This is a genomic window from Pseudomonas sp. BS3782 TE3695 (genome assembly GCF_050435305.1).
GTDB lineage: Bacteria > Pseudomonadota > Gammaproteobacteria > Pseudomonadales > Pseudomonadaceae > Aquipseudomonas.
On sequence record NZ_JBNDKB010000001.1, the window covers coordinates 1495443 to 1549434 of the forward strand.

At 58.1% G+C, this 53992-nt stretch carries 65 protein-coding genes (2 of these 65 only partly in view); 41 read left to right on the plus strand and 24 right to left on the minus strand.

From position 1 onward, the window contains the following. The 31 genes from tuf to bfr form a co-directional block, all read left to right on the plus strand. Positions 1–813, plus strand: the 3' portion of a protein-coding gene (tuf, locus tag ABH909_RS06695; RefSeq protein ID WP_007896660.1) for an elongation factor Tu. 381 nt of this gene lie to the left of the window's left edge; only the last 813 of its 1194 coding nucleotides appear in the window; its start codon lies beyond the left edge, outside the window; it ends in the stop codon at positions 811–813. Positions 814–970: 157 nt separating this feature from the next. Continuing rightward, the gene (rpsJ, locus tag ABH909_RS06700) at positions 971–1282 is read left to right on the plus strand and encodes a 30S ribosomal protein S10 (protein WP_003186070.1); all 312 of its coding nucleotides are present in this window, start codon (positions 971–973) and stop codon (positions 1280–1282) included. Between the two features lie 80 nt (positions 1283–1362). Next, complete coding sequence (rplC, locus tag ABH909_RS06705; RefSeq protein WP_003186059.1) at positions 1363–1998, plus strand: 50S ribosomal protein L3; 636 nt, start codon at positions 1363–1365, stop codon at positions 1996–1998. 12 nt (positions 1999–2010) lie between these two features. After that, a complete protein-coding gene (rplD, locus tag ABH909_RS06710; protein ID WP_007896707.1) occupies positions 2011–2613 on the plus strand; it encodes a 50S ribosomal protein L4 in 603 nt (200 codons plus the stop codon). Further along, positions 2610–2909: a 50S ribosomal protein L23 gene (gene rplW / locus ABH909_RS06715; RefSeq protein WP_002555488.1), complete on the plus strand. Its 300-nt coding sequence runs from the start codon at positions 2610–2612 to the stop codon at positions 2907–2909. Before rplD ends, rplW begins: the two co-directional genes overlap by 4 nt. Before the next feature lie 14 nt (positions 2910–2923). Beyond that, entirely contained in the window at positions 2924–3748 is an 825-nt protein-coding gene (gene rplB / locus ABH909_RS06720) for a 50S ribosomal protein L2 (RefSeq protein ID WP_003176423.1), read from the plus strand. A gap of 16 nt (positions 3749–3764) precedes the next feature. After that, entirely contained in the window at positions 3765–4040 is a 276-nt protein-coding gene (rpsS, locus tag ABH909_RS06725) for a 30S ribosomal protein S19 (protein ID WP_002555486.1), read from the plus strand. A 13-nt stretch (positions 4041–4053) separates the two neighbouring features. Further along, entirely contained in the window at positions 4054–4386 is a 333-nt protein-coding gene (gene rplV / locus ABH909_RS06730) for a 50S ribosomal protein L22 (protein WP_003103908.1), read from the plus strand. 13 nt (positions 4387–4399) lie between these two features. Continuing rightward, complete coding sequence (rpsC, locus tag ABH909_RS06735; RefSeq protein ID WP_003176422.1) at positions 4400–5086, plus strand: 30S ribosomal protein S3; 687 nt, start codon at positions 4400–4402, stop codon at positions 5084–5086. 12 nt (positions 5087–5098) lie between these two features. Further along, on the plus strand, positions 5099–5512 hold the full coding sequence (rplP, locus tag ABH909_RS06740) for a 50S ribosomal protein L16 (protein WP_007896757.1): 414 nt from the start codon (positions 5099–5101) through the stop codon (positions 5510–5512). Next, positions 5512–5703: a 50S ribosomal protein L29 gene (gene rpmC, locus ABH909_RS06745; RefSeq protein ID WP_008030901.1), complete on the plus strand. Its 192-nt coding sequence runs from the start codon at positions 5512–5514 to the stop codon at positions 5701–5703. The genes rplP and rpmC overlap by 1 nt, the downstream gene beginning before the upstream one ends. 2 nt (positions 5704–5705) lie before the next feature. Continuing rightward, positions 5706–5972 carry a 30S ribosomal protein S17 gene (gene rpsQ / locus ABH909_RS06750; protein ID WP_003176419.1) on the plus strand — a complete coding sequence of 89 codons (267 nt, stop codon included), beginning with the start codon at positions 5706–5708 and terminating at the stop codon, positions 5970–5972. 23 nt (positions 5973–5995) lie between these two features. Beyond that, positions 5996–6364 carry a 50S ribosomal protein L14 gene (rplN, locus tag ABH909_RS06755; RefSeq protein WP_002555479.1) on the plus strand — a complete coding sequence of 123 codons (369 nt, stop codon included), beginning with the start codon at positions 5996–5998 and terminating at the stop codon, positions 6362–6364. A gap of 11 nt (positions 6365–6375) precedes the next feature. Continuing rightward, positions 6376–6690 carry a 50S ribosomal protein L24 gene (gene rplX / locus ABH909_RS06760; protein ID WP_003176416.1) on the plus strand — a complete coding sequence of 105 codons (315 nt, stop codon included), beginning with the start codon at positions 6376–6378 and terminating at the stop codon, positions 6688–6690. 20 nt (positions 6691–6710) lie between these two features. Continuing rightward, positions 6711–7250, plus strand: a complete 540-nt coding sequence (rplE, locus tag ABH909_RS06765; RefSeq protein ID WP_003176415.1) for a 50S ribosomal protein L5 — start codon at positions 6711–6713, stop codon at positions 7248–7250. A 13-nt stretch (positions 7251–7263) separates the two neighbouring features. Beyond that, positions 7264–7569: a 30S ribosomal protein S14 gene (rpsN, locus tag ABH909_RS06770; protein ID WP_003176414.1), complete on the plus strand. Its 306-nt coding sequence runs from the start codon at positions 7264–7266 to the stop codon at positions 7567–7569. Positions 7570–7779: 210 nt separating this feature from the next. Continuing rightward, on the plus strand, positions 7780–8172 hold the full coding sequence (gene rpsH, locus ABH909_RS06775; RefSeq protein WP_003186040.1) for a 30S ribosomal protein S8: 393 nt from the start codon (positions 7780–7782) through the stop codon (positions 8170–8172). Between the two features lie 12 nt (positions 8173–8184). Next, on the plus strand, positions 8185–8718 hold the full coding sequence (rplF, locus tag ABH909_RS06780; RefSeq protein ID WP_003176412.1) for a 50S ribosomal protein L6: 534 nt from the start codon (positions 8185–8187) through the stop codon (positions 8716–8718). 10 nt (positions 8719–8728) lie between these two features. Continuing rightward, entirely contained in the window at positions 8729–9079 is a 351-nt protein-coding gene (gene rplR / locus ABH909_RS06785) for a 50S ribosomal protein L18 (RefSeq protein ID WP_003186037.1), read from the plus strand. 3 nt (positions 9080–9082) lie between these two features. Further along, complete coding sequence (gene rpsE, locus ABH909_RS06790; RefSeq protein WP_003186035.1) at positions 9083–9583, plus strand: 30S ribosomal protein S5; 501 nt, start codon at positions 9083–9085, stop codon at positions 9581–9583. Positions 9584–9585: 2 nt separating this feature from the next. Continuing rightward, positions 9586–9762: a 50S ribosomal protein L30 gene (gene rpmD / locus ABH909_RS06795; RefSeq protein WP_003186033.1), complete on the plus strand. Its 177-nt coding sequence runs from the start codon at positions 9586–9588 to the stop codon at positions 9760–9762. Between the two features lie 3 nt (positions 9763–9765). Continuing rightward, positions 9766–10203, plus strand: coding sequence for a 50S ribosomal protein L15 (rplO, locus tag ABH909_RS06800; protein WP_007896782.1), 438 nt, complete (start codon positions 9766–9768; stop codon positions 10201–10203). Then, positions 10204–11532, plus strand: coding sequence for a preprotein translocase subunit SecY (gene secY, locus ABH909_RS06805; protein WP_007896784.1), 1329 nt, complete (start codon positions 10204–10206; stop codon positions 11530–11532). A gap of 27 nt (positions 11533–11559) precedes the next feature. Next, positions 11560–11676 (plus strand): 50S ribosomal protein L36, encoded by a 117-nt coding sequence (gene rpmJ, locus ABH909_RS06810; protein WP_002555468.1) that lies wholly within the window; start codon positions 11560–11562, stop codon positions 11674–11676. A 130-nt stretch (positions 11677–11806) separates the two neighbouring features. Continuing rightward, positions 11807–12163: a 30S ribosomal protein S13 gene (gene rpsM, locus ABH909_RS06815; protein WP_003186020.1), complete on the plus strand. Its 357-nt coding sequence runs from the start codon at positions 11807–11809 to the stop codon at positions 12161–12163. A 30-nt stretch (positions 12164–12193) separates the two neighbouring features. Further along, on the plus strand, positions 12194–12583 hold the full coding sequence (rpsK, locus tag ABH909_RS06820; protein WP_002555466.1) for a 30S ribosomal protein S11: 390 nt from the start codon (positions 12194–12196) through the stop codon (positions 12581–12583). 18 nt (positions 12584–12601) lie between these two features. Then, on the plus strand, positions 12602–13222 hold the full coding sequence (gene rpsD / locus ABH909_RS06825; RefSeq protein ID WP_003176404.1) for a 30S ribosomal protein S4: 621 nt from the start codon (positions 12602–12604) through the stop codon (positions 13220–13222). 22 nt (positions 13223–13244) lie between these two features. Then, positions 13245–14246 (plus strand): DNA-directed RNA polymerase subunit alpha, encoded by a 1002-nt coding sequence (locus ABH909_RS06830; RefSeq protein ID WP_003186012.1) that lies wholly within the window; start codon positions 13245–13247, stop codon positions 14244–14246. A 42-nt stretch (positions 14247–14288) separates the two neighbouring features. Beyond that, a complete protein-coding gene (rplQ, locus tag ABH909_RS06835; RefSeq protein WP_095630588.1) occupies positions 14289–14675 on the plus strand; it encodes a 50S ribosomal protein L17 in 387 nt (128 codons plus the stop codon). 239 nt (positions 14676–14914) lie between these two features. After that, positions 14915–16363, plus strand: coding sequence for a catalase (locus ABH909_RS06840; RefSeq protein WP_429431455.1), 1449 nt, complete (start codon positions 14915–14917; stop codon positions 16361–16363). A 155-nt stretch (positions 16364–16518) separates the two neighbouring features. After that, positions 16519–16983, plus strand: a complete 465-nt coding sequence (bfr, locus tag ABH909_RS06845; RefSeq protein WP_007896795.1) for a bacterioferritin — start codon at positions 16519–16521, stop codon at positions 16981–16983. A gap of 68 nt (positions 16984–17051) precedes the next feature. Here the strand turns inward: bfr and uvrA are convergent, their stop codons facing one another. Continuing rightward, complete coding sequence (uvrA, locus tag ABH909_RS06850) at positions 17052–19886, minus strand: excinuclease ABC subunit UvrA (protein ID WP_008008903.1); 2835 nt, start codon at positions 19884–19886, stop codon at positions 17052–17054. A gap of 191 nt (positions 19887–20077) precedes the next feature. On the opposite strand from uvrA, the gene ABH909_RS06855 reads away from it, so the two are divergent. Together ABH909_RS06855 and ABH909_RS06860 are read left to right on the plus strand one after the other, a co-directional pair. After that, on the plus strand, positions 20078–21475 hold the full coding sequence (locus ABH909_RS06855; protein WP_429431458.1) for an MFS transporter: 1398 nt from the start codon (positions 20078–20080) through the stop codon (positions 21473–21475). A 9-nt stretch (positions 21476–21484) separates the two neighbouring features. Next, positions 21485–22006 carry a single-stranded DNA-binding protein gene (locus ABH909_RS06860; protein ID WP_429431461.1) on the plus strand — a complete coding sequence of 174 codons (522 nt, stop codon included), beginning with the start codon at positions 21485–21487 and terminating at the stop codon, positions 22004–22006. 60 nt (positions 22007–22066) lie between these two features. Here ABH909_RS06860 and ABH909_RS06865 read toward each other — a convergent pair whose 3' ends face one another. From ABH909_RS06865 to ABH909_RS06910, 10 genes are all read right to left on the minus strand, one after another. Further along, positions 22067–24271: an OsmC domain/YcaO domain-containing protein gene (locus tag ABH909_RS06865; protein WP_429431463.1), complete on the minus strand. Its 2205-nt coding sequence runs from the start codon at positions 24269–24271 to the stop codon at positions 22067–22069. Between the two features lie 106 nt (positions 24272–24377). After that, positions 24378–25535, minus strand: coding sequence for a glutathionylspermidine synthase family protein (locus tag ABH909_RS06870; RefSeq protein ID WP_429431466.1), 1158 nt, complete (start codon positions 25533–25535; stop codon positions 24378–24380). Between the two features lie 12 nt (positions 25536–25547). Beyond that, complete coding sequence (locus ABH909_RS06875; RefSeq protein ID WP_429431469.1) at positions 25548–26273, minus strand: DUF1190 domain-containing protein; 726 nt, start codon at positions 26271–26273, stop codon at positions 25548–25550. A gap of 19 nt (positions 26274–26292) precedes the next feature. Further along, entirely contained in the window at positions 26293–26721 is a 429-nt protein-coding gene (locus ABH909_RS06880; protein WP_429431471.1) for a DUF350 domain-containing protein, read from the minus strand. Positions 26722–26735: 14 nt separating this feature from the next. After that, the gene (locus ABH909_RS06885; protein ID WP_429431474.1) at positions 26736–27410 is read right to left on the minus strand and encodes a DUF2491 family protein; all 675 of its coding nucleotides are present in this window, start codon (positions 27408–27410) and stop codon (positions 26736–26738) included. Continuing rightward, positions 27397–28431, minus strand: coding sequence for an ion channel (locus ABH909_RS06890; protein WP_429431477.1), 1035 nt, complete (start codon positions 28429–28431; stop codon positions 27397–27399). Before ABH909_RS06890 ends, ABH909_RS06885 begins: the two co-directional genes overlap by 14 nt. Positions 28432–28502: 71 nt before the next feature. After that, a complete protein-coding gene (locus ABH909_RS06895) occupies positions 28503–29066 on the minus strand; it encodes a rhomboid family intramembrane serine protease (RefSeq protein ID WP_429431480.1) in 564 nt (187 codons plus the stop codon). 213 nt (positions 29067–29279) lie between these two features. Further along, positions 29280–29978 (minus strand): PspA/IM30 family protein, encoded by a 699-nt coding sequence (locus ABH909_RS06900; protein WP_429431483.1) that lies wholly within the window; start codon positions 29976–29978, stop codon positions 29280–29282. A gap of 24 nt (positions 29979–30002) precedes the next feature. After that, complete coding sequence (locus tag ABH909_RS06905) at positions 30003–30584, minus strand: YjfI family protein (RefSeq protein ID WP_429431486.1); 582 nt, start codon at positions 30582–30584, stop codon at positions 30003–30005. A 335-nt stretch (positions 30585–30919) separates the two neighbouring features. Then, entirely contained in the window at positions 30920–31468 is a 549-nt protein-coding gene (locus ABH909_RS06910; RefSeq protein ID WP_429431488.1) for a cysteine hydrolase family protein, read from the minus strand. 99 nt (positions 31469–31567) lie between these two features. On the opposite strand from ABH909_RS06910, the gene ABH909_RS06915 reads away from it, so the two are divergent. The 3 genes from ABH909_RS06915 to ABH909_RS06925 all read left to right on the plus strand — a co-directional run bounded on the left by ABH909_RS06915 (position 31568) and on the right by ABH909_RS06925 (position 34727). Beyond that, positions 31568–32563, plus strand: a complete 996-nt coding sequence (locus ABH909_RS06915; RefSeq protein WP_429431491.1) for a GlxA family transcriptional regulator — start codon at positions 31568–31570, stop codon at positions 32561–32563. A 306-nt stretch (positions 32564–32869) separates the two neighbouring features. Then, positions 32870–33979: a DUF3182 family protein gene (locus ABH909_RS06920; protein WP_429431494.1), complete on the plus strand. Its 1110-nt coding sequence runs from the start codon at positions 32870–32872 to the stop codon at positions 33977–33979. Then, the gene (locus ABH909_RS06925; protein WP_429431497.1) at positions 33969–34727 is read left to right on the plus strand and encodes an alpha/beta hydrolase family protein; all 759 of its coding nucleotides are present in this window, start codon (positions 33969–33971) and stop codon (positions 34725–34727) included. Before ABH909_RS06920 ends, ABH909_RS06925 begins: the two co-directional genes overlap by 11 nt. Positions 34728–34856: 129 nt before the next feature. Here the strand turns inward: ABH909_RS06925 and ABH909_RS06930 are convergent, their stop codons facing one another. The 5 genes from ABH909_RS06930 to ABH909_RS06950 all read right to left on the minus strand — a co-directional run bounded on the left by ABH909_RS06930 (position 34857) and on the right by ABH909_RS06950 (position 43546). Next, positions 34857–35843 carry a lysylphosphatidylglycerol synthase domain-containing protein gene (locus ABH909_RS06930; RefSeq protein ID WP_429431500.1) on the minus strand — a complete coding sequence of 329 codons (987 nt, stop codon included), beginning with the start codon at positions 35841–35843 and terminating at the stop codon, positions 34857–34859. A gap of 2 nt (positions 35844–35845) precedes the next feature. Further along, positions 35846–37126 carry a cardiolipin synthase ClsB gene (clsB, locus tag ABH909_RS06935; protein ID WP_429431502.1) on the minus strand — a complete coding sequence of 427 codons (1281 nt, stop codon included), beginning with the start codon at positions 37124–37126 and terminating at the stop codon, positions 35846–35848. Next, positions 37123–37920, minus strand: coding sequence for an endonuclease/exonuclease/phosphatase family protein (locus ABH909_RS06940; protein WP_429431505.1), 798 nt, complete (start codon positions 37918–37920; stop codon positions 37123–37125). The genes clsB and ABH909_RS06940 overlap by 4 nt, the downstream gene beginning before the upstream one ends. After that, the gene (locus ABH909_RS06945; protein WP_429431508.1) at positions 37917–38843 is read right to left on the minus strand and encodes a DUF72 domain-containing protein; all 927 of its coding nucleotides are present in this window, start codon (positions 38841–38843) and stop codon (positions 37917–37919) included. Before ABH909_RS06945 ends, ABH909_RS06940 begins: the two co-directional genes overlap by 4 nt. Before the next feature lie 377 nt (positions 38844–39220). After that, positions 39221–43546: an Lhr family helicase gene (locus ABH909_RS06950; RefSeq protein WP_429431511.1), complete on the minus strand. Its 4326-nt coding sequence runs from the start codon at positions 43544–43546 to the stop codon at positions 39221–39223. 327 nt (positions 43547–43873) lie between these two features. On the opposite strand from ABH909_RS06950, the gene ABH909_RS06955 reads away from it, so the two are divergent. Further along, the gene (locus ABH909_RS06955; protein WP_429431514.1) at positions 43874–44758 is read left to right on the plus strand and encodes a sugar nucleotide-binding protein; all 885 of its coding nucleotides are present in this window, start codon (positions 43874–43876) and stop codon (positions 44756–44758) included. Next, complete coding sequence (locus tag ABH909_RS06960; protein ID WP_429431517.1) at positions 44751–45680, plus strand: NAD-dependent epimerase/dehydratase family protein; 930 nt, start codon at positions 44751–44753, stop codon at positions 45678–45680. Before ABH909_RS06955 ends, ABH909_RS06960 begins: the two co-directional genes overlap by 8 nt. A 178-nt stretch (positions 45681–45858) precedes the next feature. On the opposite strand, the gene ABH909_RS06965 is transcribed toward ABH909_RS06960, so the two are convergent. The 5 genes from ABH909_RS06965 to ABH909_RS06985 form a co-directional block, all read right to left on the minus strand. Further along, positions 45859–46557: an OmpW/AlkL family protein gene (locus ABH909_RS06965; protein WP_429431519.1), complete on the minus strand. Its 699-nt coding sequence runs from the start codon at positions 46555–46557 to the stop codon at positions 45859–45861. A 246-nt stretch (positions 46558–46803) separates the two neighbouring features. Further along, on the minus strand, positions 46804–47322 hold the full coding sequence (locus ABH909_RS06970; RefSeq protein WP_429439766.1) for a DUF3299 domain-containing protein: 519 nt from the start codon (positions 47320–47322) through the stop codon (positions 46804–46806). Between the two features lie 11 nt (positions 47323–47333). Beyond that, the gene (locus ABH909_RS06975; RefSeq protein ID WP_429431522.1) at positions 47334–48599 is read right to left on the minus strand and encodes an ABC transporter permease; all 1266 of its coding nucleotides are present in this window, start codon (positions 48597–48599) and stop codon (positions 47334–47336) included. Position 48600: 1 nt separating this feature from the next. Then, positions 48601–49311 carry an ABC transporter ATP-binding protein gene (locus ABH909_RS06980; protein ID WP_429431524.1) on the minus strand — a complete coding sequence of 237 codons (711 nt, stop codon included), beginning with the start codon at positions 49309–49311 and terminating at the stop codon, positions 48601–48603. Between the two features lie 183 nt (positions 49312–49494). Next, the gene (locus ABH909_RS06985) at positions 49495–50091 is read right to left on the minus strand and encodes a DUF2796 domain-containing protein (protein WP_429431527.1); all 597 of its coding nucleotides are present in this window, start codon (positions 50089–50091) and stop codon (positions 49495–49497) included. 135 nt (positions 50092–50226) lie between these two features. Here ABH909_RS06985 and ABH909_RS06990 point away from each other — a divergent pair, with 135 nt between their 5' ends. Then, positions 50227–50568, plus strand: a complete 342-nt coding sequence (locus ABH909_RS06990; protein WP_429431530.1) for a hypothetical protein — start codon at positions 50227–50229, stop codon at positions 50566–50568. Between the two features lie 205 nt (positions 50569–50773). Here the strand turns inward: ABH909_RS06990 and trxA are convergent, their stop codons facing one another. From trxA to ABH909_RS07005, 3 genes are all read right to left on the minus strand, one after another. After that, positions 50774–51646: a thioredoxin gene (gene trxA, locus ABH909_RS06995; RefSeq protein ID WP_052967072.1), complete on the minus strand. Its 873-nt coding sequence runs from the start codon at positions 51644–51646 to the stop codon at positions 50774–50776. A 197-nt stretch (positions 51647–51843) separates the two neighbouring features. After that, positions 51844–52500, minus strand: coding sequence for a class I SAM-dependent methyltransferase (locus ABH909_RS07000; RefSeq protein WP_429431533.1), 657 nt, complete (start codon positions 52498–52500; stop codon positions 51844–51846). Beyond that, complete coding sequence (locus tag ABH909_RS07005; RefSeq protein WP_429431536.1) at positions 52497–52961, minus strand: YbaY family lipoprotein; 465 nt, start codon at positions 52959–52961, stop codon at positions 52497–52499. Before ABH909_RS07005 ends, ABH909_RS07000 begins: the two co-directional genes overlap by 4 nt. 117 nt (positions 52962–53078) lie before the next feature. Between ABH909_RS07005 and nrdR the strand changes: the two genes are divergently transcribed. Next, positions 53079–53543 carry a transcriptional regulator NrdR gene (gene nrdR, locus ABH909_RS07010; RefSeq protein WP_007906838.1) on the plus strand — a complete coding sequence of 155 codons (465 nt, stop codon included), beginning with the start codon at positions 53079–53081 and terminating at the stop codon, positions 53541–53543. Beyond that, positions 53540–53992 carry the start of a bifunctional diaminohydroxyphosphoribosylaminopyrimidine deaminase/5-amino-6-(5-phosphoribosylamino)uracil reductase RibD gene (ribD, locus tag ABH909_RS07015; protein ID WP_429431539.1) on the plus strand. Its footprint extends 681 nt past the window's final position, so only the first 453 of its 1134 coding nucleotides appear in the window; its start codon is at positions 53540–53542; its stop codon lies off the right edge, out of view. The genes nrdR and ribD overlap by 4 nt, the downstream gene beginning before the upstream one ends.

A 53992-nucleotide genomic window follows, 5' to 3' on the forward strand; every position in this document is an offset into this window, starting at 1 on the left:
GTTCCATACATCGTTGTCTTCCTGAACAAGGCTGACATGGTTGACGACGCTGAGCTGCTGGAACTGGTTGAGATGGAAGTGCGCGATCTGCTGAGCACTTACGACTTCCCAGGTGACGACACTCCGATCATCATCGGTTCGGCTCTGATGGCTCTTAACGGCCAAGACGACAACGAAATGGGCACTACTGCCGTTCGTAAACTGGTTGAGACTCTGGACAGCTACATCCCGGATCCAGTCCGTGTTATCGACAAGCCGTTCCTGATGCCAATCGAAGACGTATTCTCGATCTCCGGTCGCGGTACTGTTGTAACTGGTCGTATCGAGCGCGGTATCGTCAAGGTTCAGGATCCACTGGAAATCGTTGGTCTGCGTGACACTACCGTCACCACCTGTACCGGTGTTGAAATGTTCCGTAAGCTGCTCGACGAAGGTCGTGCTGGCGAGAACTGCGGCGTTCTGCTGCGTGGTACCAAGCGTGACGACGTTGAGCGTGGCCAGGTTCTGGTTAAGCCAGGTTCGGTTAAGCCGCACACCAAGTTCGAAGCTGAAGTCTACGTTCTGAGCAAAGAAGAAGGCGGTCGTCACACTCCGTTCTTCAAAGGCTATCGTCCACAGTTCTACTTCCGTACTACTGACGTGACTGGTAACTGCGAACTGCCGGAAGGCGTTGAAATGGTAATGCCGGGCGACAACATCAAAATGGTTGTCACTCTGATCAAGACCATCGCAATGGAAGACGGTCTGCGTTTCGCTATCCGTGAAGGCGGTCGTACCGTCGGCGCTGGCGTTGTAGCCAAAATCATCGAGTAAGCTCTTTTTTGAGTAAGCTTCGATGAGTTGAAAAAGCCCCCGCTTAGCGGGGGCTTTTTTATTGGGTTGACACCTATATGGGGCGTCTATAGAATTGCGCCTCCTTTTAACGGGCGTATTGCGCTCGGTGGGAATAGCAGCCGGAGTCTGAAATCCAATGCAAAATCAGCAAATCCGTATCAGGTTGAAGGCTTTTGACCATCGCCTGATCGACCAATCCACCCAGGAAATCGTGGAAACCGCGAAACGTACTGGTGCTCAAGTGCGTGGTCCAATTCCACTGCCTACCCGTAAAGAGCGGTTCACCGTTCTGGTCTCCCCGCACGTCAACAAAGACGCGCGTGACCAGTACGAGATCCGTACTCATAAGCGCGTTCTGGACATCGTCCAGCCAACGGATAAAACCGTTGATGCACTTATGAAGCTTGATCTTGCGGCCGGTGTGGAAGTGCAGATCAGCCTCGGCTAAGACTCGGTCTTAGTCGTGTAACGCTCTGAAATGGGCGGCCATAGCGGGTGAAAGCCCCGTACACTCATGAGGTTTACAACATGACTATTGGTGTAGTCGGTCGTAAATGCGGTATGACCCGTATTTTCACCGAAGAAGGTGTCTCCATTCCGGTCACGGTCATTGAGATCGAGCCGAATCGCGTCACCCAGTTCAAAACTGAAGAGACCGATGGCTATCGTGCAGTGCAAGTCACTGTAGGCGAGCGTCGTGCTTCGCGTGTTACAGCTGCTCAGGCTGGCCACTTCGCTAAAGCGAACGTTGCCGCTGGTCGTACCGTAATGGAATTCCGTCTTGAAGAAGGCGAGTACCAGGCCGGCGATCTGATCAACGCTGAAATCTTCGCTGCTGGTCAACTGGTTGATGTAACCGGTCAGTCCAAAGGTAAAGGCTTCCAGGGTACGATCAAGCGTTGGAACTTCCGTGGGCAAGATAATACCCACGGTAACTCCGTGTCCCACCGCGTTCCAGGCTCTATCGGCCAGTGCCAGACTCCTGGTCGTGTATTCAAGGGCAAAAAAATGTCCGGTCATATGGGCGCTGAGCGCGTGACCGTGCAGTCCCTCGAAGTAGTGCGCGTGGACGCTGAACGCAATCTGTTGTTGGTCAAGGGTGCTGTTCCTGGCGCTACTGGCGGCAACTTGGTTGTACGTCCAGCAGCCAAGGCTCGCGGTTAAGGGGAAGCTGACATGCAATTAAATGTAAATGACGCTCAAGCGATCGAAGTTTCCGAACTGACATTTGGCGGCGAATTCAACGAGACGCTGGTTCACCAAGCAGTCGTGGCCTATATGGCCGGCGGCCGTCAAGGTAGCAAGCAGCAAAAGACCCGTTCCGACGTTCGTGGTGGCGGTAAGCGCCCATGGCGTCAGAAAGGTACTGGCCGTGCTCGTGCCGGTACTATCCGTAGCCCAATCTGGCGTGGCGGCGGTACCACTTTCGCAGCTCGTCCTCAGGATCACACCCAGAAGCTGAACAAGAAGATGTATCGCGCAGCAATGCGTTCCATCCTTGCTGAGCTGGTGCGTACTGATCGTCTGGTTGTGGTTCAGGACTTCGCTGTTGATGCACCGAAGACCAAAGATCTGCTGAACAAACTGACCGGCATGGGTCTGACTGACGTCTTGATCGTGTCTGAAGTGGTTGATCAGAACCTGTACCTGGCTGCTCGCAACCTGCCACACGTTGATGTACGTGACGTGCAAGGTTCCGATCCAGTTAGTCTGATCGCATACGACAAGGTGTTGATCACCGTGTCGGCCGTGAAGAAATTCGAGGAGCTGCTGGGATGAACCAGGAACGCGTATTTAAAGTTCTGCTTGGCCCGCACGTTTCCGAGAAGGCTACGGTTCTGGCTGACAAGAAAGGCCAGTTCGTTTTCAAGGTTGCAACTGATGCAACCAAGCTGGAAATCAAGAAGGCCGTCGAAAGCCTGTTCAGCGTGAAAGTAGAGCGTGTTACTACCCTGAATGTTCTGGGTAAGAGCAAGCGCACTGCTCGCGGTCTGGGCAAGCGTAATGACTGGAAGAAGGCAGTTATCTCCCTTCAGCCAGGCCAAGATCTCGATTTCAGCAGCAGTGCTGAGTAAGGAAGGGGTGCATCATGGCAATCGTTAAATGCAAACCGACTTCCCCTGGCCGCCGTTTTGTGGTCAAGGTGGTCAACCAGGAGCTGCATAAAGGCGCTCCTCACGCACCGCTGCTCGAGAAAAAATCGAAGACTGGTGGTCGTAACAACAATGGTCGTATTACCACTCGTCACATCGGTGGTGGCCATAAGCAGCATTATCGTCTGGTCGATTTCCGTCGCAACGACAAAGATGGCATCTCTGCCACTGTCGAGCGTATTGAATACGATCCAAACCGTACTGCTCACATCGCTCTGCTGCTGTACGCAGATGGCGAGCGTCGCTACATCATCGCCCCTAAAGGCGTGAGTGCTGGTGACCAGCTGATCGCAGGTGCTTTGGCACCGATCAAGCCGGGCAACGCTCTGCAACTGCGTAACATTCCAGTTGGTAGCACCGTACACGGCATCGAATTGAAGCCAGGTAAAGGCGCACAAATCGCTCGTTCCGCTGGTGCTTCGGCTCAGCTGATCGCTCGTGAAGGTGTCTACGTGACCCTGCGTCTGCGTTCTGGTGAGATGCGTAAAGTGCTGGCTGAATGCCGCGCGACCCTGGGTGAAGTCTCGAACTCCGAGCACAGCCTGCGTTCGCTGGGTAAAGCTGGTGCCAAACGCTGGCGTGGCGTTCGCCCAACCGTTCGTGGTGTTGCCATGAACCCGGTTGACCACCCACATGGTGGTGGTGAAGGTCGTACCTCTGGTGGTCGTCATCCGGTATCGCCATGGGGCTTCCCGACTAAGGGCGCGAAGACTCGTGGTAATAAGCGTACCGACAAAATGATCGTCCGTCGTCGCAAGTAAATAGAGGGATACGACAGTGCCACGTTCTCTGAAAAAAGGTCCTTTTATTGATCTTCACCTACTGAAGAAGATCGAAGTGGCGGCGGAAAAGAACGATCGCAAACCAGTTAAGACCTGGTCGCGTCGTTCGATGATCCTGCCACAAATGGTCGGTCTGACCATTGCAGTGCATAACGGTCGTCAACATGTTCCAGTTCTCGTGAACGAAGACATGGTCGGCCACAAACTGGGCGAGTTTGCCGGTACCCGCACATATCGTGGGCACGTGGCAGACAAGAAAGCCAAGCGTTAAGGGGTAAGGAACGATGGAAGTAGCCGCTAAGTTGTCGGGCGCTCGAATCTCCGCCCAGAAAGCCCGCTTGGTCGCCGACCAGATCCGCGGGAAGAAGGTGGGCGAAGCGCTCAACCTGTTGGCTTTCAGCAGTAAGAAAGCCGCCGAGATCATGAAGAAAGTGCTGGAGTCGGCCGTAGCCAACGCCGAGCATAACGAAGGCGCAGACGTTGATGACCTTAAAGTCAGCACCGTTTTCGTCAACGAAGGGCGTTCGCTGAAGCGAATCATGCCACGTGCCAAAGGCCGTGCTGATCGCATCGTCAAGCGGTCTTGCCATATCACTGTCAAGGTTGCTGACAAGTAACGGAGTCGAAGAGATGGGTCAGAAAGTACATCCCATTGGCATTCGCCTGGGAATCGTCAAGGAGCACACCTCCGTCTGGTACGCAGACGGTCGGACTTATGCGGACTATTTGTTCGCTGATCTGAAGGTGCGTGAGTATCTCCAAGACAAACTAAAAAGCGCGTCCGTAAGCCGTATCGATATCCATCGTCCGGCTCAGACTGCACGTATCACCATCCATACTGCTCGTCCGGGTATCGTTATCGGGAAGAAAGGTGAAGATGTTGAGAAACTGCGTCAGGACCTGACCAAGCAAATGGGTGTGCCTGTGCACATCAATATCGAAGAGATCCGCAAGCCGGAGCTCGACGGTATGCTGGTTGCGCAGAGCGTAGCTCAGCAGCTGGAGCGTCGCGTAATGTTCCGTCGCGCTATGAAGCGCGCTGTTCAGAACGCCATGCGCATTGGTGCCAAAGGCATCAAAATCCAAGTGAGCGGTCGTCTCGGCGGTGCTGAAATCGCACGTACTGAATGGTATCGCGAAGGTCGTGTGCCATTGCACACCCTGCGTGCCGACATCGACTATGCCAACTACGAAGCTCACACCACTTACGGTGTGATCGGTGTAAAGGTTTGGATCTTCAAAGGCGAAGTAATTGGTGGTCGCCAAGAAGAACTGAAACCACAAGCACCAGCGCCTCGTAAAAAAGCTGCTAAGTAAGGGGTACGCCAAATGTTGCAACCAAAGCGTACGAAGTTCCGCAAGCAGATGACAGGCCACAACCGTGGTCTGGCTCAGCGCGGTAGCAAAGTCAGCTTCGGCGAGTTCGCGCTGAAGTCTGTAGCTCGTGGTCGTCTCACCGCTCGTCAGATCGAGTCAGCGCGTCGTGCTCTGACCCGTCACGTTAAACGTGGCGGCAAGATCTGGATCCGTGTATTCCCGGACAAGCCTATTTCCAAAAAGCCACTCGAAGTTCGGATGGGTAAAGGTAAGGGTAGTGTGGAGTACTGGGTAGCCCAGATTCAGCCAGGCAAAGTCCTGTATGAAATCGAGGGCGTTTCTGAAGAGCTGGCGCGTGAGGCTTTTGCCCTGGCTGCTGCAAAGCTGCCGCTCGCCACCGCTTTTGTTAAACGGACGGTGATGTGATGAAAGCGAATGAACTTCGTGAAAAAGACGCGCCGCAGCTTAACGAGCAACTGCTCGGCCTGCTGCGCGACCAGTTCAATCTGCGGATGCAGAAGGCAACTGGCCAGTTGGGGCAGTCTCACCTGCTCCGGCAAGTTAAGCGTGACATCGCTCGCGTGAAGACTGTGCTCAAACAGCAGGCAGGTAAGTAATCATGGCTGAAGCCGAAAAAACCGTCCGTACGCTGACTGGCCGTGTTGTCAGCGACAAAATGGACAAGACCATCACCGTTCTGATCGAGCGTCGCGTTAAGCACCCGATCTACGGTAAATACGTTAAGCGTTCGACTAAGCTGCACGCGCACGACGAAACCAATCAGTGCCACATCGGCGACAAAGTCACTATTCGTGAAACTCGTCCTTTGGCCAAGACCAAGTCTTGGGCGCTGGTTGATGTTCTCGAACGCGCTGTGGAAGTCTAAGGACTAGGGGTCGGAGAAATTATATGATTCAGACTCAATCCATGCTCGATGTGGCCGATAACTCTGGCGCTCGCCGTGTTATGTGCATCAAGGTGCTGGGTGGCTCCCATCGTCGTTACGCTGGTATCGGTGACATCATCAAAGTTACCGTGAAGGAAGCAATTCCTCGCGGTAAAGTGAAAAAAGGCCAGGTGATGACTGCTGTTGTAGTCCGCACTCGTCACGGCGTACGTCGTGCTGATGGCTCCATTATCCGCTTTGATGGCAACGCTGCTGTTCTTCTGAACAACAAGCAAGAGCCGATCGGCACCCGTATCTTTGGGCCAGTGACCCGTGAACTTCGTACTGAGAAGTTCATGAAGATCGTCTCGCTCGCCCCAGAAGTGCTGTAAGGAGATCCGACATGCAAAAGATTCGTCGTGACGACGAGATCATCGTGATCGCCGGCAAAGACAAAGGTAAGCGCGGTAAGGTGCTTAAGGTTCTCGCTAATAACCGTCTGGTTATTGGTGGTCTGAACCTGGTTAAGCGTCATACCAAGCCTAACCCGATGTCGGGCGTACAAGGCGGTATCGTCGAAAAAGAAGCTCCACTGGACGCTTCTAACGTCGCCATTTTCAACGGCGAAACCAACAAGGCTGATCGCGTTGGTTTCAAAGTAGAAGACGGCAAGAAAATTCGTGTCTTCAAGTCGACCCAAAAAGCGGTTGATGCTTGAACACTGCTAGGTAGAAGACCATGGCACGACTAAAAGAGATTTACTGGAAGGAAATCGCACCGAAGCTTAAGGAAGAACTTAAGCTTTCGAACGTGATGGAAGTTCCACGCGTTACCAAAATCACCCTGAACATGGGTCTGGGCGAAGCGGTCGGTGACAAAAAAGTCATCGAGCACGCTGTTGCTGATCTGGAAAAGATCACCGGTCAGAAAGTCGTTGTGACTTACGCTCGGAAATCCATCGCTGGCTTTAAAGTCCGTGAAGGTTGGCCGATCGGCGTCAAAGTGACTCTGCGCCGTGAGCGTATGTATGAATTCCTGGATCGTCTGCTGTCGATCTCCCTGCCTCGGGTTCGCGACTTCCGCGGCCTGAATGCCAAGTCCTTCGATGGTCGTGGTAACTACAGCATGGGCGTTAAAGAGCAGATCATCTTCCCGGAAATCGACTACGACAAGATCGATGCTCTCCGCGGTCTGGACATTACCCTGACCACCACTGCCAAGAACGATGATGAAGGTCGCGCTCTGCTGCGCGCTTTCAAATTCCCGTTCCGCAACTGATTGGAGTAGGAAAATGGCCAAGATGAGCATGAAAAACCGCGAGCTGAAGCGTCAGCTCACGGTTGCCAAGTACGCCAAAAAGCGTGCAGCACTGAAAGCTATCATCGTTGATCTGAACGCAAGTCCAGAAGCACGTTGGGAAGCTACAGTAGCTCTGCAGAAGCAGCCACGTGACGCAAGCGCTTCGCGCATGCGTAACCGCTGCCGCCTGACCGGTCGTCCACACGGCGTTTACCGCAAGTTCGGCCTCGGTCGTAACAAGCTGCGTGAAGCTGCTATGCGTGGTGACGTACCTGGTCTGGTTAAAGCCAGCTGGTAAGCACTATCAAAGTCTCGGTGTTCGGGATCGCAAGATCCTGACCATCGGTGACCTTGAACTTGAATCAAGCCCCTATTGGGGCTTGATTCATTTGTGGGGTGTGTCTAGAATACCCGGCTCGCCTGAGCCCGTGCTTTTTTCGCGCGGATGTACTCGGCGACACGTAGTAGCCGCAAGGCTAATTTTTTGTGTATTAGGAGCGTCTAGCCCATGAGTATGCAGGACCCGTTAGCGGACATGCTAACTCGAATCCGTAATGCCCAGATGGCTGAAAAGTCCGTCGTAAGCATGCCATCTTCTACTTTGAAGGTAGCTGTTGCCAAAGTCCTGAAGGACGAAGGTTACATTGCGGGTTATCAGATCAGCAGCGAAATCAAACCACTGCTGTCCATCGAGCTGAAGTACTTCGAAGGCCGTCCGGTCATCGAGGAAGTGAAGCGCGTTAGCCGTCCAGGCCTGCGTCAGTACAAGTCCGTCGATGATCTGCCAAAAGTTCGTGGCGGTCTCGGTGTGTCTATCGTCTCCACCAACAAAGGTGTGATGACGGATCGTGCTGCGCGCGCTGCCGGTGTCGGCGGCGAAGTTCTTTGCACTGTGTTCTAAGGGGGGATAAGCATGTCACGCGTCGCTAAGAACCCCGTTAAGCTGCCAGCCGGTGTCGAAGTCAAATTCGCAGGCCAACAGCTTTCGGTGAAGGGTGCCAAGGGTACTCTCGAACTGAACATCCATTCGTCCGTTGAGATCGTTGAAGAAGCTGGTGAGCTGCGTTTCGCTGCTCGCAATGGCGATCAACAAACTCGCGCAATGGCTGGTACCACTCGTGCGTTGGTTAACAACATGGTCCAAGGCGTAAGCCAAGGCTTCGAGCGCAAGCTCCAGCTGGTCGGTGTTGGTTACAAAGCGCAAGCAAAAGGCACAGTGCTGAACCTGGCTCTTGGCTTCTCGCACCCAGTGGATTATGAACTGCCGGAAGGCATCACCGCTGAGACTCCTAGCCAGACCGACATCCTGATCAAGGGCATCGATAAGCAGCTGGTAGGTCAAGTGGCCGCCGAGATCCGCGACTTCCGTCCACCAGAGCCGTACAAAGGCAAAGGTGTGCGCTACGCGGACGAAGTCGTCCGTCGTAAAGAAGCCAAGAAGAAGTAGGGCATAGCAAATGACCGACAAAAAAGTTACTCGACTGCGTCGCGCTCGCAAAGCACGCCTGAAAATGCACGAACTCGAAGTCGTGCGTCTCTGCGTGTTCCGCTCGTCGCAGCACATCTACGCCCAGGTCATTTCGGCCGACGGCAACAAAGTCCTGGCAAGTGCCTCGACTTTGGATAAAGAACTGCGTGATGGCGCCACTGGCAACATCGACGCGGCCACTAAGGTTGGCCAGCTGGTCGCTACGCGTGCTAAAGCCGCTGGCGTCTCGCAGGTGGCTTTCGACCGCTCTGGCTTCAAGTACCACGGCCGCGTCAAGGCGCTGGCTGATGCTGCTCGTGAAGCTGGGCTGGAGTTCTAAGTTATGTCAAATAACGACCAAAAGCGCGACGAAGGCTACATCGAGAAGCTGGTTCAAGTTAACCGCGTAGCCAAAACCGTTAAAGGCGGCCGTATCTTCACTTTCACCGCGTTGACCGTGGTTGGTGATGGTAAAGGGCGTGTTGGCTTCGGCCGTGGCAAGTCGCGTGAAGTGCCTGCTGCGATCCAGAAGGCAATGGAAGCTGCTCGCCGCAACATGATCCAAGTTGATCTGAACGGCACCACTCTGCAGTACGCAATGAAGTCCGCCCATGGCGCTTCTAAGGTGTACATGCAGCCTGCTTCTGAAGGTACCGGTATCATCGCTGGCGGCGCTATGCGTGCTGTCCTCGAAGTTGCTGGCGTTCAGAACGTTCTGGCCAAGTGCTACGGCTCGACTAACCCGGTAAACGTGGTTCACGCCACTTTCAAAGGTTTGAAAGCTATGCAGTCTCCTGAATCCATTGCCGCCAAGCGTGGCAAAAGCGTCAAGGAGATCTTCTGATCATGGCTACCGTTAAAGTTACGCTGATCAAAAGCATGACCGGCCGCATCCCTAACCACAAACTGTGCGTTAAGGGTCTGGGTCTGCGTCGCATCGGTCACACTGTAGAAGTACTTGATACTCCCGAGAATCGCGGGATGATCAACAAGGCTTACTACATGCTGCGTGTCGAGGGTTAATCGATGAAACTCAATGATCTGAGTCCAGCGCCGGGTTCCCGTCGCGAAAAGCATCGTCCGGGCCGTGGTATCGGTAGTGGTTTGGGCAAGACCGGTGGCCGTGGCCACAAAGGTCAGTCCTCCCGCTCCGGTGGCACCATTGCTCCAGGCTTTGAAGGCGGTCAGCAGCCGCTGCATCGTCGCCTGCCGAAGTTCGGTTTCGTTTCTCTGAAAGCCATGGATCGCGCAGAAGTGCGTTTGTCCGAGTTGGCTAAAGTGGAAGGCGACATCGTCACCGTGCAATCCCTGAAAGATGCCAACGTGATCAACGTCAACGTTCAGCGTGTGAAAATCATGCTGTCCGGCGAAGTTACTCGCGCTGTCACCATCGGAAAGGGAATCGGCGCCACCAAAGGTGCGCGTGCGGCTATCGAAGCAGCTGGCGGCAAGTTCGAGGAATAAATGGCTAAGCAAGGTGCTCTCTCTGCGCTCGGCAAAGGCGGTATGTCTGAACTCTGGGCTCGTCTGCGTTTTCTATTCTTGGCGATTATCGTCTACCGAATAGGCGCACACATCCCGGTTCCAGGTATCAACCCGGACCGACTCGCGGACCTGTTTCGACAGAATGAGGGGACCATTCTTAGCTTGTTCAACATGTTTTCCGGCGGCGCGCTGGAGCGGATGAGCATCTTTGCGCTGGGGATCATGCCGTATATTTCGGCATCGATCATCATGCAACTGATGACCGCCGTCAGCCCGCAGCTGGAACAGTTGAAGAAGGAAGGTGAAGCTGGGCGTCGCAAGATCGCTCAGTACACCCGCTACGGCACTGTCGTCCTCGCTCTCGTTCAGGCAATTGGCATGTCCATTGGTCTGGCAGGGCAGGGCGTTGCGTTCACTGGTGACTTTGGCTTCCATTTCGTCGCGGTATCCACGTTTGTGGCTGGTGCGATGTTCATGATGTGGCTGGGTGAGCAGATTACTGAGCGTGGTGTTGGCAACGGTATCTCGATGTTGATTTTCGCAGGTATCGTCGCCGGTCTTCCGAGAGCGATCGGGCAGTCTTTCGAGTCTGCGCGTCAGGGTGATATCAATATTTTTGCCCTGGTTGCCATCGGTTTGCTGGCAGTAGCGATTATCGGTTTCGTGGTGTTCATTGAGCGTGGTCAGCGTCGTATTGCTGTTCACTACGCCAAGCGTCAGCAGGGCCGTAAGGTCTTTGCTGCGCAGACTAGCCACTTGCCGTTGAAAGTGAACATGGCCGGTGTTATTCCGGCCATTTTCGCGAGCAGCATTTTGCTGTTCCCGGCTTCGTTGGGTACCTGGTTCGGTCAGTCTGAAGGTATGGGCTGGCTGCAGGACATCTCGCAGTCGATCGCTCCTGGTCAGCCGTTGAATATTCTGCTGTTTAGTGCAGGGATTATTTTCTTCTGCTTCTTCTATACGGCGTTGATGTTCAATCCGAAAGACGTAGCGGAAAACCTGAAGAAGTCCGGTGCCTTTATTCCGGGCATTCGTCCAGGTGAGCAGTCTGCGCGCTACATTGATGGCGTTCTGACTCGTTTGACCCTGTTCGGTGCTCTATATATGACGGCCGTGTGTCTGTTGCCCCAGTTCCTGGTGGTTGCGGCAAACGTTCCGTTCTACCTTGGCGGGACCTCGTTGCTGATCGTCGTCGTGGTTGTGATGGACTTCATGTCCCAAGTACAATCGCACCTCGTTTCGCACCAGTACGAATCCCTGATGAAGAAAGCCAACCTGAAGGGTTACGGCAGCGGCATGTTGCGCTGAGTACCCATAAGGTTCGAGGAGTTGGTGATGAAAGTTCGTGCATCGGTGAAAAAGCTGTGCCGTAACTGCAAGATTATTCGCCGCGAAGGTGTTGTTCGAGTAATTTGCAGCGCGGAACCGCGTCACAAACAGCGCCAAGGCTGAGTGTGATTGTGCTTCAAGCCCGGCAGCTAGTGCGCTGCCGGGTTGATTATTTGTTATTACAGCGATATTATCTCGCGCCCTATTTCTTGGCTTCCGGGGCGTAGGTAGCTGTCAATTGGAGTCCCACTGAATGGCCCGTATTGCAGGCGTTAACATTCCAGATAACAAGCATACTGTTATCTCGCTGACCTACATCTATGGTGTTGGTCGCACTACTGCACAGAAAATTTGTGCAGTGACTGGGGTAAACCCAGCCGCAAAGATCAAAGATCTGAGCGACGAGCAGATTGAACAGCTGCGTGGCGAAGTGGCGAAGTTCACCACTGAAGGTGACCTGCGTCGCGAAATCAACATGAAAATCAAGCGTTTGATGGACCTCGGTTGCTATCGCGGTCTGCGTCATCGTCGTGGTCTTCCAGTGCGCGGTCAGCGTACCAAGACTAACGCGCGTACCCGTAAAGGTCCGCGTAAGCCGATCCGCAAGTAATCGCCCCAGCGAATCGACAGGAAATTAATCATGGCTAAACCTGCTGCTCGTCCTCGTAAAAAAGTTAAAAAGACAGTGGTTGATGGCATCGCCCACATCCATGCTTCTTTTAACAACACAATCGTGACCATCACCGACCGTCAAGGCAACGCTCTTTCCTGGGCTACCTCCGGTGGTTCGGGTTTCCGCGGTTCCCGCAAGTCCACCCCGTTCGCTGCTCAGGTAGCTGCTGAACGTGCTGGTCAAGCTGCGCTGGAATACGGTCTGAAAAACCTCGACGTCAATGTCAAAGGTCCAGGCCCAGGTCGTGAATCCGCAGTCCGCGCTTTGAACGGCTGTGGCTACAAGATCGCCAGCATCACCGACGTGACGCCAATCCCGCACAACGGGTGCCGTCCGCCGAAGAAGCGCCGCGTGTAATCCAGGAGATTGTAAAGAATGGCTCGTTACATTGGTCCAAAATGCAAACTCGCTCGTCGCGAAGGCACCGATCTCTTTCTGAAGAGCGGCGTGCGCGCGATCGAATCGAAGTGCAACATTGAAGCAGCACCTGGCATCCACGGCCAACGCCGCGGTCGCCAGTCCGATTACGGCACCCAACTGCGTGAAAAGCAGAAGGTCCGTCGTATCTACGGCGTTCTCGAGCGTCAATTCAGCGGCTACTACAAAGAAGCTGCTGGCAAGAAAGGCGCAACTGGCGAAAACCTGTTGCAGCTGCTCGAATGCCGTCTGGACAACGTTGTATACCGTATGGGTTTTGGCTCTACTCGTGCCGAATCCCGTCAGCTGGTATCGCACAAGTCGATCAGCGTTAACGGTCAGACCGTAAACGTTCCGTCTTACCAGGTTCGTGCTGGTGACGTGGTCGCAGTTCGCGAGAAAGCAAAGAACCAACTTCGCATTGTCCAAGCTCTCGATCTGTGTGCCCAACGTGGCCGCGTAGAATGGGTAGAAGTAGACACTGAGAAGAAGTCGGGCGTTTTCAAGAACGTTCCTGCTCGCAGTGATCTGTCCGCCGACATCAACGAAAGCCTGATTGTCGAGCTCTACTCCAAGTAAGGGCTAGAAAATAGGTGCATCCATGCAGATTTCGGTAAATGAGTTCCTGACACCCCGCCATATTGATGTGCAGGTTGTCAGTCCAACCCGCGCCAAGATCACTCTCGAGCCTCTCGAGCGTGGTTTTGGCCACACCCTGGGCAACGCGCTGCGCCGCATCCTGTTGTCCTCAATGCCCGGCTGTGCAGTAGTCGAGGCCGAGATTGACGGTGTGCTCCATGAGTACAGCGCCATCGAAGGTGTACAGGAAGACGTAATTGAAATCCTGTTGAACCTTAAAGGTCTGGCTATCAAGCTGCACGGTCGAGACGAAGTTACGCTGACCTTGTCGAAGAAGGGTTCGGGGGTGGTTACCGCTGCCGATATTCAGCTGGATCATGATGTCGAGATCGTTAACCCCGATCACGTAATCGCTAACCTGGCGTCTAACGGCGCCCTGAACATGAAGCTCACCGTAGCTCGTGGTCGTGGTTATGAACCGGCAGACTCGCGTCAGAGCGATGAAGACGAAAGCCGCAGCATCGGTCGCTTGCAGCTTGACTCTTCGTTCAGCCCGGTTCGCCGTATCGCTTACGTGGTGGAAAACGCCCGTGTCGAACAGCGTACTAACCTGGACAAGCTGGTTATTGATCTGGAAACCAACGGTACCCTGGATCCTGAAGAGGCTATCCGCCGTGCTGCAACCATCCTGCAACAGCAGTTGGCTGCGTTCGTCGATCTCAAAGGTGACAGTGAGCCAGTGGTTGTCGAGCAGGAAGACGAGATCGATCCGATCCTGCTTCGCCCGGTTGACGATCTGGAACTGACTGTACGTTCGGCTAACTGCCTTAAGGCGGAAAACATCTACTACATCGGCGACCTGATTCAGCGCACCGAAGTAGAGCTGTTGAAGACTCCGAACCTTGGCAAGAAATCCTTGACTGAAATCAAGGACGTTCTGGCCTCCCGCGGTCTGTCCCTCGGCATGCGCCTCGACAACTGGCCGCCTGCAAGTCTTAAGAAGGACGACAAGGCGACTGCCTGATCGTCGTAATCACCGAACGTTGTGTTTGGTAAGGAATGAACCATGCGTCATCGTAAAAGTGGTCGTCACCTGAGCCGCACCAGCTCGCACCGCAAGGCCATGTTTCAAAACATGGCGGTGTCGCTGTTCGAGCACGAGCTGATCAAAACTACACTGCCAAAAGCCAAAGAACTGCGTCGCGTTGCTGAGCCGCTGATCACTTTGGCCAAGACAGACAGTCTGGCTAACCGCCGTCTGGCTTTCGACCGTACTCGTTCGAAAGCTATCGTTGGTAAGCTCTTCAACGACCTGGGCAAGCGTTACGCTACCCGTGAGGGTGGCTACCTGCGCATCCTCAAGTGCGGTTTCCGCGCTGGCGACAACGCGCCTATGGCGTACGTCGAGTTGGTTGATCGTCCTGTCGGCGGTGAAGCTGTATCCGCTGAGTAAGACGTCAGTCTGAAACAAGGAACCGGGCCTAGTGCCCGGTTTTTTGTGCGTGTAAGAAAACGCGCTGTTTGTACAAGCTTCCTGGCAGTTCATGCCTTCAATATATGAGCGGGATAGTTGGTAGTTTTTTTCTATTGATGTCTACAAATTAATGAATTTGTAGGTGTCATGTTGATGGTCAATACTCCCTCCCACGCCGATTAGCCGGCAGCTCAAAAATTGACAGAGGATGAGATCGCATGAGCCAAAACAAAACGCTTACGACCGCCAGTGGCGCTCCTGTCGCCGACAACCAGAATTCCCGCTCCGCCGGCCCACGTGGCCCTTTGCTGCTCGACGATTTCCACCTGATCGAGAAGCTTGCGCACTTCAATCGTGAAAACATTCCTGAGCGTCGTGTACATGCCAAAGGTTCGGGCGCTTATGGTACGTTCACCGTGACTCGCGATATCACCCAGTACACCAGTGCCAAGCTGTTTGAGTCCGTCGGCAAACAAACTCCAACATTCTTGCGATTCTCCACTGTAGGCGGCGAACGCGGTTCGGCCGACACAGAGCGTGATCCACGTGGTTTTGCCCTGAAGTTCTACACAGAAGAAGGCAACTGGGACATCGTCGGTAACAACACACCGGTGTTCTTCATTCGTGATCCGCTGAAATTCCCTGACTTCATCCATACCCAGAAACGCCTGCCGCAAAGCAACCTGAAAAGCGCGCAGATGATGTGGGATTTCTGGTCGCACTCGCCTGAGGCATTGCACCAGATCACCATTTTGTTCTCGGACCGCGGCATCCCTGACGGCTATCGCCACATGCATGGCTTCGGCAGCCACACCTACAGCCTAATCAACGCCAGTGGCGAGCGTCACTGGGTGAAGTGGCACTACAAAACCAGGCAAGGGATCAAGAACCTCGCTCCGGCAGAAGCAGCGCGCCTGGCGGGTACTGATCCGGATTACGCTCAGCGTGACCTGTTCGGCGCGATTGAGCGCGGTGATTTCCCGAAATGGACTGTCAATATCCAGATCATGACCGAGGCCCAAGCCGAGGCGCACTATGAAAACCCGTTTGACGTGACCAAGACCTGGTCGCAGAAAGAGTTTCCATTGATCGAAGTGGGTGAACTTGAACTGAACCGCAATCCGCTGAACTACTTCGCTGAAGTCGAGCAGGCGGCGTTCGGTCCGAGCAATATGGTTCCGGGTGTCGGTCTGTCGCCTGACCGCATGTTGCAAGGTCGCGTATTTGCCTACGCTGACGCTCACCGCTACCGTGTTGGCACCAATCATCAGCAACTGCCGGTGAATGCGTCTCGCAGCCCGGTCAACACTTACCAGCGCGACGGCTCCATGGCGTTCGGCGCCAATGGTGGCGCAACGCCGAACTACGAGCCGAACAGTTACGTAGAATCACCGAAACAGGCACCGCGCTACGCGGAACCGGCTTTGGCCTTGAGTGGCGCGGCTGATCGTTACGATCATCGCGAAGATACCGACTACTACAGCCACGCTGGCGCGCTGTTCCGCCTGATGAGCGATGAGCAGAAAACTCTGCTGATCAATAACATTGCCGGCGCAATGGCTGGTGTTTCCAGCGATGTGGTTGATCGCCAGCTGCAGCATTTCTTCAAGGCTGACCCGGCGTATGGAGAAGCAATCGCAAAGGCGCTCAACGTACAGCTTAACTAAGTCTAAACGATAAGCAGAACCGCCCTCATTTGGGCGGTTTTTGCGTTATTTAAGCTGCTTTTCTAAGAATATCTTCGCTTTTATAGCGTCGGGCGAGTGACCTTCCGGTCAGGTTGGTTCAAACTACAGACTTTCAAGCAGGGAGATGTAGGGCGATGCAAGGTCACCCAGACGTAATCGATTACCTCAACACGTTGCTGACAGGCGAACTGGCAGCCCGTGATCAATATTTCGTCCATTCGCGGATGTATGAGGACTGGGGTTTCACCAAGCTCTACGAACGTATCAACCACGAGATGGAAGAAGAAGCCGGGCACGCTGATGCTCTGATGCGTCGTATTCTGATGCTCGAAGGCACGCCTCGCATGCGTCCGGACGACCTTGATGTGGGCACCACTGTGCCGGACATGCTCGCCGCTGACCTGCGCCTGGAATACAAAGTCCGCGCCGCGCTCTGCAAGGGCATTGAACTCTGCGAGCAGCACAAGGACTATGTCAGCCGCGAGATGCTGCGGGTTCAATTGCATGATACTGAAGAAGACCACACCTACTGGCTTGAAAAGCAGATGGGCCTGATCAAGTTGATCGGTCTCGAGAACTACCTGCAATCCCACGCCTGATTGCACCGATACGAAAAAAGCCCCTGTCACTGAGCAAGTGACAGGGGCTTTTTTGTTTAGCACCGGATTCAGGCCCGATCACGCTCCAGCAGTGGCTTGAGGTAGAAGCCGGTATGCGACTGCTTCATCTCGGACACTTCTTCAGGCGTACCGACGGCAATGATCTGCCCACCCTTGGAACCACCTTCCGGCCCCAGGTCCACCAACCAGTCGGCCGTCTTGATCACGTCCAGGTTGTGCTCGATCACCACCACGGTATTGCCGTGGTCGCGCAGACGATGCAGTACGTCGAGCAGTTGCTGGATATCCGCAAAGTGCAGGCCGGTAGTCGGCTCATCGAGGATGTACAGGGTCTTGCCGGTATCACGCTTGGACAGCTCGCGAGACAGTTTCACCCGCTGGGCTTCACCGCCCGACAGCGTCGTCGCCGATTGCCCCAGCTTGATGTACGAAAGGCCTACGTCCATCAGCGTCTGAAGCTTGCGCGCCAAAGCTGGAACGGCATCGAAGAATACTCGGGCTTCCTCGATGGTCATCTCGAGGGTTTCGTGGATGCTCTTGCCCTTGTACTTGATCTCCAGCGTCTCGCGGTTGTAGCGCTTGCTCTTGCAGACGTCGCACGGGACATAGATGTCCGGCAGGAAGTGCATTTCCACCTTGATCAGGCCATCGCCCTGACAGGCTTCGCAGCGTCCGCCCTTCACGTTGAAGGAGAAACGCCCCGGCCCGTAACCGCGGGAGCGCGATTCCGGCACGCCGGCGAATAACTCGCGAATCGGCGTGAACAGCCCGGTATAGGTCGCGGGGTTGGAGCGCGGTGTGCGACCGATCGGGCTCTGGTCGATGTCCACAACCTTGTCCAGATGTTCCAGGCCTTTAATGCTGTCGTGAGCAGCCGCTTCCAGTGTCGTTGCCCCATTGAGTGCCGTAGCGCTCAAAGGAAACAGTGTGTTGTTGATCAGCGTCGATTTGCCCGAACCGGAAACACCCGTCACGCAGGTCAACAGGCCGATCGGAATCTCCAGATCGACATTGCGCAAATTGTTGCCGCGAGCGCCCTTGAGAGCTAGCGACAACTTCTTGTTACGCGGCGTGCGTTTGGCTGGCACTGCGATCTTTACTCGCCCCGACAAGTACTTGCCGGTCAGCGAATCAGGGTGAGCCATGACTTCGGCCGGCGTACCTTCGGCGACGATATGCCCACCGTGCACACCCGCGCCCGGGCCGATATCCACCACATAATCGGCCAGACGAATCGCGTCTTCGTCATGCTCGACCACGATCACGGTGTTGCCAATATCCCGCAGGTGTTTGAGGGTACCCAGCAACCGATCATTGTCCCGTTGATGCAGGCCAATCGACGGCTCATCGAGGATATACAGAACCCCCACCAGACCGGCGCCAATCTGACTGGCCAAGCGAATCCGCTGGGCCTCACCGCCGGATAGTGTGTCGGCACTGCGATCCAGTGACAGATAATCCAGGCCAACATTGACCAGAAACTGCAGTCGCTCGCGGATTTCCTTGAGAATCTTGTCGGCGATCTCGCCACGGCGACCGGTCAGTTTCAGTACGCCGAAATATTCGCAGGCGTCGCCAATCGGCAGATTGGTCACCGCCGGCAAGGTCTTCTCGCCAACCCACACGTGCCGCGCCTCGCGACGCAGACGAGTGCCGCGGCAATCCGGGCAGGGCTGGGTGCTGAGGAATTTGGCGAGTTCTTCACGGACCGAAGCCGATTCGGTTTCGCGGTAGCGGCGTTCCAGATTCGGCACGATGCCTTCGAACGGATGCGAACGTTTGACGATGTCGCCGCGGTCGTTCAGGTACTTGAAGTCGACGTTCTGCGAGCCACTGCCATGCAGGATGAATTTCTGCTGATCGGCCGGCAAATCGTTGAACGGCACTTCAAGGCTGAACTTGTAGTGCGAGGCCAGCGAGCCGAGCATCTGGAAGTAATAGACATTGCGCCGGTCCCAGCCGCGAATGGCGCCTTCGGCCAGGGTCAGCTCACCGTTCACCAATCGTTTGGTGTCGAAGAACTGTTTCACCCCCAGACCATCGCAGGTCGGGCAGGCGCCGGCCGGGTTGTTGAAGGAAAACAGCTTGGGTTCCAGCTCGCTGATGGCGTGGCCGCAGATCGGGCAGGCGAAGCGCGCGGAGAAGATGATTTCTTCGCCGGGCTCGTCGTCCATTGGCGCCACCAGCGCAATACCGTCCGCCAGTTTCAGCGCGGTCTCGAATGATTCGGCCAGGCGCTGTTGCAGATCGGCGCGGACCTTGAAGCGGTCGACCACGACGTCGATCGAATGCTTCTTCTGTTTATCCAGCTTCGGCAGCTCGTCCAGCTCACAAAGCCTGCCGTTGACCCGGGCCCGCACAAAACCCTGGGCGCGCAGTTCTTCGAAGACCGAAAGATGTTCGCCTTTGCGCTCACGGATCACCGGGGCCAGCAGCATCAGTTTGCTGCCCTCCGGTTGGGCCAGCACCAGGTCGACCATCTGGCTGACGGTCTGGGCTTCCAGCGGAATGTCGTGGTCCGGGCAGCGCGGAATACCAACGCGAGCGTAGAGCAAGCGCAGGTAGTCGTAGATTTCGGTAATGGTGCCAACCGTCGAGCGCGGGTTGTGCGAGGTCGACTTCTGTTCGATAGAGATCGCTGGCGACAGACCTTCGATGGTGTCGACGTCAGGTTTTTCCATCATCGACAGGAACTGCCGGGCGTAGGCCGACAGTGATTCGACGTAACGACGCTGGCCTTCGGCGTACAGCGTGTCGAAGGCCAGGGACGACTTGCCGGATCCAGACAGGCCGGTGATAACGATCAGTTTGTCCCGTGGCAGGGTCAGGTCGATGTTCTTCAGGTTGTGGGTTCGGGCCCCACGAATCAGGATCTTGTCCAAAGTGGCCTCGCTCGGCGGGCGTCGAAAACGTAGGAGTATACGGCCAAATACTGGATGGATGCACACTATCAAATGCGGGGCGCGCAGCGTTGGATGAAGACTGTGTCATCTGTACGCGTCATAGCGTCGCGATATACCCCGTCAATCGATGGGACTGGTAGAATCGCCGCCGGTTCACATGAGGTTTTTCCATGCACGATCCCCACAGCGAACGCATGAGTGGCAGTGAGACCCGCGCAGCAAGCGGTCTGGCCCTGGTGTTCGCCTTCCGTATGCTTGGCATGTTCATGGTGTTGCCGGTTCTGGCGACCTATGGGATGGACCTGGCAGGAGCGACCCCGGCCCTCATCGGGTTGGCGATTGGCGCTTACGGCCTGACTCAGGCGATCTTTCAGATTCCTTTCGGCTTCATTTCCGACCGCATCGGTCGTCGTCCGGTGATTTACCTGGGCCTGATCATCTTCGCCCTGGGGAGTGTGCTGGCGGCCAATGCCGATTCGATCTGGGGCGTTATCGCCGGACGAATCCTGCAAGGTGCCGGGGCGATTTCCGCGGCGGTCATGGCGTTACTGTCAGACCTGACCCGGGAGCAGCATCGGACCAAAGCGATGGCCATGATCGGCATGACGATTGGTCTGTCATTCGCTGTCGCCATGGTTGCAGGACCATTGCTGACCCGTGTTTTTGGCCTGTCCGGATTGTTCTTCGCCACCGGCGGCATGGCGCTGGTCGGTATCGTCATCGTGATGTTCATGGTGCCGCGCGCAACCGGGCCGTTGCAGCACCGTGAATCAGGCGTCGCGCGCCAGGCGCTGATACCGACACTCAAGCATCCCGACCTGCTGCGTCTGGACCTGGGTATTTTTGTGTTGCACGCGATGTTGATGTCGAGCTTCGTGGCATTGCCCCTGGCCTTGGTCGAAAAAGCCGGACTGCCCAAGGAGCAGCATTGGTGGGTGTACCTGACCGCGCTGCTGATTTCCTTCTTCGCCATGATCCCGTTCATTATCTACGGCGAGAAGCGACGCAAAATGAAACGAGTTTTGCTCGGCGCCGTCGTGACGCTGATGCTCACTGAGCTATTCTTCTGGCAGTTCGGCGATAGCTTGCGGGCGCTGGTGATCGGTACGGTGGTGTTCTTTACCGCGTTCAATCTGCTGGAAGCCTCCTTGCCATCGCTGATCAGCAAGGTTTCACCGGCAGGCGGCAAAGGCACGGCAATGGGGGTTTATTCCACCAGTCAGTTCCTCGGTTCGGCACTGGGCGGGATCCTCGGCGGCTGGATGTTCCAGCACGGCGGTTTGTCGGTTGTCTTCCTCGGATGCGCCGGCCTGGCTGCCCTCTGGCTGGCCTTTGCTGTTACCATGCGCGAACCACCTTACGTGACGAGCCTGCGCTTGCCGTTGTCGCCCGAGGCGATCCGCGAAGCGGGTCTGGTCGAGCGCCTGAAGGCCGTCGTAGGGGTAACAGATGCAGTGATCGTCGAAGATGAAGCGGCGATTTACATCAAACTGGACACAGAACTATTGGATCGCACCACCCTTGAGCGCCTGGTGAACAACCCGGCCGGGGCAGCGTGCGTAGCCTAGGAGAACGTTATGGCCCGTGGGGTTAACAAAGTCATATTGGTCGGCACTTGCGGCCAGGATCCCGAAGTTCGCTACTTGCCTAACGGTAACGCCGTGACCAACCTGAGTCTGGCGACCAGCGAACAGTGGACCGACAAGCAAACCGGTCAGAAGGTCGAGAAGACCGAATGGCACCGTGTTTCGATGTTCGGCAAGGTTGCTGAAATTGCCGGCGAATACCTGCGTAAAGGTTCGCAGGTGTACATCGAAGGCAAGCTGCAGACCCGCGAGTGGGAAAAAGACGGTATCAAGCGTTACACCACTGAAATCGTGGTCGACATGCAAGGCACCATGCAATTGCTGGGCGGCCGTCCACAGCAGGGCGATCAACAAGGCGGGGGCAATAACTACCAGCAGTCCGCCCCGGCTCCACGCCAACAGGCTCCGCGTCCGCAGTCGGCACCGCAACAGTCGCGTCCGGCTCCACAGCAGCAGGCCGCACAGCAGCCGGCTCCGGATTTCGACAGCTTTGATGACGATATTCCGTTCTAAAAACAGTAAGTAACAAAAAAGCGAAGCCAGTAATCTGGCTTCGCTTTTTTGTGGGCGCTGTTAACTGAATACAGCAGTCACATTGGCCCGTGCCGAGTGCAGTTTCTTGTAGCTGTCGATCAACCGCAGGTGCCTGTCGAGCCCCTCCAGTTTCATGCTGGTCGGCGTCAAGCCATGGAAGCGCACGCTGCCGTCCACCGATCCGATTGCGGCATCTGTGCGCTCATTGCCAAACATCCGGCGGAAATTGGCCTCGTAGTCTTCCAGTTCCAGGTCCTCGTCCAGCTTCATCTCCAGCACCACATTGACGGCCTGGTAGAACAAGCCACGCTCAACCGTGTTGTCGTTGTACTGCAGGAACATTTCCACCGCCTCTTTCGCCTCTTCGAATTTCTGCAAGGCGAGATAAATCAGCAGCTTCAGCTCCAGGATCGTCAGCTGACCCCACGCGGTATTGTCGTCAAATTCGATGCCGATCAAGGTGGTGATGTCGGTGTAGTCGTCCAGCTCGCTTTCTACCAGACGCTCAACCAGCGCTTGCAGTTCTTCATCGTCCAGGCGATGCAGGTTCAGGATGTCGGTGCGGAAGAACAGCGCTTTGTTGGTGTTATCCCAGATCAGATCGTCTGCGGGATAGATTTCCGAATAGTTCGGCACCAGGATGCGGCACGCCTTCGCGCCGATATGCTCGTAGACCGCCATGTACACTTCCTTGCCCATGCCTTCGAGAATGCCGAACAAGGTCGCGGCTTCCTCGGCATTCGAGTTTTCGCCTTGGCCAGAGAAGTCCCACTCCACGAATTCATAATCCGATTTGGCACTGAAGAAGCGCCACGACACCACGCCGCTGGAGTCGATAAAGTGCTCGACGAAGTTATTCGGTTCGGTCACCGCATGCCCTTCAAACGTCGGCTGGGGCAAGTCATTGAGGCCTTCGAAGCTGCGGCCCTGCAACAGTTCGGTCAGGCTGCGTTCCAGCGCCACTTCCAGGCTCGGATGCGCGCCGAACGAGGCGAACACACCGCCGGTACGCGGGTTCATCAACGTGACGCACATCACCGGGAACTCACCGCCCAGGGACGCATCCTTCACCAACACCGGGAACCCTTGCGCTTCCAGCGCCTGAATCCCGGCCAGTATCCCGGGGTACTTCGCCAGCACCTCGGCCGGCACATCCGGCAAGGCAAATTCACCTTCGATGATTTCGCGTTTTACCGCGCGCTCGAAGATCTCCGACAGGCACTGCACCTGGGCTTCGGCCAGCGTGTTACCGGCACTCATGCCGTTGCTCAGGAACAGGTTTTCAACCAGGTTAGACGGGAAATACACCACCTCGCCGTCCGACTGGCGCACGTACGGCAGCGAGCAGATGCCGCGTTCTTCATTGCCCGAGTTGGTATCGATCAAATGGGAGCCACGCAACTCGCCGTCGCGGTTGTAAATCTTCAGGCAGTACTCGTCGAGAATCTCGGTGGGTAGCTCATCTTTACGACCAGGCTTGAACCAGCGTTCGTCCGGGTAGTGCACAAACGCTGCGTTGGCGATGTCTTCGCCCCAGAACTGGTCGTTGTAGAAAAAGTTGCAGTTGAGTCGCTCGATAAATTCGCCCAGCGCCGAGGCCAACGCGCCTTCCTTGGTCGCACCCTTGCCGTTGGTAAAGCACAGCGGCGAGTGCGCATCGCGGATGTGCAGCGACCACACATTGGGCACGATATTGCGCCACGAGGCGATTTCAATCTTCATGCCCAGGTCCGCCAGAAGGGCCGACATATTGGCGATGGTTTGCTCCAGCGGCAGATCCTTGCCCGCGATATAAGTGCTCGCCTCCGAACGGGACGCAGGCATTAGCAACGCCTGGGCATCGGCGTCGAGGTTTTCGACTTCTTCGATCACAAACTCAGGCCCGGCTTGCACCACTTTTTTCACGGTGCAACGGTCGATGGAACGCAGGATGCCCTGGCGATCCTTGTCGCAGATGTCCGCCGGCAACTCGACCTGGATCTTGAAAATCTGGTTGTAGCGGTTTTCCGGATCGACAATGTTGTTCTGCGACAGGCGGATGTTATCCGTGGGAATACTGCGCGTGTCGCAGTACAACTTCACGAAATAAGCTGCACACAACGCTGACGAAGCCAGGAAGTAATCGAACGGACCCGGTGCCGAACCATCGCCCTTGTAGCGAATAGGTTGATCGGCCACCACCGTGAAGTCATCGAACTTGGCTTCAAGTCGAAGGTTGTCGAGAAAGTTGACCTTGATTTCCATGGGGGATTACCAGAATAACGGCTAAACGAATGGCCGCCATTATCCGGTATTTCAGCCGTAAGTCTTGTGGGCATCTTGCTTATGTCCACCCTCGGCGATGGATGGGTCAGTCGAGTATCAGGTGCGGCAAGAACCGGCTCGAATCCTTGGTGATCAAACTGTTGTCTTCGCGCACGCCAATACCGGCCGCCTGATCGCCGATGACCCAAGAGCCAATCAGCGTAAAGCTGTCGCCAAACTTCGGCAGTGGAGCGAACTCCTGAAGGATAAACGGCGCGTCGGTGTAGGGCCCGTCCTCTTTTACGATCAGACCGTCAGCCGTTTGCAGCTCGATGTTGGCGCCTTCCCGGGAGAAGAACGGTTTGCGCACCCAGCCTTTGGGCACCGCTTTGCCTGGGTCGGTATCCAGGTGCGCCGCCAGCAGGTTCGGGTGACCTTTATTGAACTCCCACAGCAGCGGCAAGATGCCTTTGTTGGAAATAATGGATTTCCAGGCCGGCTCGAAAAACTGGGTGTCGCTCTGGGCAATCGCTGCACCAAATGGCTCATGGAAGATGAACTCCCAGGCATGCAGCTTGAACAGGTGAGGAATCCAGCGATCTTCCAAGTCGACGAAACGTCCTTCATGGGTGAGGCCGATGTCTTCGATATCGATGTGTCGTGATTCGATGCCGACCTTTTCCGCGATCAGGCGCAAGTAGTCGGTGGTGCCTTTGTCTTCGACCGAGTCTTTCATCGAGGCGAAGTAGAAGGGCTGCTTGAGCTGCAGCTGGGCGAAGGCCTGATGCAGCTTGGTGTCGATGCTGTTGAACTGGTCGGCATGTTTGGGCAGCAAGCCGCGTTCGATGCATTGCTCCAGCCAGCCCCACTGAAACGCCGCCGCTTCATACAGGCTGGTCGGCGTGTCGTAGTTGAGTTCCAGCAGCTTGGCGGGTCCGCTGCCGTTATAGGAGAAATCCATGCGCCCATACAGATGCGGGTGACCTTCGAGCCATGACGTGCGAACCAAGTCGAAGAATGGCGCGGGAATGCTCAGGCGCTCCAGCAATTCCTCGCTCTGCACCACGCGGGCCACCAGGTCCATGCACATCTCATGAATCTCGGTGGTCGGGTCTTCGAGATCGTTTTCAATCTGTTTGAGCGTGAACTGGTAATACGCGCCCTCGTCCCAATAGGGTTCGTCGTCGATGGTATGGAACAGAAAGCCGAGATTTTCGGCGGTCTGTTTCCAGTCATGACGCTCTGCGCAGAGGATCTTCTTCATGGTGCTCGTTCCTTAACTGCTCGATCGGCCAGCGCTGCTCGAACCGCCCCAACCGCTGCGGGCGCTGGCCTTGCTGCCGAAACCGCCACGAGACGTGGACGAGGCAACGGACATCGGCTTGCTGGCGGAGGCGCGGATCGAGTCGGTGTAGCTGCTGCCGTACCTCGCCTGATTGGACTTGGTAAAGGTCGAGCCTTTCGCAATCCGTTGACCAAGCGTTGAGGAGCCGTAGTTGCCGCGATCATCGCGGTAGCGGTAGACCGGCTGGGAGTAATAGCTGTTGCGGTTGCTGCTCAGCATGTTGCCGATCAGCAGGCCGGTCAGCAGGCTGGTGCCGGAGAACCCGGAACCTCCACTGTTCGCTTCCGAGGCGGGTAATTGAGCCTTGGCTGCGTCCACTTGGGATTGTGTTACCTCGCCATCGGCAGTCAGCTCGAAACCACCCAGCTTGGGGATGAACTTGCCGGCCGAATCCTGTTGGCACCAGTCGGCGACAAAGTCGGCATCGCAATCGGCCTGGTTGTCGTAGACCGGCGCGATGCGGCGGTGTTCGGCCATGGCGCTCATGTAGGCATCAGAGCAGACGTCTACCGGTAGCTTTTCATCGGCGCACTGCTGAACGGACTGGAAGTTGTACTTCTTCTGCACCGGGTAGGTTTTTTCCGCTTGCCCGCAGCCTGATATGGCCATGGCGACCGACGCGGCCAGCGAGAGCTGAACGTACTTGCTTCGTTTCATCGGGATCTCCGTGGCGCAATCAGTTCTGGGAAGGGGTCATGCAGGCGGCGTTCAACATGCCAACGCTGATGGCCACTGCCGCGACATAGATACCCGCAGCGATTTCGCCTTTTTTAATCCGTTCAGAGGCGCCTTTAAGCACCAGGCTGGTCACCAGAAACGCCAGCAGTTGTACGAAAGCGGCGATCACTGCCCAGACGACGAAGTCCAGAATGCTGATCGAATAGGCGATCACATTGCTGGCCGGAATGGCGAAACCGATGATGGCGCCGCCCAGTGCAACCGAGGCCGCAACGTTGCCAGAACGGATCAGTTCGAACTCTCTGTGCGGGGTGATTCGGGTATAGATGAATTGGAACAACGCGAACAGCACGGTGGCGCCGAGGATGTACAACACAAACCCGAGCACGGCGGCTTTGTTCAGGGAGATGGAGAGCGCTTCGAGCATGGACTTCTTCCTTTTTAAAAAGTGTTCAGGTCAGTGGTGTACAACGAAATGCCCAGCGAAGTGCTCAAGCTGATGGTGCCTTCGGCGTCTTCTTCGACGGAAAACAGCAGGAATTCCCGGCGATCGGTCAGGCCGGTTTCGCGGGCATACAGCATCGAACGGTGCTCGATGCTGTAGGACTCATCCGGGTTTTTCAGGTGTTCGCTCAGCGCCACCAGTTCTGTCTGGCCGTTCTCGGTGCCCCATTCGCGAGTGTATTCGACACCGTTGTGGGTGTAGCTCGGCAGGCCGATCAAGCTTTCAGGACCGGCCAGTCGACGCAACTCTGACTCACTGTTGATGGTGATGTAGCTGAGGTAATTGAACAGGATCACCGACTCGACCTGGCCGGCGATGTCGCCGGTGGTATGCACTTGCAGCCAATGGTCTTCGTCGTTCATGTAATAGCGTGACAGCCAGGTCGACTGCCCGAGATCAACAGTGCCAGCGCTCCAGATCTGTTGGGAGCCGGGGATGACCACATCGGTGTTGCCATCGAGCAACAGTTTCAGGGTCGTGTCGAACATCACGCCTTTGCCCAATGCCAGGCCCAGCGGGCCGATGGCGGGCAGGGTTTCGCTGGCTGTCCATTTCGATTCCGGATTCGCTTTCGGGGCCTCAAGCCCCATCAACTGTTTAAACCATCCCATTGGTGATTTCCTTGAGGCGAGAGGAGGCGATGTAGAAGAGTTCGCCGCCCTCAACGCGAGTGGCGCCGGGCGGGTTGATCCACGGCTGTCGGACGCCTTTGGCGCGGTAGCCAATGAGGGTCGCGTTGTGCTGTTCTTTCATCTGTGCGTACAGATCGCCGAACGTGGCTTCAAAGGTCTCGGGCAGTTTCATCAGGTACTGGGTGGCGCCTTGACCCACGCACAGCAATTCATTGATGACCGCGGATGAGCCCGGATCCTGGGAGGCGCGTACCAACATCTCGATGGCCATGCTCGAGGTGCATTCCAGACTGGGCGCGTAGGCGCTGGCAAGGGCGGCGATTTCGCTTTCATTGAAGTGGGCGACCACATGGCCGACGGGGCTCAATTGATTGATCGCCAGGACGGTGGCCAGTGTCAGGTCGTCTGAATGGGTTCGCACCAGCACGCGTTCGGCACCGGGGACACCGGCTCGCAGCAACAGCGCGGCAGAGGACAGGCTTTCGCCCTTGATAAAGTCCGCTTTACCCGGCATGGGATTTTCTTCGAGGTCGCAATCGCAAATGACGATCAGGTTGTCATTGGAGGTTTCGTCCTGCAGCAATAATTCAATAACCCGCTCGCTGGATGCGCCTTCCCAGCCAATGAGAACGGTATGGCCGACCTTGCCGGTGAAATCGCCTTTGCCCTTCATGCCTTTTCTCCATACATCGATGACACTGCTGGTGGTTTTGCCGATGGCTGCCGTCAGCAGCGCAATGCCCCCGAGCATGACCCAGGTGGCCACGAAAATTCGTCCCGCCGATGTCTGTGGCGCGAGATCGCCATAGCCGACGGTGAGCGTGGTGGTGAGATAGAAATAGGTAAACGTGGCGGGAGCGGTGAGGTGTTGTTCGCCCAGAAGCACCAGTCCGAGATAGGCCGTGCTCAGGTGTATACCCAACGCAATGGCCAGGCCTGCCCAGCCGAACCGATGGAAGAAGGACGAGGCGTACGTGCGCAGCAAAAGGAAAATCGACATTACATCCCTGACTCCGTGGGGGCTCGTTCCTGGCGAGGTAATCGCTCTGGCGTCTGAGTGCTCAAGTGCGGTTACCGGGTGGCATTAAACCTGCTGCGCGGCGTGGATAACAGTACTTTTGCTGCAATAAATCCGGCGATCGCACCAAAGATATGCCCTTCGAAGGACATGCCATGGCGAGGAAGGAAGCCAAAGATCAAGCCGCCATAGAGCAGGACCACGACACTGGCCGTGATCAGATTGCTCCAACTCCTCTGGAACCAGGCGCGCGACAGCAGGTACGCCCACAGCCCGAATACCCATCCGCTGGCACCGATGTGCACGCCTGCAAACCCGAACAGCCAGACCAGCGAACCGCCCAGCAGAATAATGATGGTGCTGACGGCGATGAACCGGCTGAGCCCTTCGACAATGACCAAAGTACCGAGGATCAAAAAGGCAATCAGGTTGGTGCTCAGGTGGGCAAAGGACCCGTGCAAGAAAGGCGAGGTGATGATACCGACCAGTCCCTGCAGTGTTCTCGGCACCAGGCCGAAGGCAATAAGGTTGTAGCCGGTCGCCACATTGAGCAGTTGCAGCGCGACCATGAAAAGGGCCACGCCTGCGATTGTCTTGAAACCCTTCAGGGCATCCATCCATGACCTCGAGTCGGCTGTCAGTTAAGAGATAGAACAAGCACTGAGTAAAATTGTGGCGAGGGAGCTTGCTCCCGCTGGACTGCGCAGCAGTCCTGTTTTTTGGGACCGCTTCGCGGCCCAGCGGGAGCAAGCTCCCTCGCCACAGGTTCAGTGCGCTTGACTGACTGACATCAAGGCAATGAATGTCCTTCCTTGCGCGCAGTAACCGGTTTACTCAGCCGATTTTTTCTTCAGGCGTTCCAGAATCGCATTGGCGCTGCCTTCGTTCGGCGTGATGCCGGCATCGCGCAACTTGCGCTCAAGGTCGGTGCCGGTCGACGCATCGGCCAGTTGGTCCTGGGCTTCCAGTTCCGCGGCGCGTTGCTGCTGCTTGGCTTGCAGACGGTTCAGCGTACCGACGGCGGTTTCCAGCTTGCCGTTGGCGCCGCCACTGGCGATCGAAGCACTGACCTGGGCTTTCTGTACGCTTTCTCGCGCCTTGGCCATGTCCACTTGCTGACGCAGGCTTTTGATGCGGCTTTCAGCCTTGGTGATGTCTTTACGCATGTTCTCAGCGTAACCGCCGAATTCGGTGGCCTGCTTTTGCTCGACATCCAGTTCATTGGTCAGGGTCGAAATGGCTTCGGCCACTTCCAGTGCCAGGTCTTCGCGGTTGGCCTGGATCGCGGCCAGGGCCTTGGATTCCAGATCCTTGATCTTGGCGTTGTACTCGTTGACGCGATCAGCCGACAGTTTGTGCTTGGCCATGATAGTGACCAGCTCACGCTTGGCGTTGGCCAGCGCGCTGTCAGCATCGCGAATTTCCTGGTCAAGAATGCGCAGGGCCTGTTGGTCGACGATCGATTCGCCGACTTCGTTGGCACCGCCACGCAACGCGGTGAACAATTTGCTCCAGATGGACTGAGTCATTGGATATTTCCTGTTCCCGAAAAGTTAGATGAAGAAGCGTTCAAAGGCTTCGCTGGCGCGCTGGACGTTGTCGACGAGGGTTTTGACCTCGGTCACGACGTTGGTCAGGCTGGAGTCGGAGCTGAGTGCGCCGAACATGTTGTAAACGATCTGCCCGTTGGGCATGGACTCGATTCCGATCGAGGACAGCGGGAACATTTCCCGGCTGCGCAGAACGGCATCGTTGAATGCCGGTACGTCGTTGATGGACTCGATATCGACCAGAACGGTATCGACGATGATCTGATCGCCAACCACTGCGATGTAAATCGGCAAGCCACCGAACTCGTTCATGTCCAGCTTGATGCTGGACTCGACGCCTTGAACGAGGGAGAGGGTGATGTCGTTCGAAACCACTTCGTCGAGGGCCTGAAGGGCGCTGTAGAGGCGATCGATGTTCCAGTTATTACCTGCGCTCATGTAATTCTCCGACATGAATGAGCCAGCCAGGATCGGTTGGCGTAGCTGTTTCTCCATCTGCTTGAGCAGGCTTCGATTTTCGGGAAGCACCCAAGTCTCGTGTTTCACATAACCGGCGGCACCCAGGCCCGCGCGCATCTGCTTCATGTAGAAGCTGGATGGTTTTTTCGCGGACGGTTTTGAGCGCTCTCCCTTTTGGCTCGCTGAATCGCTAACAGATCCGGTAGGCGGATCTGATGGAGAGCTGCTTTTCATGATGCTGGCCTCGTTGTGAAAAATCTCACGCGTGAGAAACACTACAGGCAATTTTCGTGGCCCTCAATAGCTCACGCGTGAGATTTTTTCGACTGTTGCGCAGGAGTAATGACAATAGAAGGTCATGTGGGAGCGGGCTTGCTCGCGAAGGCGGCGAGACAGTCAACATTGATGTTGCCTGATACACCGCTTTCGCGAGCAAGCCCGCTCCCACAGGTTGATCTCACTTAACCAGCCAGAAAATCATCGGTGGACACCACGCTGGCATAGGCAAAACCCAGGGACGACATGAAGGCGGCGTGAACGTGGGCGGCCGGGACGGTGATGCCATTGAACTCCAGGTCTCGGGTAGCACAGGCGTCGTGAATCACCGTGACGGTATAGCCCAGGTCGGCTGCGGCACGGGTGATACCGTCGATGCACATGTGGCTCATGCTGCCGACGATTACCAGATGTTCGATGCCTTGCTGGTCGAGGATGGCCTCCAGTTCGGTTTCACGGAACGAGTTGACGAAGTGTTTGAGCACCACCGGCTCATCTACGCGGTTGAGGACTTTGGGATGCAATTTCGCGCCTTCGGAACCTGGAGTGAAGAACGGCGCGGCATCGGAGGTGAATTCGTGGCGGATATGCACCACTGGAGCACCGGTCTCGCGAAACGCCTGGATCAACCGCGCGGCGTTGTCCGCTGCTGCGTCGGCGCCCACCAGGGGCCACTTGCCTTGGGGGAAGTAGTCATTCTGGATATCGACTACGATGAGTGCTTGCTTGGTCATGAGTGTTTCCTCGAAGTGTGTCGGGTGTGAATCAAGTATTGGCGCTGGCCGTTTGTTCGAGGATTGGCCGCACCGACAATAGAAGGGGGAAAACTGACAATGGGTGCAGAAAGGACAGTCGCCGAACTGGGCGTGCTGATCTATCCCGGTGCGCAGATGGCGGCGGTGCATGGGCTGACGGACCTGTTCGGCGTGGCCAACCGGATCGCCGCCGAGCATCAGTCGGCGCAGCTGCCGTTGCTGCGGGTCAGTCACTGGCAGGTCGAGGGTGATCAAGTGCCCGAGCGGGTCTATGACACTCATCCCGGCCCGGCCGGCGCATTGGTTGCCGTGTTGATCCCGCCCTCGATCGGAGGTTTTTCCGAGGGGCAGGCGCCCCAAGGGCTGATTCGCTGGCTTCGTCGGCAACATGCCAACGGTGCGACCCTCGGCGGGGTCTGCGTGGGTTCTATTCTGTTGGCTGAAAGCGGCTTGCTCGATGGCCGCAGCGCGACGACCCACTGGACCTCGGCCAAGGCTTTCGCCGAGCGTTACCCGGCGATCAAGCTCAAGGCCGACACGCCGATTGTCGACGATGGTGACCTGATCACTACCGCGGGTTTGATGGCCTGGTCAGAGCTGGGATTACGATTGGTGAACCGCTTGCTCGGGCCGAGTATTGCCACCGGCACGGCGCGATTTCTGGTGGTGGAACACAGCGACAGTGCGAGCGAGTGCGGGAGTAATTTTTCACCGATTCTCAGCCATGGTGATGCGGCGATTCTCAAGGTCCAGCATTGGCTGCAAAGCACCGGGGCAACTGATGTCTCGTTGGCGGCGATGGCCGAGCGGGCAGGGCTGGAAGAACGCACCTTCCTGCGGCGTTTTCGTGCAGCGACCGGGTTGAAACCCACTGAGTACTGCCAGCACCTGCGCGTCGGCAAGGCGCGAGAGATGCTTGAATTCACCAACGGCACCATTGATCACATTGCCTGGACCGTGGGTTATCAGGACCCGAGTGCGTTTCGGGCAACGTTCAAGAAGATCACCGGGCTGGCGCCGAGTGATTACCGAGGGCGGTTTGGGGTATCTGCGACCGCGGCGACGGCTCGGTAGCAAGCATCACCACAGAACCCATGTGGGAGCGGGCTTGCTCGCGAAGGCGGTGGGTCAGTCAGCATCAATGTCGACTGATAGACCGCCTTCGCGAGCAAGCCCGCTCCCACATTGGATCTGTGCCAAGCTTGGGTCGTGCAAAATGCCGGGAGCATTGAAAGGTGTCGTGCAGAATAAAACAGGCCTTGTGCTATTAACTATTTGGCAATTGGCTGATTTGAAACCCGTTTCCGTCCAGACGCCATTGGCCTGATCTCTGCACCTCCTTCAGCTACATTTATCAAACGCAGATCGAAGGGGAAACGCATGACCCCGACAAATCGCAACAAACTGGTGCTCGCCCATTCGGTGCGCCCCGACGCCTCGCTGCACGAAGTCGAAACCAATCGCGCGTTGGCCCGTTGGCTGGCGCAGGTCGTCGGTCTCGAATATGGCGGCAGCTACGACCCGCAGCTGCATAGCGGCCGGGACATCTATCTGGTGCCGACCCAGACGCTAGTGGGCGTTGCGGCCGCCCGGCAGCTGGGCGTCAAAGGGCCGGAGGACTTGTGGGGCGGTTACGTCGACCACGCTTTCATCTGCACCAAAGCCATCAGCCACGGGTTGTTGAATCGCTATGCGTTCGCGCCCGAAGGCTGGTCGTCGTTGTTTTCCGAACGGGTACGCGGCGTTGTGCTCGATGGCCTCAGCGTGTTTTCCCTGGAGGATGCTCGCCCGGCAGCGGAGCATCTGCTCTACAGCGGTCCGATCCGCATGAAGCCTATTTATGCTTGCGCCGGACGTGGTCAGGAAGTGATCAAAAGCCTCGACCAGTTCGATGCCATCCTCGCGCGTCCCGATGCCAAAACCTTGTTCACCGAAGGTGTGGTGCTGGAACAAGACTTGACCGAGGTGGTCACCCATAGCGTCGGCCAAAGCTTCATCGGCGACAAGGTGCTGAGTTATTGCGGTGATCAATACTTGACCGAAGACGGTCAGGGCGAGCAGGTTTATGGAGGGTCCAACCTGTTGGTGGTGCCAGGCTATTACGAGGACCTGCTGGCGCTGGAACTACCGGACGACACGAGGCTGGCGATCCAGCAGGCGCAGGTGTTCGACAGCGCGGCCGATGAAGCCTACCCCGGTTTCTACGCCTCGCGGCGCAACTACGACATCGCCCAAGGGCTGGACTGCGACGGCAAACAACGCAGCGGCGTGCTCGAACAATCCTGGCGCCTGGGCGGTGCCAGCAGTGCTGAAGTCGCGGCGCTGCAGCGTTTCATCAACGACCCTGGCTTGCGCGCGATTCGCGTGTCGTCGGTCGAAACCTATACCGATCAACCTTTGCCGGCCAACGCCATTGAGGTCTACCGCGGGCCGGCGGAACACAGTGACTTTCTTCTCAAGTACGTAACGGTCAAATCCTATGACGGCTAGAAGCGAAACCATTGCGATCGACATCGACGATGAACAGATGAGCGGCACCTTCCTCAGCCCCAAATCGAAAGTCCCGGGTGTGCTTTTCGTTCATGGCTGGGGCGGTAGTCAGGAGCGCGACCTGGAGCGCGCCAAAGGCATCGCCGGGTTGGGTTGCGTGTGCCTGACATTCGACTTGCGCGGCCACACCGGCGGGACCGGTATTCCGTTATCCCGGGTCACCCGCGAAGACAACCTGCGTGACCTGCTGGCGGCCTACGATCGACTGCTTGCCCATCCGGCGCTCGACACCTCGGCGATCGCCGTGGTCGGCACCAGTTATGGTGGTTATCTGGCGGCGATCCTGACGTCCTTGCGCCCGGTGCGCTGGCTGGCGCTACGGGTGCCGGCGTTGTATCGCGACGACTTCTGGCACACACCCAAGCGTGATCTGGACAAGCTCGATTTGCGCGATTACCGCAGCACGCGGATCAGCGCCGACAGCAATCGCGCACTGCATGCCTGTTCGCAATTCACCGGGGATGTGTTGCTGGTGGAGTCCGAGACCGACGCCTATGTGCCCCACGCGACCATCATGAGTTACCGCGCGGCATGTCAGCAGACCCACTCGCTGACTCACCGGATTATCGACGGTGCCGATCACGCCCTGAGCGATCCGGTGTCACAACAGGCGTACACCTCGATCCTGGTGGGCTGGATCACGGAAATGGTGGTGGGCGAGCGGTTGAGCATTATTCAGTCGAGTTGAGATTTGTGGTGTTCTTGCGATCATTCGCGAGCAAGCCCGCTCCCACATTGATCGCGTTCAGGCAGGCAGTGCGGATCAAATGTGGGAGCGGGCTTGCTCGCGAAAGCGGCATCCGTTTCAACCAATCTCTCAAGAAGGTTTCTTCTGGATCCGCAACGACCTGGCCTTGGCTTCCACCACCAGGTACATCACCACGGTAATCAGTAGCGGCAGCAGGAAATAGATCGCCCGATACGCGAGTAACCCCGCCACCAGACTTCCCCGCGAGGCCTCGTGTTGCAACAACGCCACGAACACCGCCTCCAGCACGCCAAGCCCGGCAGGAATGTGCGTGATGACCCCGGCAATGGCACTGATCAGCAACACGCCAAGCACCAGCGGATAATCCAGTTTGCTCGGTAGCAGGGTGAAGATCACTGCCGCCATCAGCGACCAGTTCAGTGCGCCGAGGGCCAGTTGCAGGACGGCCATGTGCAGCGACGGCAGGTTGATTTCCACGCCGCGAATCGACCATTCCCGTCGCCTGGAAAACCGACAGGCCGCCAGATACCCCGCGCTCAACAGCAGCAGTAACACGCCCACGCCCTGCAGGGCTCCGCTGCTCAGTTTCCAGCCTGGCGGCATTCGCACCAGTCCGCTGCTGAACACTGCGCCGGCAATCACCATGTAGCCGAACCAGTTGGTCGCCAGGCTCAGCCCGAGGATTTTCGCGATGTTGCTTTTGCTCACGCCGAGCCGCGAATACAGCCGATAACGCATGGCGACTCCGCCGACCCAGGCGCTCAGGTTAAGGTTGAAGGCATAGCTGATGATGCCCACCGGCAGGATCTGCCGCCAGGTCAGATCCTGCCGGATGTAGGTGCGACCGATCAGGTCGTAACAGGCGTACACCAGAAAACTCAGCAACGTCAGTCCGGACGCGATAACCAATGTACGGACTTTGAAATCGGCGAGGGTATCGAACACTTCGCCCCATTCGATGCGTTGGGCAAGCATCGTGAACAGCACGATCAACGCCAGAAAAAACAGCATCGTCAGTGGCTTTTTCCAGCGGTGCCAGTGGGATTTTCGTGGCGTGTCGGAATGAGGGGCAGGCTGTGCATCAGAATGCCTCATGCCTAATCGCTCCCGGTTGGATGGATGAAGGGTTTGAGGCGCGGTTTATGCGCCGGCAGCCAACCGGCCCATGCCGGGAAATGCCGCAGAAAGTGAAACACCAGAAAACCGATGGTCATGTGCCAGATTCGTCCGCGCGGCGCCTTGTCCACCGACATGACCTTGCAGTGGTTGCTACTCAACTCGTCGAGCCGCTCGAACAGGTCGCGGTTGAAGGCGCGGTCGCGAATCAACACATTGGCCTCCAGGTTCAGGGCCAGGCTCAGCGGGTCGAGGTTACTTGAGCCGACGGTGCTCCAGTCCTCGTCGACCAGGGCGACTTTGCCATGCAGGGGGCGATCGCAGTATTCGTAGATCGCTACTCCGGCTCGCAGCAGATAATCGTAGGTCATGCGCGCGGCGAGTCTGGCCACCCGCAAATCCGGCTGCCCCTGAAGAATCAGGCGCACCTCGACCCCTCGGCGCGCTGCATTGCGGATCTCCCGCAGCAGCCGATAGCCTGGAAAGAAATAGGCATTGGCGATGAGCACGCGATGTCGGGCGCCGCGCAGTACCTGCAAATACACCTCTTCGATATCGCCCTGGTGCTCGCCATTGTCGCGATACACCAGCCGTACCTGACCATCATGATCGCTGACCGCCAGTTCTGCGCGCCGCTGTCTGCGGCGTTGCCACCAGTATTTGGCCCGGGCCGGGCGACCGCTTTGCAGCAAGGCGAAATGATGAATATCGGCCACCGCGGGCCCTTGCACTTCAACCGAATAATCCTGTTTGGCTTCAGGACCGAAGTCGGCCAGATGGTCGGCGGAAAAGTTGATTCCGCCGAGGAACGCAATCGTCCCGTCGACCACCACAATCTTGCGGTGCATGCGGCGGAACCAATTGGTGCGGATACCGAAGTGACGCGGCGCGGGGTCGAATATTTGCAGACGCACACCTGCATTGCTCAGCGCCGCGAGGTACTCCGTGCTCAGTTCGCCACAGCCAAAACCGTCGAGGTTTACAGTGATACGCACCCCGCGTTGAGCCGCTTCAATCAGGATTTTCTGCAGCTCATTGCCGACCTTGTCCTCGAACACGATGAAGGTCTCCAGCAGGATTTCATTCTGGGCCTGGCGCAGCACTTCAAACACCCGTGGAAAGTATTCCTCACCGTTCTCCAGCAATTGGACCCGGTTGTTACTGTGCCAACCGTATACGACGCCAGTGACCGCCGGTTCACGCACGGGAGGAGGGGTGGAAACGTGTTCGATAGTGGTTTTTTCCATCAATGGGCCGGTCATAGCTCGATCTCCACCGATAACGGTGCATGGTCGGAAAGGTGTGACCAGGGCCGTGCCGCCAGTACTTGCGGATGGCTGGCCTTGAGGTTGCGCACGTAGATGCGGTCCAGGCGCAACGCTGGCAAGCGCGCCGGGAAACTGCGCGCCGGTTTGCCATGCAACTCGGCAAAGACTTCACGCAAGCCGCAGGGCTTGAGCTGCGCATCAGCGCGCAGGCGCCAATCGTTGAAGTCGCCGGCGACCACCACCGGGGCATCTTCCGGCAACTCTTCCATACGCTGGATCAGCAACTTGAGTTGTGCCTTGCGGTGACTTTCGCGAAGCCCCAGATGGACGCAAATGGCATGCACTTCGCGACCATCGCCGGGCATCCGTAGCACGCAATGCAGGACTCCGCGGCTTTCATGGCCACTGATGGAAACGTCGAGGTTGTCGTGACGAATGATCTGGAATTTGGACAACAGCGCATTGCCGTGATCGCCTGCCGGATAGACCGCATTGCGCCCATAGGCAAACTGTGGCCACAAGGTATCGGCAAGGAATTCGTATTGCGGCATCGCCGGCCAATTGAGGTAGCGCCGTGGATGATGCTCGTGGGTGCCATGGACCTCCTGCAAAAACACCACGTCGGCGGACACACTGCGCACCGCCTCGCGTAACTCGGGCAGGATGAAGCGCCGGTTGAGCGCGGTGAAACCTTTGTGGGTGTTGACCGTCAGCACGGTAAAACGGCTCACGGCGCTGATGATGGGTTGCTGTTCATCCGTTGTGCCGACCGGTTCGGGAACACTCATGGCAGCACTCCTTCGGCAACTGGCTCACCGGGGGTGGTGACCAGGTCCTTATCGAGATGGAAACGCTCAAGCAGGCGACGGGCATCGAAGGGCGCCCGGACTTTGATGTCGTTATCGAAATAGCAGAATATTTCCCGGGGTCTGCGGGTCTTGGGTTTTTGCCGAGGCGCGATCAAGTGCGGATCTGCCGGTTGCTTGCCGTGATACCAGGCTTCGATCCGGTCGCCCCAGCGTTTCAGCGCTTGTGGGGTATAACCGCTGGCGTAGAGCTCCTCGGCACCGTGCAGGCGCAGATAGACGAAGTCGCTGGTGAGGTCTTCGCGATACGGCCATTTGCCGGCGGTATCAGCGATGACCAGCGCGGTGTTGTAGCGTTTGAGCAGACGGACGAAAGCGGGATCGACGAAGCTTTCATGGCGAATTTCCACGGCATGGCGCAGCGGTTTTTTGCCGTAAGCCTTCATGCTGGCGTGACCGTTCAAGCGCGGCTCATGCTGTCGGGCGAGGGCGGCGGCCTGTTCCGTGTCGTGGGGTAATTGTTCAAGAAAGCTTTCGAACAGTTCCGGGTCGAATTTGAAATTGGGTGGAAACTGCCAGAGGATCGGGCCGAGTTTCTCCTTGAGTTCCAGAACCCCGGAGGCAAAGAAATTCGCCAGCGGCTTATGAATGTCCCGCAAGCGCTTGATGTGGGTGATAAAACGCGGCGCCTTGACGCTGAACACGAAGCCCTGCGGGGTTTCGGCGTACCACTGGGCGTAACGTTCGGGCCGTTGCAGGGCATAAAACGATCCATTGATTTCGATGCTGTTCACTGCCCGTGAAGCGAATTGCAATTCGCGCTTCTGGGTCAATCCCTTCGGGTAGAACTCCCCCCGCCAAGGCGTGTAGCGCCAGCCTGAAATACCGATATGAATCGCCGCCATGTCGCCTCCCGTCTAATGTAGCCCTCGGACGCCTCTGTCTTTTGATGACTGCCGGGCGGGCGAGAAAGTTTCGACGGGGCTACGGACGGTACGCAAAGTGTCGGCGTTGGGGGCGTGCGGAAAAATACAGGGATGGGCATTTGATATTTGCGTGCAGGTCAAATATCAAGTGGCGAATGAAACCCTGTGGCGAGGGAGCTTGCCCCCGTTCGGCTGCGAAGCAGTCGCAAAGCCATACAGCTCGGTATATCTGAGAGGATGGGTTTGCAGGTTTTGGGGGCGCTTCGCACCCCAACGGGGGCAAGCCCCCTCGCCACAGGTATTTGAGTCGTCTCGCTGATACACCGCGGCGCTCCCTTCGCGGGCAAGCCTCGCTCCTACAGGGCGCTATGGCGGGTCAGCTTATTGCGCACCTCGGCACTGGCCTGCTGATCCAACTCCAGCCAAAACTGTTGCTTGCCGGCGATCTCGGCGGCGGCCGGTATGCCGTCGCGATACACCAGCCGATTGCTCGCCAGCGCCGGCACTTTCGCGCCCGGCAATAGGGTGCCGGCGAGGTTCAGCGGGTCCACCCCGCACACCGCGATCAGACTCCCATCATGCGGTCGCCGCCTGACTTCGCGCAGCAATGGAATCGCCTCGGGCAGCGCAAATTGTTCCCCCGCCAAGCCACTGACAAACCGCCCTCCACGAATCTCGCCCCGGGCCTCGAGCCGATGAAATGTGCGCAGCAACTCCCGCCAACTCGGCAACCAGTCTGCCTCACGTTCCAGCAAGCGCCAGAACACCACGCCGTAACGGCGCAACAAGGTCATGGCGATGTGTTCCAGGGTTTCGTTGGGTGTGGGCGTCGATCGTTGCTTATCCACAACCGGGGCGGCAGCACCGCGGCGCAGCAACGCCCAGCGTCCGGCATCGTCCATGCCGCCGACAAACGCTCCGCGTCCGCGTCGGCTGCTGCGATTCTGGCGTTTGCTGGCCGGGGTAATCAGCGCCCGCAGGCCGGCGAAGCTGTCGGCGTTTACGAGCCCGGCACCGACCAGTTCCTGCAAGGCGATTTCCAGTTCCGAGCGCAGCAGATGGGCTTCGTGAATCAGCTCATCGAAAAACAATGCGCCATGCTGGCTGAGCGCGGCATGGACTTTTTGGGTTTTGGGCGACAGTTCGCTGACCGGCGTCTGCTCGGTCAAGCTGCTCCACAACCCCACCTGACTGCGCGGCAGCAGCAGAATCGGCGTGCTGCGCAATGCCGTGCTGGCGCTCTTGTTGCCCGTGGTCAGGCGGGTCCACACCAGTTTGCCGCTGCGGCATAACTCATCCAGCCAGCTCGCCGAATAGTCTTTGATACGCGCTGGCAGAATGTCGCTGTCCCACGCCGAAGCGGCAGCGGGGTAGCCTTCGAACTGGCTGATGATCGCCGGCAATACCGCGCGGCCCTGGCCTTGGCTCGCGGCGGACAGGTGCTGCCAATCGAACAGAAAACGCATGAAATCCTGCAACGCTACCGGCTCGATTTCCCGTCGCAGCCGTTTGACCGTGTAGCGATGAATCCGCGCCAGCAGATGCCGTTCACACCATTGTTCATCAGGGGCGCCAGGGGTGAATTGCCCACGCAGTACATAACCTTCGCGCTCCAGTTGCGCCAGGGCCTGATTGGCCTGAGCCGCCGGTAAACCAAGCGGTTCGGCAATTGCTTTCAGCGGCAACGGCCCAAACGCGCTGAGCCGTGCGCGGATCACTTCCAGGATGGCTTCGCCCGGTTCCCAGATTTCATCGAAACCGGGCAACGCCGCTAACGCTGGAAACAATGTGGCTTGTGGATAAATCGCCCGCAGGCAGGTCAGTCGCTCCAGCGCCAACCACAGCGATTGCACAGCGTTGATCTGCAAACGGCTGGCGCGGCCGCTGTCGGCCAAGGCATTCAGCCAATCGAGCCAATTCGGGTTGGCCTGCGCTTCGGTTTCGGTAATGCACGCCAGGCTCATCAGCGCTTCATGCATTTCATCCATGCTGGTGGGCGTTGGCCAGGCTTCATCACGCACTGCAGTGATCGCGTCGGCGTCCAGCGCACCGAGATCATCGGTGGACTGCGGATCACTCCAGCGGCGGTTGAGCACGGCCTGAGTGCGACGCTCTTCCAGCGGCGCATCGTCGAGGAAGGTGTAGGGACGGGCACTGAGGATTTCCGCCGCCAGTGGCGAAGGCGCTGGCAGATCACGGCTGATCAGGCGAATGTTGCCCTGTTCCATGCGCCGCAATAACGCCAGCCAGCCTTCGCTGTCCATGGCTTCGTGCAGGCAATCGTCGAGGGTTTGTTCCACCAGCGGATGATCGGGAATCTCGCGCTCGCCGGCGAGGTTTTCCACGCAGGCGATCTGATCGGGAAACACGCTGGCGATCAGGTCTTCGCTTTTCATTCGCTGGATTTGCGGCGGTACTTTGCGCCCGCCGCTGTAACGCGGCAGCGCCAAAGCGACCCCTGCGTTCCAGCGCCAGCGCACGCCGAACAATGGGGCCTCGAGTACCGCCTGAATCAGGGTGTGTTCGGCACTGTTGCTGTGCAGATAGCGCCAGACGTCATCCAGCTCAAAGCTGTGACCGGTGGACAGCGACAGCACGATGGCGTCCTCGCTGGCGGCGGCCTGCAATTCGAAGTTGAACGTGCGGCAGAAACGCTTGCGCAGGGCCAGGCCCCAGGCGCGGTTGATGCGGCTGCCGAATGGCGAGTGGATGATCAGTTGCGTACCGCCGGACTCGTCGAAAAACCGCTCCATCAGCAGCGTATCTTGCGATGGCAAGGCGCCGAGGGTCTGGCGCGCCCGGGCCAGGTAATCCCCCAGTTGCTCGGCGCTGGCGAGGTTCAAGCCGAGTACGGCGGTGAGCCAGTCGACGGCAGGTTGCAAATTGCCGGGCGTGGCGCCAAGAAGCTCATCGAGTTGCGCTTGCAGGCGGGCCACGGCGAACGACAGTTCATCGCTGCGCCCCGGTGCTTCACCGAGCCAGAACGGAATGGTTGGCGGCTGACCCTGGGCGTCTTCGACCCGGACCTTGCCGGTTTCGACCCGCAGGATTCGATACGACGTATTGCCCAACTGAAAGATATCCCCAGCGATGCTTTCCACCGCGAAGTCTTCGTTGACGCTGCCGATGTTCAGGCCTTGAGGCTCCAGCACAACGCTGTAGTCGGCGTTGTCCGGAATCGTCCCGCCGCTAGTCACGGCGGTCAGTTTGGCGCCTCGACGGCCGCGCAGGGTGCGGCTTACGGCATCCCGGTGCAGGTAAGCGCTGCGAATACCCAGGCGCCCGTTGTAGCCCTCGGCGAGCATTTGCAGCAGTGCCTGATAGTGCTTTTCGTCGAGGGTGGCGTAAGGCGAGGCTTTTCGCAGCATTTCCAGCAACGCTTGTTCCTGCCATTCCTGGCAGCTGACCTCGGCGATGATCTGCTGGGCCAGCACGTCCAGCGGCGCTTCTGGGATCAGTAACGTGTCGAGCTCGCCACGGCGCACGCAATCGAGCAGGGCGGCGCATTCGATCAGGTCGTCGCGGGTGGTGGCAAACAATCGGCCCTTGGGCGTGCCGCCGACCTGGTGACCGGAGCGACCGACCCGTTGCAGAAACCCGGCAATCGAGCGTGGCGAAGCGATCTGGCACACCAGGTCGACGTCACCGATATCGATCCCCAATTCCAGCGAAGCGGTGGCGATCAGCACTTGCAGTTCGCCGCGCTTGAGCCGTTGCTCGGCGTCCAGGCGAAACTCTTTGGCCAGGCTGCCATGGTGGGCGGCCACGGCCTCCTTGCCGAGTCGTTCGCTCAAGTGTCGACTCAGGCGTTCGGCCAGACGGCGGGTGTTGACGAAAATCAGCGTGGTCCGGTGTTCGCGGGCGAGGGCGGCGAGTCGGTCGTAGACCAGTTCCCACACATCGTTGGCCATCACCGCCGACAACGGCACGGGCGGCACCTCTATATCGAGATCCCGTGGGCGGGCGTGGCCGATGTCGATGATTTCGCAGTCGCGATCACGGCCGACCAAAAAACGCGACACCGCTTCGATGGGTTTTTGCGTGGCGGACAAGCCGATACGCACCAGCGGTTGCGAGCAGAGCGCCTGCAGACGCTCCAGGCTCAGGGCCAGGTGGCTACCACGTTTGCTGGCGGCAATGGCGTGGATTTCGTCGACGATCACCGTGTGGGTGGTGCCGAGCATTTGCCGGCCGGAGTCGGAGCCGAGCAGCACATAAAGGGATTCCGGGGTGGTCACCAGAATGTGTGGCGCGGTTTTGCGCATGGCCGAACGCTCTTTTTGCGGCGTATCGCCGGTGCGCACGGCGGTGCTGATCGGCACGTCGGGCAGGCCCATCACCCGCAGCTGTTCGGTGATGCCGGCCAGCGGGTTTTGCAGGTTGATCCGAATGTCGTTGGACAGCGCCTTGAGCGGTGAAACGTAGACCACCAGGGTTTCGTCCGGCAGGCCGTCCGGGCTCTCCAGGCCACGATGGACCAGATCGTCGAGCACGGCGAGGAATGCAGTGAGGGTCTTGCCGGAACCGGTGGGCGCGGCAATCAGGGTCGAGCGGCGCTGGCGGATCAACGGCCACGCCCGGGCCTGTGCGGCGGTGGCCGTTGCGAAGGTGTTACTGAACCAGGCGCTGACGGCGGGGTGAAAGCCTGCCAGAGCAGCGTCCGTGGGGATGGGCAGATTCATGGAGTAATTTATGCGGGTGGGGGCGGGAAGATGCAAGTGCCGCTCAAGTCCTCTGTCGGCTTTTAGGGCCCCCTTCGCGAGCAAGCCCGCCCCCACAGTTGAACAGTGTCGGTCACAAAATGTGAGTAAACAGGAGATCCAATGTGGGAGCGGGCTTGCTCGCGAAGGGGTCAGCAAGGTCAACCCCATCCGACGGAACTACACTTTACGGATGACGGTTGCGCACTAAACCCGCAAAATGCAACGATTCCGGCAATTATTGAGGACATCGCCTGTGGGCGCTGTCGATAAAGCCATCGTTCCAATCAGACTGGGCCTGCTGACTCTATGCGAATGCGCCTTATGTTACTGGGCGGCGGAAATGCCCTTGGGCAGGCGCTGATTCGCCTCGGTGCGGAGGAAGACATCGGTTTCCTCGCCCCCCGCCCACCGCAAGACGGCTGGGACGCCGCGAGCCTCACGCAACTGCTCGACGATACCCGTCCGGATGCGTTGATCAATCTCGCCTATTACTTTGACTGGTTCCAGGCGGAGACCGTCAGCGAACAGCGTCTGGCCGGGCAGGAGCGAGCCATCGAACGGCTGGCCGAACTGTGCCAGCATCACAACATTGTGCTGCTGCAACCGTCGAGTTATCGCGTATTCGATGGCTCCCGGGCGACCGCCTACAGCGAAAAAGATGAACCGGTACCGCTGGGCCTGCGCGGTCAGGCCTTGTGGCGAATCGAGCAAAGCGTTCGCGCCACCTGTCCGCAACACGTGCTACTGCGTTTCGGCTGGCTGCTCGATGACAGCCCCGATGGCACCCTCGGGCGGTTCCTGGCCCGGGCCGAGAAAGCTGAAGAACTGCTGATGGCCGATGACCGTCGCGGTAATCCGACGCCGGTGGACGACGCCGCCCGGGTGATCATTTCGGTGCTCAAGCAACTCGATTGCGCGGCGCCACTGTGGGGCACTTACCACTACGCCGGGCATGAGGCGACCACGCCGCTGGCACTGGGGCAAGCGATTCTTGCCGAGGCACGCGCCCTGCACCCGCTGGCCATCGAAGCGCCGACCGCACAGGCTCATGCCGCGCGACCCGACGCCGCCGAAGAACCGCAACACGCGGTGCTGGCCTGCAAGAAAATTCTGCACACTTTCGGGATCAAGCCCCGCGCCTGGCGCGCGGCACTCCCAGGCTTACTGGATAGGTTTTATCGTCATGGCTGAACGCCCTGTTTTAATCACCGGCGGTGCCGGTTTCATCGGTTCGCACTTGACCGATGCCTTGCTCGCCAAAGGTCATTCGGTGCGTATTCTCGATGACCTCTCCACCGGCAAACGCAGCAACCTGCCGCTGGACAATCCCCTCGTCGAACTGATCGTGGGCGATGTCGCTGATGCCGCGTTGGTGGCGCGAGCTATGGTCGGTTGCAGCGCGGTGGCGCACCTGGCTGCGGTAGCCTCGGTTCAGGCCTCGGTCGACGATCCGGTGAAGACGCATCAGAGCAATTTCATCGGTTCGCTGAGTGTCTGCGAAGCCATGCGTCAGGCTGGCGTCAAACGGGTGCTGTTCGCGTCCAGCGCGGCGGTCTACGGCAACAATGGCGAAGGCGAGTCGATTGACGAAGAGACGCCCAAGGCGCCATTGACCCCATACGCCGCGGACAAATTGGCGAGCGAGCATTACTTTGATTTCTATCGCCGCCAACATGATCTGGAACCGGTGGTTTTCCGCTTCTTCAACATCTTCGGCCCGCGCCAGGATCCGTCCTCGCCGTATTCCGGGGTGATCAGCATTTTCAGCGAGCGCGCGCAGAAAGGCTTGCCGATCACCGTGTTCGGCGATGGCGAGCAGACTCGGGATTTCGTGTATGTCGAGGACTTGGTGGACGTGTTGGTGCAAGCCATCGAGAAGCCACAGGTCGAAGTCGGCGCAGTGAATGTCGGCTGGAATCAGGCGACGAGCCTCAAGCAAATGCTTGAAGCCCTTGAAGCGGTGGTTGGCAAGCTGCCGCCCGTGAGCTATGGCCCGGCGCGCTCCGGCGACATCCGTCATTCACGGGCGAATAATCGGCGTTTGCTGGAGCGGTTTACCTACCCGCAGCAGACCCCGATGAGCGTTGGCCTGGCGCGGTTGTTGGGGCACTGAGGTTTTACACAACCATGAAAAAGGCGCCTTCGACGGCGCCTTTTTAATGGCCGACGCAGTTCCTTGTGGCGAGGGAGCTTGCTCCCGTTCGAGTGCGCAGCGCTCGCAGTTTTTTGGGGGCCGCTTCGCAGCCCAGCGGGAGCAAGCTCCCTCGCCACAAAAGCCGATCAAATGTTACTTAAAATTTGTAACCCAAACCCACCATGTAAATGAACGGGTCCACATCAACGTCGACCTTGGCTCGGGTGCCGGGTGCGATGGCATTGTTTTCCACGGTCGCGGTGGTGTCGATGTCGATGTAACGCACTTGGGCGTTGATCATTACGTTGTCGGTCAGCATGTAGTCGGCACCGACCTGCCAGGCCAGACCCCAGGAACTGTCCGCCTTGAAGTTACTGAAGCCGTTGGCGGCGGCTTCGCTGCTGACGTGTTCGTCGTAGATCCAGGTGTAGTTGATACCGCCGCCGATGTACGGCTGGAACGCGGACCTGGAGTCCAGTGGGTAGTAGACCAGGCTCAGGGTCGGTGGCAGGTGTTTGAGCGTGCCGAGTTTGCCGTTGGCGGCGCCGAGGGCGGTGCCTTTGAGCTTCACGTCATGCTCGAACGGCGAGGCCGCCAGCAGTTCAATCCCCAGGTTGTTGGTGATCATGTAGGCGAAGTTCAAGCCCAGTTGGGTGTCGCTGCTCATGGTGGCCTTGCCACCCAGATCGGCGCCCTTCAGCGGGCCTTGATCGACCTTGACGCTAGAGCTGTCGGCTTCAGGGTTGACGGTGATCGCACCGGCCCGAATGAGGATGTCACCGGCGGTGTGGGCGTGGGCGAGCGGGGCTGAGAGTGCGAGGGCGAACAGCGAAGCGCAGAGCTTGGACTTGTGCATGGGGGCTCCAAAGGACGTTAAAAATGTTCGATGTCCAATGGTAGGGATCCAACTGATACGGTCTTTTGATTCAGCTCAATGAAACAGTGATGGCCCTGGTTTTTGCGGAACCTTCAAGGGCCTCATCGCGGGCAAGCCCGCTCCCACAGGGATCTTCTGTGAATGCAATATTTGTGAACAACAGAGAACACTGTGGGAGCGGGCTTGCCCGCGAAGGCGTCCTCGCAATCAACACGCAACTACCGGTCACTGCGGCAATTCATACGCATAAATCTTGTCCGCCTCCATCTGATACCCGGCATCCGCCAACTCGCTGGTGGATGCTTTCACCTGCAACGCCCCTTCGATCCAGTACGGCTGATACAGCTCATCAAGCTTCACGCCGACTTCGCTTTTGACATGCACGATCTGATTCGACGGTGGCGGTGGTACATGGATGCAGGCGCCGAAATACGGCACCAGCAAAAACTCGGTAGTGCGGCCCTCTTCACTGACTTCCAGTGGCACGATGTACCCCGGTAAACGAATGTTCTTGCCGTCGAGGCTCTTCACCACCGGTGCGTTCGGCATGTCCTGCCTGGCCGCTGGAGCCGACTCGGCGGACAACGCGTCACTCATCTTCGACAGGTCATGCAGTGGCGTCATGTTCGGCACTTCTGGCGCCGCATCCGGCGGGATCATTTCCGACCAGGTCAGGTCCTTCGGCTCGGCCGCCCACAGGGGAAGGGCAACCAGCATTAATAGCGCAAGCACAGCGCGGGGCATCATTAAGGTCCTCATAGTCGGATCGACAGGCCATCGGCCAAGGATTGGCGATAAGCACGCCAGGCCGGCACGCTGCCCATCAGCAGCGCGGCGATCAGGATGCCACCGAGCAGCGTCCATTCATATTCGCTCGGCCAGGCCAATGGCAAGTACAAGCCGTAATTCGCCTGCACGTAACCCTGCGCCACAGCGATGCCCACATACAGCAGCGCCACGCCGGCAATCACTCCAGACAACGCCAGGGCAAAGGCTTCCAGCACCAGCAAGGTCGCGATGTGCCACGGCCGAGCGCCGACCGAACGCAGAATCGCCATCTCGCGGCGCCGCTCGTTGAGGCTGGTGAGGATCGCCGTGAGCATGCCGATCAACCCGGTCAGCACCACGAACAGCGAGACGACGAACAGGGCTTTTTCCGCCGTGCTCATCAAACTCCACAGCTCCTGCAATGCCACACCCGGCAGGATCGCCAGCATCGGTTCACCACGGAATTCGTTGATCTCCCGTTGCAGCGCAAACGTCGAAATCTTGCTGTTGAGGCCGAGCATGAACGCAGTGATCGCTTGCGGCGTCAGGTCCATGTTGCGCGCCTGGTCGGCACTGATCCGCCCGTTGCCACGTGCCGGAACGCCGTTGTGCCAGTCCACGTGAATTGCTTCCATCCCGCCGAGGCTGATGTGCAGCGTGCGGTCCACCGGGGTGCCGGTGCGTTTGAGAATACCGACCACGGTGAACGGTTTATCGTCGTGTTTGACCAGGCTGATCACCGCCACGCCATGGGCCAACACCAGTTTGTCGCCAAGTTTGTAATGCAGTGCATCGGCCACTTCGGCGCCGAGCACCACTTCGAACGGATCGCTGTTGAAGGCGCGGCCGTCGGCCAGTTCGAGGTGCTGTCGATGGCCGTACTGGTAATGCTCGAAGTACGCCTCGGTGGTGCCCATCACCCGATAGCCGCGATGGGAATCGCCGAGGGACATCGGGATCGCCCACTTCACTTTCGGGTTGTTGGCGAAATGTTCGAAGCTGTCCCAGCGGATGTTGTTGGTGGCGTTGCCTATGCGGAACACCGAATACAGCAGCAGATTCACTGAGCCGGAACGCGCCCCGACGATCAGGTCGGTGCCGCTGATGGTGCTGGCGAAACTGGCCTTGGCTTCGGTGCGCACCCGCTCCACGGCCAGCAACAGGCAGACCGACAGGGCGATGGCGAATGCGGTGAGGATCGCGGTGAAACGACGGTTAGCCAGGCTGGCCATGGCTAGACGAAACAAATACATCTCAAACCTCGGACGGGGTGGCGGCGTGATTGAGATCGGCCAGCGACAGGTGGCGATCGAACAGCGGCGCGAGGCTCTGGTCATGGCTGACGAACAACAGGCTCGACCCGGCTTCGCGGCATTCGGCGAACAGCAGGCGAATGAAGTTCTCGCGGGCGTCGTAGTCCAGCGCCGAGGTCGGTTCGTCGGCGATCACCAGTTCCGGCTGACCGATCAACGCACGTGCGGCGGCGACCCGTTGCTGCTGGCCGATGGACAGCGAATCGGCGCGCCGGCTGAGGATGTTTTCATCCTTCAGGCCCAAGTGGGCGAGCAGGGTGGCCGCGGCCTGATCGACGCTGCCGTGGCGCTGTTTCGCCCGTTCTGCGCGCACTTTGGAGAAGTGGCAGGGCAACTCGACGTTCTCGCGTACCGAGAGAAACGGCAGCAAGTTGAACTGCTGGAAGATGTAGCCGGTGTGATCGACGCGGAAGTGGTCGCGGGCACCAGCGGAGAGTTCGGTCAGCTCCTGGCCGAGCAGGCGAATGCTGCCCCGATCAGGCTTTTGCACACCGCCGAGCAGGCCCAGTAAAGTGGTCTTGCCGCTGCCGCTGGGGCCTTTGAGGAACAGGGTTTCACCCGGTTCCAGGCGGAACGCCGGGATGTCCAGCAACAGCGGATGCCCGGGCCAGCTGAAGCCGAGGTTGGACAGTTCGATGAGTGCTTGGGTCATGGCGCCGATTTCATAAATGTTGATGACCTGTGTAGGACTGTAGGAGCTGTCGAGTGCAACGAGGCTGCGATCTTTTGATTTTAAAGATCAAGACCAAGATCAAGATCAAAAGATCGCAGCCTCGTTGCACTCGACAGCTCCTACAGGCCTACAGTCCCGCAGTCCCACGGGGATCGGGGTGGATCAGAATTTCAGGGCGGCAGCCTTGGCCGTCACTTCAACCCCTTGCTGCCCGCTCGGACTGATCAGTTGTACCTGAATTTTCTGGGTGGCCGGGAATGTGTTGAAGATATTCGCCAGGTCCAGGGTCTTCAGCGCGCCCGGAGCCGAGCAGCTGAATTGGTAATGGGCGTGGATTTCGCTGTGATCCTGGTGATGCTCGTGGCCGTCCTTGTCCGCTTCGTCGTGGTCATCGTCGGCGTCCGGTTTGTCCCCGAACAGCGGGCTTTCCAGTTCCTGAGTCGCGACCACGCAACCGGCGGCTTTCGGCAGGTTGAACAGCACCAGCGGTTTTTCCAGTTGTGCGCGGACGGCGGCGACTTTGGCTTTGTCGGCGTCGGTGCTGGCGGCGTGTTCGAAACCCACCAGGTTCATCGCCGGGCTTTCCAGCTCCAATTCCAGAGTCTGGCCATCCAGCGCCGCGTTCAGGCGACCGACGCCATGTTCGTGAGCGTTGAGGCTGCCGTGCTCTTCATCATGAGCATGATCATGCTCGACCGCCGCATGGGCGACAGCCAGCGGCAACAAGGCAAACGGCAAAGCGAGCAGCAGACGGCGCATGACGGGTCTCCAAAAAGTAAAATGAAAAACTTGTTATGTAATCTTATAACGAAAGTGCGGAGAGTTTGACCGTCTGCTTGGCGTTGCGCAAGACCCATGGGAGCATGCGAGTCAGGTATGGGCAGGAGCAGACTTATGTTGCGAATACGCGGAAGCATCGGCGACTGGCCGGTGGATTTGACACTGGAACTCGATGAAGGCGACTGGGTGCAGCTCGGTGCGCAGTTGCAGGCAGCAAAACCCGAGGCGAGTGTTGCGCCCGCCAAACCAGTGAATCAGGACGATGCGCTGTGGCAGATCGCCCAAGAGTTGCTACGCAAGGCCGGACAATTGAGCGGGCCGGATTTGCTGGAGCAACTGGAAGGGCTGACCGGCAGCGCAGCGGCGGGCAAGCGCTTGTTGGTGCGCTTGCGCCACTGCGCAAACGTCAAAGTGGTGAGCGGCGGGGATACGCCGCTCTATAGCTGGCGCATGTAGGAGCTGCCGAAGGCTGCGATCTTTTGATCTTGCTTTTACGCAAATGCCCGGAAGATCAAAAGATCGCAGCCTGCGGCAGCTCCTACGGGATCGGGTTCACACGGCTGGATCGAGTAAGCCGCAAAAAAAGATCGCAGCCTGCGGCAGCTCCTACGCGGGATCTGTATTCCCTGTAGGAGCTGCCGCAGGCTGCGATCTTTTGATCTTAATACAGCGCGGCAAACAACTTGCGACGGTACGTGGTCACCAATGGGTGATCGTTGCCCAGCAGTTCGAACACTTGCAGCAAGGTCTTGTGCGGCAAGCCTTCGCTGTAGCTGCGATTGCGGATGAACAGCTTCAGCAAGGCATCCAGCGCCGCATCGTATTGCTGACGGGCCAGTTGCTGGATCGCCAGTTGATAGACCGCCTCATCGTCCTGCGGATTTTTTGCCAGACGCGCTTTCAGGTCTGCCGCATCCGGCAAATCCCTGGCCTGACCGAGGAACTGGATCTGCGCCTTGGCGCCGGCCAGCGCGGCCTTGTGTTCATCGGTCTTGACCGCGTCGAGCACGATTTGCGCTTCACCCAGTTCGCCACGCTCGGTGAGGCAGCGGGCATAGAGAATCAGCGCCTTGGCGTTGGTGTTGTCTTCAGCCAGCAGCACTTTGAGCGTGGCTTCGGCATCGGCGAAACGGCCATCATCGAACAGCGCCTGAGCCTGTTCGAACGGGTCGGCTGCAGCGGGCGGCGGCATTTGCACGTGGGGTTCGAGCATCGTGCGCACAGCCGATTCCGGTTGTGCACCGGCAAAACCGTCCACCGGTTGACCATCCTTGAACAGCACCACCGTCGGCAGGCTGCGAATGCCGAAGCGCGCAACAATGTCCTGCTCGATGTCGCAGTTGACCTTGGCCAGCAACAACTCGCCCTGATAGCTCTCGGCGATGGTTTGCAGCATCGGCATCAAGGCCTTGCACGGCGCACACCATTCGGCCCAGAAATCCACCAGCACCGGTTTGTGGAAAGAGTTCTCGATCACCGACTGGTCGAAGTCGGCAGTCGTGGCGTCGAAAATGTACGGCGTTTCCTGACTCATGGGGGATCTCGTAAAAGCGTGGATGGGTCAACTATACGGCTTGGTGGGGGGTGGCCGGAAGCGGTGTGCCATTGAGAGGTGTGCTGCCCGACGGGACGCCTTCGCGAGCAAGCCCGCTCCCACATTGGATCTGCGGCGAACCGGGGATTTGTGATCGATACAAATCAAGTGTGGGAGCGGGCTTGCTCGCGAAGCCTTTAGAATCGCCGCGCGTGATAGAGGCTCACATACCGAAACTCTTCGGGTTCGGCCAGATCCGGCAAGGTCATCGCTTCCAGCATTTCGATGCGCTGATACAACGGATGGCGGAAATCCCTCACCCGCGAATCCGCCACCAGCGCTTCCCGGCCACGGCTGAGAAACTCGTCGAGCAACGGCAGGTTTGCCCGGTCATACAACACATCGGCCACCAGAATCAGATCAAACCGATCCGCCTCGGCGAAAAAGTCTGTCGAGTAACTGAGTTGCACGCCATTGAGTTCGGCATTCGCCCGACACGCGGCAATCGCCAGCGGGTCCAGGTCACAGGCCACCACTTCCAGTGCCCCGGCTTTCACCGCCGCAATCGCGGCCACCCCGGAGCCGGCGCCGAAATCCAACACCCGTTTGCCTTCGACCCATTGTGGGTGCTCGGCGAGATAGCGAGCCACGGCCAGCCCACTGGCCCAGCAGAAACTCCAATACGGCGGTTCGTGAAGAATGCGCCGGGTTTCTTCCGGGCTGAAGGCGCGATCCATGTTATCGCCGTCGATCAGCCACAGTTTCAGTTCGGTGCCTGGCAACTCACAGGCTACAAGCTGTGCATCGCCAAGCAGTTCACCCAATGCCTGTTGCAGGTCGAGCGGTGCAATCATGGTGCTTTGACGAATTGCAGCTGACCCAGCGCCTGGGTGGTCGGCTGTGTGATTATTTGCGCCGGCAGATGCAGGATCAACTGCCCGGACTGGCTGACACGACCTCGCAGTTCAACACGAGCGCCGGTCGGGAAGGAGTCGGGATTGAACCGCAGACGAAACGGCAACACCTGATTGGTGCCGATCAGGCTGGAACTGGCGAGCAATTGTTGCGGACGATCCTTTGCGTCGATCACCAGCAACGCCAGTTCGACTTCAGATCCGGCCGGCGCACCCTGCAGGGTGCCGCTCAATTCACGTTGATGCGCCGGCAGCGGACCGAGCTCGGCCGCCGCCTTGGCTTTCTTTTGCGCCTGTTGCGGTGCAGGGCCTGGTGTCGGCGGCTGGGATTTGGGCGCATCGCTGCCACAGGCCACTAGCAGGCTGAAAAGACTGAGCAAAACGAGCGGTCGTAACGGCATTGGCGGCTCCAGCAAATGAAATCCATATACAGCCAGTCTGTATACCGCAAACCCTATGGCTTGTCTTGCCACGGGGATGCGCTACCATGGCCCTCCCATTTTTTGTTGCCTGCCACCATGCACTGTCCCTTCTGCGGTGCCAACGACACCAAGGTCATCGACTCGCGTCTGGTCGCCGAGGGCGAACAGGTGCGCCGCCGGCGTGAATGCCTGGCCTGCGGCGAACGTTTCACGACGTTCGAAACCGCTGAACTGGTGTTGCCGCGCCTGATCAAAACCGACGGCAGTCGCCAGCCGTTCGACGAAGAAAAACTCCGTGCCGGTATGCAGCGGGCGCTGGAGAAGCGCCCGGTGAGTGTCGAACGCCTCGAATCGTCGCTGGTGCACATCAAACACAAGCTGCGCGCCACCGGCGAACGCGAGGTCAAATCCCTCGTGGTCGGCGAACTGGTGATGGCCGAGCTGAAGAAGCTTGATGAAGTCGCCTATATCCGCTTCGCTTCGGTGTACCGACGCTTCCAGGACCTCAACGAGTTCCGCGAAGAGATCGATCGCCTCGCCCGTGAGCCGGTGAAAGAATGACCACCTCTCCCGAACAAGCCATCCTCGACGCGCATTACATGGCCCGGGCCCTGGAACTGGCGCGCAAAGGTCATTACACGACGCATCCCAACCCCCGGGTTGGCTGCGTGGTGGTGCGTGACGGGCAGATTGTCGGCGAAGGCTGGCATGTGCGCACCGGCGAACCGCACGCTGAAGTTCACGCCCTGCGCGTCGCTGGCGACAAGGCGCGGGGCGCCACGGCTTACGTGACCCTCGAACCTTGCAGCCACCACGGCCGTACGCCGCCCTGCGCGGATGCATTGGTGAATGCCGGTGTGGCGCGCGTCGTTGCGGCGATGCAGGACCCGAACCCGGAAGTCGCCGGTCGCGGTCTGCAGCGTCTGGCCGAGGCCGGTATCGCCACCGAAAGCGGCGTGCTGGAAGGCGAGGCGCGTAAGCTCAATCAAGGCTTCCTCAAACGCATGGAA

Coding starts and splice junctions, on each gene's coding strand:
- rpsJ (WP_003186070.1), top strand. CDS start 971: ATGCAAAATCAGCAAATCCGTATCAGGTTGAAGGCTTTTGACCATCGC.
- rplC (WP_003186059.1), top strand. CDS start 1,363: ATGACTATTGGTGTAGTCGGTCGTAAATGCGGTATGACCCGTATTTTC.
- rplD (WP_007896707.1), top strand. CDS start 2,011: ATGCAATTAAATGTAAATGACGCTCAAGCGATCGAAGTTTCCGAACTG.
- rplW (WP_002555488.1), top strand. CDS start 2,610: ATGAACCAGGAACGCGTATTTAAAGTTCTGCTTGGCCCGCACGTTTCC.
- rplB (WP_003176423.1), top strand. CDS start 2,924: ATGGCAATCGTTAAATGCAAACCGACTTCCCCTGGCCGCCGTTTTGTG.
- rplV (WP_003103908.1), top strand. CDS start 4,054: ATGGAAGTAGCCGCTAAGTTGTCGGGCGCTCGAATCTCCGCCCAGAAA.
- rpsC (WP_003176422.1), top strand. CDS start 4,400: ATGGGTCAGAAAGTACATCCCATTGGCATTCGCCTGGGAATCGTCAAG.
- rplP (WP_007896757.1), top strand. CDS start 5,099: ATGTTGCAACCAAAGCGTACGAAGTTCCGCAAGCAGATGACAGGCCAC.
- rpmC (WP_008030901.1), top strand. CDS start 5,512: ATGAAAGCGAATGAACTTCGTGAAAAAGACGCGCCGCAGCTTAACGAG.
- rpsQ (WP_003176419.1), top strand. CDS start 5,706: ATGGCTGAAGCCGAAAAAACCGTCCGTACGCTGACTGGCCGTGTTGTC.
- rplN (WP_002555479.1), top strand. CDS start 5,996: ATGATTCAGACTCAATCCATGCTCGATGTGGCCGATAACTCTGGCGCT.
- rplX (WP_003176416.1), top strand. CDS start 6,376: ATGCAAAAGATTCGTCGTGACGACGAGATCATCGTGATCGCCGGCAAA.
- rplE (WP_003176415.1), top strand. CDS start 6,711: ATGGCACGACTAAAAGAGATTTACTGGAAGGAAATCGCACCGAAGCTT.
- rpsN (WP_003176414.1), top strand. CDS start 7,264: ATGGCCAAGATGAGCATGAAAAACCGCGAGCTGAAGCGTCAGCTCACG.
- rpsH (WP_003186040.1), top strand. CDS start 7,780: ATGAGTATGCAGGACCCGTTAGCGGACATGCTAACTCGAATCCGTAAT.
- rplF (WP_003176412.1), top strand. CDS start 8,185: ATGTCACGCGTCGCTAAGAACCCCGTTAAGCTGCCAGCCGGTGTCGAA.
- rplR (WP_003186037.1), top strand. CDS start 8,729: ATGACCGACAAAAAAGTTACTCGACTGCGTCGCGCTCGCAAAGCACGC.
- rpsE (WP_003186035.1), top strand. CDS start 9,083: ATGTCAAATAACGACCAAAAGCGCGACGAAGGCTACATCGAGAAGCTG.
- rpmD (WP_003186033.1), top strand. CDS start 9,586: ATGGCTACCGTTAAAGTTACGCTGATCAAAAGCATGACCGGCCGCATC.
- rplO (WP_007896782.1), top strand. CDS start 9,766: ATGAAACTCAATGATCTGAGTCCAGCGCCGGGTTCCCGTCGCGAAAAG.
- secY (WP_007896784.1), top strand. CDS start 10,204: ATGGCTAAGCAAGGTGCTCTCTCTGCGCTCGGCAAAGGCGGTATGTCT.
- rpmJ (WP_002555468.1), top strand. CDS start 11,560: ATGAAAGTTCGTGCATCGGTGAAAAAGCTGTGCCGTAACTGCAAGATT.
- rpsM (WP_003186020.1), top strand. CDS start 11,807: ATGGCCCGTATTGCAGGCGTTAACATTCCAGATAACAAGCATACTGTT.
- rpsK (WP_002555466.1), top strand. CDS start 12,194: ATGGCTAAACCTGCTGCTCGTCCTCGTAAAAAAGTTAAAAAGACAGTG.
- rpsD (WP_003176404.1), top strand. CDS start 12,602: ATGGCTCGTTACATTGGTCCAAAATGCAAACTCGCTCGTCGCGAAGGC.
- ABH909_RS06830 (WP_003186012.1), top strand. CDS start 13,245: ATGCAGATTTCGGTAAATGAGTTCCTGACACCCCGCCATATTGATGTG.
- rplQ (WP_095630588.1), top strand. CDS start 14,289: ATGCGTCATCGTAAAAGTGGTCGTCACCTGAGCCGCACCAGCTCGCAC.
- ABH909_RS06840 (WP_429431455.1), top strand. CDS start 14,915: ATGAGCCAAAACAAAACGCTTACGACCGCCAGTGGCGCTCCTGTCGCC.
- bfr (WP_007896795.1), top strand. CDS start 16,519: ATGCAAGGTCACCCAGACGTAATCGATTACCTCAACACGTTGCTGACA.
- ABH909_RS06855 (WP_429431458.1), top strand. CDS start 20,078: ATGCACGATCCCCACAGCGAACGCATGAGTGGCAGTGAGACCCGCGCA.
- ABH909_RS06860 (WP_429431461.1), top strand. CDS start 21,485: ATGGCCCGTGGGGTTAACAAAGTCATATTGGTCGGCACTTGCGGCCAG.
- ABH909_RS06865 (WP_429431463.1), bottom strand. CDS start 24,271: ATGGAAATCAAGGTCAACTTTCTCGACAACCTTCGACTTGAAGCCAAG.
- ABH909_RS06870 (WP_429431466.1), bottom strand. CDS start 25,535: ATGAAGAAGATCCTCTGCGCAGAGCGTCATGACTGGAAACAGACCGCC.
- ABH909_RS06875 (WP_429431469.1), bottom strand. CDS start 26,273: ATGAAACGAAGCAAGTACGTTCAGCTCTCGCTGGCCGCGTCGGTCGCC.
- ABH909_RS06880 (WP_429431471.1), bottom strand. CDS start 26,721: ATGCTCGAAGCGCTCTCCATCTCCCTGAACAAAGCCGCCGTGCTCGGG.
- ABH909_RS06885 (WP_429431474.1), bottom strand. CDS start 27,410: ATGGGATGGTTTAAACAGTTGATGGGGCTTGAGGCCCCGAAAGCGAAT.
- ABH909_RS06890 (WP_429431477.1), bottom strand. CDS start 28,431: ATGTCGATTTTCCTTTTGCTGCGCACGTACGCCTCGTCCTTCTTCCAT.
- ABH909_RS06895 (WP_429431480.1), bottom strand. CDS start 29,066: ATGGATGCCCTGAAGGGTTTCAAGACAATCGCAGGCGTGGCCCTTTTC.
- ABH909_RS06900 (WP_429431483.1), bottom strand. CDS start 29,978: ATGACTCAGTCCATCTGGAGCAAATTGTTCACCGCGTTGCGTGGCGGT.
- ABH909_RS06905 (WP_429431486.1), bottom strand. CDS start 30,584: ATGAAGCAGATGCGCGCGGGCCTGGGTGCCGCCGGTTATGTGAAACAC.
- ABH909_RS06910 (WP_429431488.1), bottom strand. CDS start 31,468: ATGACCAAGCAAGCACTCATCGTAGTCGATATCCAGAATGACTACTTC.
- ABH909_RS06915 (WP_429431491.1), top strand. CDS start 31,568: ATGGGTGCAGAAAGGACAGTCGCCGAACTGGGCGTGCTGATCTATCCC.
- ABH909_RS06920 (WP_429431494.1), top strand. CDS start 32,870: ATGACCCCGACAAATCGCAACAAACTGGTGCTCGCCCATTCGGTGCGC.
- ABH909_RS06925 (WP_429431497.1), top strand. CDS start 33,969: ATGACGGCTAGAAGCGAAACCATTGCGATCGACATCGACGATGAACAG.
- ABH909_RS06930 (WP_429431500.1), bottom strand. CDS start 35,843: ATGAGGCATTCTGATGCACAGCCTGCCCCTCATTCCGACACGCCACGA.
- clsB (WP_429431502.1), bottom strand. CDS start 37,126: ATGACCGGCCCATTGATGGAAAAAACCACTATCGAACACGTTTCCACC.
- ABH909_RS06940 (WP_429431505.1), bottom strand. CDS start 37,920: ATGAGTGTTCCCGAACCGGTCGGCACAACGGATGAACAGCAACCCATC.
- ABH909_RS06945 (WP_429431508.1), bottom strand. CDS start 38,843: ATGGCGGCGATTCATATCGGTATTTCAGGCTGGCGCTACACGCCTTGG.
- ABH909_RS06950 (WP_429431511.1), bottom strand. CDS start 43,546: ATGAATCTGCCCATCCCCACGGACGCTGCTCTGGCAGGCTTTCACCCC.
- ABH909_RS06955 (WP_429431514.1), top strand. CDS start 43,874: ATGCGAATGCGCCTTATGTTACTGGGCGGCGGAAATGCCCTTGGGCAG.
- ABH909_RS06960 (WP_429431517.1), top strand. CDS start 44,751: ATGGCTGAACGCCCTGTTTTAATCACCGGCGGTGCCGGTTTCATCGGT.
- ABH909_RS06965 (WP_429431519.1), bottom strand. CDS start 46,557: ATGCACAAGTCCAAGCTCTGCGCTTCGCTGTTCGCCCTCGCACTCTCA.
- ABH909_RS06970 (WP_429439766.1), bottom strand. CDS start 47,322: ATGCCCCGCGCTGTGCTTGCGCTATTAATGCTGGTTGCCCTTCCCCTG.
- ABH909_RS06975 (WP_429431522.1), bottom strand. CDS start 48,599: ATGTATTTGTTTCGTCTAGCCATGGCCAGCCTGGCTAACCGTCGTTTC.
- ABH909_RS06980 (WP_429431524.1), bottom strand. CDS start 49,311: ATGACCCAAGCACTCATCGAACTGTCCAACCTCGGCTTCAGCTGGCCC.
- ABH909_RS06985 (WP_429431527.1), bottom strand. CDS start 50,091: ATGCGCCGTCTGCTGCTCGCTTTGCCGTTTGCCTTGTTGCCGCTGGCT.
- ABH909_RS06990 (WP_429431530.1), top strand. CDS start 50,227: ATGTTGCGAATACGCGGAAGCATCGGCGACTGGCCGGTGGATTTGACA.
- trxA (WP_052967072.1), bottom strand. CDS start 51,646: ATGAGTCAGGAAACGCCGTACATTTTCGACGCCACGACTGCCGACTTC.
- ABH909_RS07000 (WP_429431533.1), bottom strand. CDS start 52,500: ATGATTGCACCGCTCGACCTGCAACAGGCATTGGGTGAACTGCTTGGC.
- ABH909_RS07005 (WP_429431536.1), bottom strand. CDS start 52,961: ATGCCGTTACGACCGCTCGTTTTGCTCAGTCTTTTCAGCCTGCTAGTG.
- nrdR (WP_007906838.1), top strand. CDS start 53,079: ATGCACTGTCCCTTCTGCGGTGCCAACGACACCAAGGTCATCGACTCG.